The 53,580-nt window shown below is 68.4% G+C and carries 59 protein-coding genes; 30 read left to right on the top strand and 29 right to left on the bottom strand.

Annotated elements, in window-relative coordinates; translation table 11 throughout:
* A partial coding sequence (locus LFM09_RS23805; protein ID WP_414098740.1) for an NAD(P)/FAD-dependent oxidoreductase occupies nt 1–1,164 on the top strand: 1,164 nt, incomplete at its 5' end.
* A gap of 83 nt (nt 1,165–1,247) precedes the next feature.
* Here the strand turns inward: LFM09_RS23805 and LFM09_RS23800 are convergent.
* Nucleotides 1,248–1,853 carry a response regulator transcription factor gene (locus LFM09_RS23800; RefSeq protein ID WP_414098739.1) on the bottom strand — a complete coding sequence of 202 codons (606 nt, stop codon included), beginning with the start codon at nt 1,851–1,853 and terminating at the stop codon, nt 1,248–1,250.
* 108 nt (nt 1,854–1,961) lie between these two features.
* Between LFM09_RS23800 and LFM09_RS23795 the strand changes: the two genes are divergently transcribed.
* Nucleotides 1,962–2,549, top strand: coding sequence for a flavodoxin family protein (locus tag LFM09_RS23795; RefSeq protein WP_414098738.1), 588 nt, complete (start codon nt 1,962–1,964; stop codon nt 2,547–2,549).
* 5 nt (nt 2,550–2,554) lie between these two features.
* A complete protein-coding gene (locus LFM09_RS23790) occupies nt 2,555–3,562 on the top strand; it encodes a ketoacyl-ACP synthase III family protein (protein ID WP_414098737.1) in 1,008 nt (335 codons plus the stop codon).
* A gap of 37 nt (nt 3,563–3,599) precedes the next feature.
* On the opposite strand, the gene LFM09_RS23785 is transcribed toward LFM09_RS23790, so the two are convergent.
* The 4 genes from LFM09_RS23785 to LFM09_RS23770 all read right to left on the bottom strand — a co-directional run bounded on the left by LFM09_RS23785 (nt 3,600) and on the right by LFM09_RS23770 (nt 9,081).
* Nucleotides 3,600–5,861, bottom strand: a complete 2,262-nt coding sequence (locus tag LFM09_RS23785; RefSeq protein WP_414098736.1) for a sensor histidine kinase — start codon at nt 5,859–5,861, stop codon at nt 3,600–3,602.
* A gap of 102 nt (nt 5,862–5,963) precedes the next feature.
* On the bottom strand, nt 5,964–6,608 hold the full coding sequence (locus LFM09_RS23780; RefSeq protein WP_414098735.1) for a hypothetical protein: 645 nt from the start codon (nt 6,606–6,608) through the stop codon (nt 5,964–5,966).
* Nucleotides 6,609–6,637: 29 nt separating this feature from the next.
* Complete coding sequence (locus LFM09_RS23775) at nt 6,638–8,902, bottom strand: TOMM precursor leader peptide-binding protein (protein ID WP_414098734.1); 2,265 nt, start codon at nt 8,900–8,902, stop codon at nt 6,638–6,640.
* Complete coding sequence (locus tag LFM09_RS23770; protein ID WP_414098733.1) at nt 8,899–9,081, bottom strand: hypothetical protein; 183 nt, start codon at nt 9,079–9,081, stop codon at nt 8,899–8,901. The genes LFM09_RS23775 and LFM09_RS23770 overlap by 4 nt, the downstream gene beginning before the upstream one ends.
* A 221-nt stretch (nt 9,082–9,302) precedes the next feature.
* On the opposite strand from LFM09_RS23770, the gene LFM09_RS23765 reads away from it, so the two are divergent.
* From LFM09_RS23765 to LFM09_RS23730, 8 genes are all read left to right on the top strand, one after another.
* On the top strand, nt 9,303–10,112 hold the full coding sequence (locus LFM09_RS23765) for an AfsR/SARP family transcriptional regulator (protein WP_414098732.1): 810 nt from the start codon (nt 9,303–9,305) through the stop codon (nt 10,110–10,112).
* 158 nt (nt 10,113–10,270) lie between these two features.
* On the top strand, nt 10,271–10,522 hold the full coding sequence (locus LFM09_RS23760) for an acyl carrier protein (RefSeq protein ID WP_414098731.1): 252 nt from the start codon (nt 10,271–10,273) through the stop codon (nt 10,520–10,522).
* A 25-nt stretch (nt 10,523–10,547) separates the two neighbouring features.
* Nucleotides 10,548–11,483, top strand: coding sequence for an aromatase/cyclase (locus LFM09_RS23755; RefSeq protein ID WP_414098730.1), 936 nt, complete (start codon nt 10,548–10,550; stop codon nt 11,481–11,483).
* A 9-nt stretch (nt 11,484–11,492) separates the two neighbouring features.
* Nucleotides 11,493–11,678 carry a hypothetical protein gene (locus tag LFM09_RS23750; RefSeq protein ID WP_090070955.1) on the top strand — a complete coding sequence of 62 codons (186 nt, stop codon included), beginning with the start codon at nt 11,493–11,495 and terminating at the stop codon, nt 11,676–11,678.
* Entirely contained in the window at nt 11,679–12,392 is a 714-nt protein-coding gene (locus LFM09_RS23745) for a hypothetical protein (protein WP_414098729.1), read from the top strand.
* Nucleotides 12,389–13,657, top strand: a complete 1,269-nt coding sequence (locus LFM09_RS23740; protein ID WP_414098728.1) for a beta-ketoacyl-[acyl-carrier-protein] synthase family protein — start codon at nt 12,389–12,391, stop codon at nt 13,655–13,657. Before LFM09_RS23745 ends, LFM09_RS23740 begins: the two co-directional genes overlap by 4 nt.
* A complete protein-coding gene (locus tag LFM09_RS23735; protein ID WP_414098727.1) occupies nt 13,654–14,868 on the top strand; it encodes a ketosynthase chain-length factor in 1,215 nt (404 codons plus the stop codon). Before LFM09_RS23740 ends, LFM09_RS23735 begins: the two co-directional genes overlap by 4 nt.
* Before the next feature lie 79 nt (nt 14,869–14,947).
* Nucleotides 14,948–15,850: an acyltransferase domain-containing protein gene (locus LFM09_RS23730; RefSeq protein WP_414098726.1), complete on the top strand. Its 903-nt coding sequence runs from the start codon at nt 14,948–14,950 to the stop codon at nt 15,848–15,850.
* A gap of 133 nt (nt 15,851–15,983) precedes the next feature.
* Here LFM09_RS23730 and LFM09_RS23725 read toward each other — a convergent pair whose 3' ends face one another.
* On the bottom strand, nt 15,984–16,778 hold the full coding sequence (locus LFM09_RS23725; RefSeq protein WP_414098725.1) for a cyclase family protein: 795 nt from the start codon (nt 16,776–16,778) through the stop codon (nt 15,984–15,986).
* 94 nt (nt 16,779–16,872) lie between these two features.
* Here LFM09_RS23725 and LFM09_RS23720 point away from each other — a divergent pair, with 94 nt between their 5' ends.
* The 3 genes from LFM09_RS23720 to LFM09_RS23710 are packed head-to-tail and all read left to right on the top strand — an operon-like array spanning nt 16,873 to nt 19,134.
* Nucleotides 16,873–17,163 (top strand): antibiotic biosynthesis monooxygenase family protein, encoded by a 291-nt coding sequence (locus tag LFM09_RS23720; RefSeq protein ID WP_414098724.1) that lies wholly within the window; start codon nt 16,873–16,875, stop codon nt 17,161–17,163.
* Nucleotides 17,160–18,191 carry a CaiB/BaiF CoA transferase family protein gene (locus tag LFM09_RS23715; RefSeq protein ID WP_414098723.1) on the top strand — a complete coding sequence of 344 codons (1,032 nt, stop codon included), beginning with the start codon at nt 17,160–17,162 and terminating at the stop codon, nt 18,189–18,191. The genes LFM09_RS23720 and LFM09_RS23715 overlap by 4 nt, the downstream gene beginning before the upstream one ends.
* A 10-nt stretch (nt 18,192–18,201) precedes the next feature.
* Entirely contained in the window at nt 18,202–19,134 is a 933-nt protein-coding gene (locus LFM09_RS23710; RefSeq protein ID WP_414098722.1) for an LLM class F420-dependent oxidoreductase, read from the top strand.
* A gap of 745 nt (nt 19,135–19,879) precedes the next feature.
* Here LFM09_RS23710 and LFM09_RS23705 read toward each other — a convergent pair.
* The 6 genes from LFM09_RS23705 to lpdA form a co-directional block, all read right to left on the bottom strand.
* Nucleotides 19,880–20,389: a hypothetical protein gene (locus tag LFM09_RS23705; RefSeq protein ID WP_414098721.1), complete on the bottom strand. Its 510-nt coding sequence runs from the start codon at nt 20,387–20,389 to the stop codon at nt 19,880–19,882.
* Between the two features lie 46 nt (nt 20,390–20,435).
* Nucleotides 20,436–21,164 (bottom strand): lipoyl(octanoyl) transferase LipB, encoded by a 729-nt coding sequence (gene lipB / locus LFM09_RS23700; protein WP_414098720.1) that lies wholly within the window; start codon nt 21,162–21,164, stop codon nt 20,436–20,438.
* Nucleotides 21,121–21,699, bottom strand: a complete 579-nt coding sequence (locus LFM09_RS23695; protein ID WP_414098719.1) for a phosphatase PAP2 family protein — start codon at nt 21,697–21,699, stop codon at nt 21,121–21,123. Before LFM09_RS23695 ends, lipB begins: the two co-directional genes overlap by 44 nt.
* Nucleotides 21,696–22,586, bottom strand: a complete 891-nt coding sequence (locus LFM09_RS23690) for a TIGR01777 family oxidoreductase (protein WP_414098718.1) — start codon at nt 22,584–22,586, stop codon at nt 21,696–21,698. Before LFM09_RS23690 ends, LFM09_RS23695 begins: the two co-directional genes overlap by 4 nt.
* 155 nt (nt 22,587–22,741) lie before the next feature.
* Complete coding sequence (gene sucB, locus LFM09_RS23685; RefSeq protein ID WP_414098717.1) at nt 22,742–24,478, bottom strand: 2-oxoglutarate dehydrogenase, E2 component, dihydrolipoamide succinyltransferase; 1,737 nt, start codon at nt 24,476–24,478, stop codon at nt 22,742–22,744.
* Between the two features lie 50 nt (nt 24,479–24,528).
* Nucleotides 24,529–25,917 (bottom strand): dihydrolipoyl dehydrogenase, encoded by a 1,389-nt coding sequence (gene lpdA, locus LFM09_RS23680; RefSeq protein ID WP_414098716.1) that lies wholly within the window; start codon nt 25,915–25,917, stop codon nt 24,529–24,531.
* 179 nt (nt 25,918–26,096) lie between these two features.
* Here lpdA and LFM09_RS23675 point away from each other — a divergent pair, with 179 nt between their 5' ends.
* Entirely contained in the window at nt 26,097–26,423 is a 327-nt protein-coding gene (locus LFM09_RS23675; RefSeq protein ID WP_414098715.1) for an oxidoreductase, read from the top strand.
* Here the strand turns inward: LFM09_RS23675 and LFM09_RS23670 are convergent.
* The 3 genes from LFM09_RS23670 to LFM09_RS23660 form a co-directional block, all read right to left on the bottom strand.
* Nucleotides 26,420–26,884, bottom strand: a complete 465-nt coding sequence (locus LFM09_RS23670) for an OsmC family protein (RefSeq protein ID WP_414098714.1) — start codon at nt 26,882–26,884, stop codon at nt 26,420–26,422. The genes LFM09_RS23675 and LFM09_RS23670 overlap by 4 nt on opposite strands.
* 203 nt (nt 26,885–27,087) lie before the next feature.
* Entirely contained in the window at nt 27,088–27,594 is a 507-nt protein-coding gene (locus LFM09_RS23665; RefSeq protein ID WP_414098713.1) for a S1 RNA-binding domain-containing protein, read from the bottom strand.
* A 157-nt stretch (nt 27,595–27,751) separates the two neighbouring features.
* Complete coding sequence (locus LFM09_RS23660; RefSeq protein WP_414098712.1) at nt 27,752–29,224, bottom strand: leucyl aminopeptidase; 1,473 nt, start codon at nt 29,222–29,224, stop codon at nt 27,752–27,754.
* A gap of 202 nt (nt 29,225–29,426) precedes the next feature.
* Here LFM09_RS23660 and LFM09_RS23655 point away from each other — a divergent pair, with 202 nt between their 5' ends.
* On the top strand, nt 29,427–30,662 hold the full coding sequence (locus LFM09_RS23655) for an amino acid permease (RefSeq protein WP_414098711.1): 1,236 nt from the start codon (nt 29,427–29,429) through the stop codon (nt 30,660–30,662).
* Here the strand turns inward: LFM09_RS23655 and LFM09_RS23650 are convergent.
* Nucleotides 30,592–30,870, bottom strand: coding sequence for a hypothetical protein (locus LFM09_RS23650; RefSeq protein ID WP_414098710.1), 279 nt, complete (start codon nt 30,868–30,870; stop codon nt 30,592–30,594). The genes LFM09_RS23655 and LFM09_RS23650 overlap by 71 nt on opposite strands.
* 92 nt (nt 30,871–30,962) lie before the next feature.
* Here LFM09_RS23650 and LFM09_RS23645 point away from each other — a divergent pair, with 92 nt between their 5' ends.
* The gene (locus LFM09_RS23645; RefSeq protein WP_414098709.1) at nt 30,963–32,051 is read left to right on the top strand and encodes a branched-chain amino acid aminotransferase; all 1,089 of its coding nucleotides are present in this window, start codon (nt 30,963–30,965) and stop codon (nt 32,049–32,051) included.
* Here LFM09_RS23645 and cobS read toward each other — a convergent pair.
* Genes cobS through cobU form a run of 3 tightly spaced genes read right to left on the bottom strand, consistent with a single transcriptional unit; the run spans nt 32,048 to nt 34,339 of the window.
* On the bottom strand, nt 32,048–32,749 hold the full coding sequence (cobS, locus tag LFM09_RS23640) for an adenosylcobinamide-GDP ribazoletransferase (protein ID WP_414098708.1): 702 nt from the start codon (nt 32,747–32,749) through the stop codon (nt 32,048–32,050). The two genes, LFM09_RS23645 and cobS, sit on opposite strands and share 4 nt — an antisense overlap.
* Nucleotides 32,746–33,789: a nicotinate-nucleotide--dimethylbenzimidazole phosphoribosyltransferase gene (gene cobT / locus LFM09_RS23635; RefSeq protein WP_414098707.1), complete on the bottom strand. Its 1,044-nt coding sequence runs from the start codon at nt 33,787–33,789 to the stop codon at nt 32,746–32,748. Before cobT ends, cobS begins: the two co-directional genes overlap by 4 nt.
* Nucleotides 33,790–33,799: 10 nt before the next feature.
* A complete protein-coding gene (cobU, locus tag LFM09_RS23630; RefSeq protein ID WP_414098706.1) occupies nt 33,800–34,339 on the bottom strand; it encodes a bifunctional adenosylcobinamide kinase/adenosylcobinamide-phosphate guanylyltransferase in 540 nt (179 codons plus the stop codon).
* A gap of 17 nt (nt 34,340–34,356) precedes the next feature.
* Here cobU and LFM09_RS23625 point away from each other — a divergent pair, with 17 nt between their 5' ends.
* Nucleotides 34,357–34,557: a hypothetical protein gene (locus tag LFM09_RS23625; protein ID WP_414098705.1), complete on the top strand. Its 201-nt coding sequence runs from the start codon at nt 34,357–34,359 to the stop codon at nt 34,555–34,557.
* Between the two features lie 16 nt (nt 34,558–34,573).
* On the opposite strand, the gene LFM09_RS23620 is transcribed toward LFM09_RS23625, so the two are convergent.
* Genes LFM09_RS23620 through LFM09_RS23610 form a run of 3 tightly spaced genes read right to left on the bottom strand, consistent with a single transcriptional unit; the run spans nt 34,574 to nt 36,853 of the window.
* A complete protein-coding gene (locus LFM09_RS23620) occupies nt 34,574–35,560 on the bottom strand; it encodes an aldo/keto reductase family protein (protein ID WP_414098704.1) in 987 nt (328 codons plus the stop codon).
* 33 nt (nt 35,561–35,593) lie between these two features.
* Nucleotides 35,594–36,226 (bottom strand): class I SAM-dependent methyltransferase, encoded by a 633-nt coding sequence (locus LFM09_RS23615; protein WP_414098703.1) that lies wholly within the window; start codon nt 36,224–36,226, stop codon nt 35,594–35,596.
* Nucleotides 36,227–36,853 carry a DUF3043 domain-containing protein gene (locus tag LFM09_RS23610; protein WP_414098702.1) on the bottom strand — a complete coding sequence of 209 codons (627 nt, stop codon included), beginning with the start codon at nt 36,851–36,853 and terminating at the stop codon, nt 36,227–36,229. It abuts the gene before it with no gap.
* Nucleotides 36,854–36,895: 42 nt separating this feature from the next.
* Here LFM09_RS23610 and LFM09_RS23605 point away from each other — a divergent pair, with 42 nt between their 5' ends.
* The 3 genes from LFM09_RS23605 (at nt 36,896) to LFM09_RS23595 (ending at nt 38,829) form a co-directional block, all read left to right on the top strand.
* Nucleotides 36,896–37,930 carry a glycerate kinase gene (locus LFM09_RS23605; RefSeq protein WP_414098701.1) on the top strand — a complete coding sequence of 345 codons (1,035 nt, stop codon included), beginning with the start codon at nt 36,896–36,898 and terminating at the stop codon, nt 37,928–37,930.
* A 10-nt stretch (nt 37,931–37,940) separates the two neighbouring features.
* A complete protein-coding gene (locus tag LFM09_RS23600; RefSeq protein ID WP_414098700.1) occupies nt 37,941–38,288 on the top strand; it encodes a hypothetical protein in 348 nt (115 codons plus the stop codon).
* Between the two features lie 172 nt (nt 38,289–38,460).
* Nucleotides 38,461–38,829, top strand: coding sequence for a HesB/IscA family protein (locus tag LFM09_RS23595; protein WP_414098699.1), 369 nt, complete (start codon nt 38,461–38,463; stop codon nt 38,827–38,829).
* A gap of 88 nt (nt 38,830–38,917) precedes the next feature.
* On the opposite strand, the gene LFM09_RS23590 is transcribed toward LFM09_RS23595, so the two are convergent.
* Nucleotides 38,918–39,091 (bottom strand): hypothetical protein, encoded by a 174-nt coding sequence (locus LFM09_RS23590; RefSeq protein ID WP_156093539.1) that lies wholly within the window; start codon nt 39,089–39,091, stop codon nt 38,918–38,920.
* 159 nt (nt 39,092–39,250) lie between these two features.
* Here LFM09_RS23590 and LFM09_RS23585 point away from each other — a divergent pair, with 159 nt between their 5' ends.
* Together LFM09_RS23585 and LFM09_RS23580 are read left to right on the top strand one after the other, a co-directional pair.
* On the top strand, nt 39,251–40,183 hold the full coding sequence (locus LFM09_RS23585; protein ID WP_414098883.1) for a carbohydrate kinase family protein: 933 nt from the start codon (nt 39,251–39,253) through the stop codon (nt 40,181–40,183).
* Between the two features lie 7 nt (nt 40,184–40,190).
* Nucleotides 40,191–40,955, top strand: a complete 765-nt coding sequence (locus LFM09_RS23580; protein WP_414098698.1) for a class I SAM-dependent methyltransferase — start codon at nt 40,191–40,193, stop codon at nt 40,953–40,955.
* 36 nt (nt 40,956–40,991) lie between these two features.
* On the opposite strand, the gene asnB is transcribed toward LFM09_RS23580, so the two are convergent.
* On the bottom strand, nt 40,992–42,920 hold the full coding sequence (gene asnB / locus LFM09_RS23575) for an asparagine synthase (glutamine-hydrolyzing) (protein ID WP_414098697.1): 1,929 nt from the start codon (nt 42,918–42,920) through the stop codon (nt 40,992–40,994).
* A gap of 169 nt (nt 42,921–43,089) precedes the next feature.
* Between asnB and coxB the strand changes: the two genes are divergently transcribed.
* Together coxB and LFM09_RS23565 are read left to right on the top strand one after the other, a co-directional pair.
* Nucleotides 43,090–44,022, top strand: a complete 933-nt coding sequence (gene coxB / locus LFM09_RS23570; RefSeq protein ID WP_414098696.1) for a cytochrome c oxidase subunit II — start codon at nt 43,090–43,092, stop codon at nt 44,020–44,022.
* 13 nt (nt 44,023–44,035) lie between these two features.
* Nucleotides 44,036–44,452 (top strand): cytochrome c oxidase subunit 4, encoded by a 417-nt coding sequence (locus LFM09_RS23565; RefSeq protein WP_414098695.1) that lies wholly within the window; start codon nt 44,036–44,038, stop codon nt 44,450–44,452.
* A 306-nt stretch (nt 44,453–44,758) separates the two neighbouring features.
* Here LFM09_RS23565 and LFM09_RS23560 read toward each other — a convergent pair whose 3' ends face one another.
* The 4 genes from LFM09_RS23560 to LFM09_RS23545 all read right to left on the bottom strand — a co-directional run bounded on the left by LFM09_RS23560 (nt 44,759) and on the right by LFM09_RS23545 (nt 47,519).
* Nucleotides 44,759–45,442 (bottom strand): lysophospholipid acyltransferase family protein, encoded by a 684-nt coding sequence (locus tag LFM09_RS23560; protein ID WP_414098694.1) that lies wholly within the window; start codon nt 45,440–45,442, stop codon nt 44,759–44,761.
* 145 nt (nt 45,443–45,587) lie between these two features.
* The gene (gene trpD, locus LFM09_RS23555) at nt 45,588–46,634 is read right to left on the bottom strand and encodes an anthranilate phosphoribosyltransferase (RefSeq protein WP_414098693.1); all 1,047 of its coding nucleotides are present in this window, start codon (nt 46,632–46,634) and stop codon (nt 45,588–45,590) included.
* Nucleotides 46,635–46,641: 7 nt separating this feature from the next.
* On the bottom strand, nt 46,642–47,052 hold the full coding sequence (locus tag LFM09_RS23550; protein ID WP_414098692.1) for a hypothetical protein: 411 nt from the start codon (nt 47,050–47,052) through the stop codon (nt 46,642–46,644).
* Nucleotides 47,053–47,117: 65 nt separating this feature from the next.
* Nucleotides 47,118–47,519: a hypothetical protein gene (locus tag LFM09_RS23545; protein ID WP_414098882.1), complete on the bottom strand. Its 402-nt coding sequence runs from the start codon at nt 47,517–47,519 to the stop codon at nt 47,118–47,120.
* 94 nt (nt 47,520–47,613) lie between these two features.
* Here LFM09_RS23545 and LFM09_RS23540 point away from each other — a divergent pair, with 94 nt between their 5' ends.
* The 4 genes from LFM09_RS23540 (at nt 47,614) to LFM09_RS23525 (ending at nt 51,881) form a co-directional block, all read left to right on the top strand.
* Nucleotides 47,614–48,222, top strand: coding sequence for a cytochrome c oxidase subunit 3 (locus LFM09_RS23540; RefSeq protein WP_414098691.1), 609 nt, complete (start codon nt 47,614–47,616; stop codon nt 48,220–48,222).
* A gap of 61 nt (nt 48,223–48,283) precedes the next feature.
* The gene (locus tag LFM09_RS23535) at nt 48,284–49,096 is read left to right on the top strand and encodes a c-type cytochrome (protein WP_414098690.1); all 813 of its coding nucleotides are present in this window, start codon (nt 48,284–48,286) and stop codon (nt 49,094–49,096) included.
* Nucleotides 49,093–50,220: a ubiquinol-cytochrome c reductase iron-sulfur subunit gene (locus tag LFM09_RS23530; protein WP_414098689.1), complete on the top strand. Its 1,128-nt coding sequence runs from the start codon at nt 49,093–49,095 to the stop codon at nt 50,218–50,220. The genes LFM09_RS23535 and LFM09_RS23530 overlap by 4 nt, the downstream gene beginning before the upstream one ends.
* Nucleotides 50,217–51,881, top strand: coding sequence for a cytochrome b (locus LFM09_RS23525; protein ID WP_414098688.1), 1,665 nt, complete (start codon nt 50,217–50,219; stop codon nt 51,879–51,881). The genes LFM09_RS23530 and LFM09_RS23525 overlap by 4 nt, the downstream gene beginning before the upstream one ends.
* Nucleotides 51,882–51,993: 112 nt before the next feature.
* On the opposite strand, the gene LFM09_RS23520 is transcribed toward LFM09_RS23525, so the two are convergent.
* Nucleotides 51,994–52,281, bottom strand: coding sequence for an Lrp/AsnC family transcriptional regulator (locus LFM09_RS23520; RefSeq protein ID WP_045309335.1), 288 nt, complete (start codon nt 52,279–52,281; stop codon nt 51,994–51,996).
* 130 nt (nt 52,282–52,411) lie between these two features.
* Here LFM09_RS23520 and LFM09_RS23515 point away from each other — a divergent pair, with 130 nt between their 5' ends.
* Nucleotides 52,412–53,125 (top strand): MIP/aquaporin family protein, encoded by a 714-nt coding sequence (locus LFM09_RS23515; RefSeq protein ID WP_414098687.1) that lies wholly within the window; start codon nt 52,412–52,414, stop codon nt 53,123–53,125.
* Nucleotides 53,126–53,580 lie beyond the last annotated feature (455 nt).

Here is a 53,580-nt window from a genome sequence, read left to right as displayed (position 1 = left end):
GCGGTGTCCCTGCGAGAACAGGCACCCCGCGGCCCCATCACCCTCATCGGTGACGAGCAGGCCGCCCCGTACCAGCGGCCACCGCTCACGAAGGCCTATCTGGCGGGGGAGACCGACCTCGCCGGGTTGGTGCTGCGACAGGACTCCTACTACGACGATCACGGCATCAAACTCGTCAAGAACGAGCGCGTGATCGGCGTCGACCGGCAGGCACGGGTGGCCGTGCTGGGTTGTGCCCGCACGATCTCGTACGACCACCTGGTGTTCGCGACGGGAGCGCGGCCACGGCCGTTGCCCATCCCCGGCGCCGAACACGTGCTGAACCTGCGCACCGTCAAGGACGCGGACGCCATCAGGGCCAAGCTCGACGGCGAGATCGGACTCGACGTCGTCGTCATCGGCGGTGGGTTCATCGGCTTGGAATTCGCCGCCGTGGTGCGGAAACTGCGGCACGAGGTGACGGTTGTCGAGACCCAGTCGCGGGTGATGCAGCGGGCCGTCTCCGCGGAGATCTCCCAGCACCTCACCAACCGCCACCGCTCCGAAGGCGTGCAGATCCTCACCGGCACCGGCGTCCACGCGGTCAGGGAGGGCTTCGTCGAACTGAGCGACGGCACCGTGCTCGTCGCGGACCTCGTCGTGGCCGGCACCGGAGTCATCCCGAACACCGAGGTCGCGCAACGAGCGGGGCTGGCGGTCGACAACGGCATCGTCGTCGACGCCCACCTGCGCACGGTCGACCCGCGCATCCACGCGGTCGGCGACTGCGCGAGGTTCGCCAGCGCGCTCACCGGTGGGCTCACCCGGTTGGAATCGGTGCAGAACGCCACGGACCAGGGCACGACGGTCGCGTCCGCGATCCTGGGCAGCGCCGAGCCCTACACCGCCCTGCCGTGGTTCTGGAGCGACCAGTACGACGTGAAGCTGCAGATCGCGGGCCTCGCCGACGGCCACGACCGCACGGTCACGGTCGGCGATCCGGCGGAGGGCCGTTTCTCGGTGTTCTGCTTCCGCGACGACCGGTTGATCGGCATCGAGGCCTACAACCGCCCGATCGACTTCCTGATGGGCCGCCGGATCCTGGAGGCGGGCAACCAGCTCACCCCGGAGATCGTGGCCCGGCCGGGCTTCGACCTGCGCACCACCGGCCAGCAGGCAGCATGATCATGCCCCGCCTGGAGTGCCATGAGGGTGACTCTCATGAACCTCAGGTCCATGAGAGTCACCCTCATGGCACGCAGAGGGGGTTAGAGCCAGCCGGCTTCCTCGGCGATGCGGATGGCGTCCACCCGGTTGCGCCCGTTGAGCTTGGTCAGGATCGTGGTCATGTAGTTGCGGACCGTGCCGACCGAAAGGGACAGCGCCACAGCGATGTCCGGCGCGTCAGACCCGTTCGCCGCCAGCCGCAGCACTTCCAGCTCGCGGTCGGTCAGCGGGCACTCGCCCCGGTCCCACGCCGCCAGTGCGAGCTGGCTGTCCACGACGCGTTCGCCGGCGTTCACCCGGCGGATCGCGTCGGCCAGCTCCGACGGCGGCGCGTCCTTGAGCAGGAACCCGTCCACGCGCGCGGCCAACGCCCTGCGCAACGTCCCCGGACGGCCCAACGACGTCAGCATCAACGTCCTGACCTGCGGCATCGTCTCGCGGATCGTCGAGGCGGCACTCAGCCCGTCGAGGATCGGCAGGTCGATGTCGATCACGCAGACATCGGGTTTGTGCTGACGCGCGGTCGGCACGATCTTGTCGCCCGAGCTCACCTCGGCCACGACCTCGATGTCCGGTTCGAGGTTGAGCAGCGCGATGAGAGCACCGCGCACCATGTGCATGTCCTCCGCGAGCAGAACCCTGATCATCGCGCCCCTCCGCGCGACACCATATCTCCCAACGTTCATGTCGCGCTCCACGCCACATCGAGGCGACCCGACAAGGGTGAACCGAGCTGCCTTGCGAAGGGATGCGCCATGGACCGCAGCGTCAACGTGACAGTCGCGTACTACTCCTCGACGGGAACGATTCACCGGCTGGCGACCGAGATCGCCGAGACGGCCGAGAAGCACGGCGCCGAGGTGCGGCTGGTGCGGGCGGCGGAGCTGGCGCCCGCGGCCGCGGTGCAGTCCCGTCCGGCCTGGGCCGCGCATCTCAAGGACACCGAGGACGTGCCGATCGCGTCGGTCGACGACGTGCTGTGGGCCGACGCCGTCGTGTTCGGCACGCCGACCCGGTTCGGCAACGTGTCCGCGCAGCTCAAGCAGTTCATCGACACGCTGGGGCCTGCCTGGTTCAGCGGCCTGCTGGCGAACAAGGTCTACAGCGCGTTCACCTCCGGCGGCAGCATCCACGGCGGCATGGAGACCACGCTCGTGTCGATCTACAACATGGTCTGCCACTTCGGCGGGATCATCGTGCCGCCGGGAGGAGACCTGAATCCCTACGGCACCTCACACGTCCTGGGCGCGGACAACAAGCCCGTCTGCGACGTCGCGTTGCGGGCGGCCCAGGTGCAGGCGGAACGCGTGGTGCGCATCGCCCGCGCGCTGAAGGAGGTCTGACCGCAGTGCGAGTGAAGGACATTTTCGTCAGTGGCAACGGAGTGCGGCTGCCCGAGACGTTGATGGTCGCGGACGCGATCGCATCGGGGGAGTGCGAGCCGAAGCTCGTCGCACGAACGGACGTCGAGTCGGTCGCCGTGTCGCCGCACGAGTCGGCGGCCGAGATGGCGGTCGCCGCGGCGCAGATCGCGTTGAACCGCGCGCGATCCGGGCCGGACGACATCGAGCTGATCCTGCACGCCACCACCTACCACCAGGGCCAGGACCTGTGGCCGGTCGGCTCGTACATCCAGCGCGAGACCGTCCGGAACAACTGCCTGGCACTGGAGATCCGGCAGATGTCCAACGGTGGCATGGCCGCGCTGGACCTCGCGGTGTCCTACCTGGCCTCCAGGCCCGGCAAGGACGCCCTCCTGACGACCTCGGACCGCTTCTGCCTGCCCGGCATCGACCGGTGGCGCACCGACCCCGGCACGCCCTACGGCGACGGCGCGTCGGCCATCGTGCTGACCAGCCGCGGCGGGTACGCGAAGCTGCTTTCGTTGGCTATCAATGCAGACTCGGATCTGGAACCGCTCCACCGCGGTGACGTGCCGTTCGGCCTGGCGCCGTTCTCGCACCGCATCCCGGTGGACTTCGAGGAAGCCAAGCACACGTTCAGCCGCGAGTTCGGGCTCTCCTACGGCATCAACAAGGCCAACGCCGGCCAGATGCGGTGCGTCGAGGAAGCACTGTCGGACGCCGAGATGAAGATCGGTGACGCCGACTGGGTGATCCTGCCGCACTTCGGCCGGCGCCGCCTGGACGTGAACTACCTGCGGCCGTACGACATCGCGCCGGAGCGCACCACGTGGGAGTGGAGCCGCACGGTCGGTCATCTCGGTGCCGGCGACCAGTTCGCGAGCCTGGACCACCTCGTGCAGTCCGGCAAGGCCGAGTCGGGTCAGCGGATCGTGATGTTCGGGGTGGGTGCCGGTTACAGCTGGGGTTGCGCGGTTCTGGAGATGGTGTAAAACCGAAATCTCCCCAACAAGAAATCCCGTTGAGCACTCAGTTGCTCAACGGGATTTCCGCGCGCAGCCGGAACGTGTGGTCGGGTGTGAGACCGGCGTGCAGGTCACCGCCGAGCGCGCGGACACGGGTCGTGAGGTTGCCGATTCCGCTGCCGTCACGGGACTTCCTCTCGTTGTTCGGAATCCCGTCGTTGACGATGTCCATCGTGACCAGGTGCCGCGAGCTGCTGAGCACGATCTCGCAGTGCTCGGCCTTGCTGTGCCGCAACAGGTTCGTCACGCCCTCGCGCAACACCGTCGCCAGCGTCACCTTCACGTCCTTCGGCAGCTGGTCGCACGCGTCGATCCGGACGGTCACCTCGATGTCGGCGGCGGACAGCAACGCCTGCGCCGACTGGGTCTCCTCGTCGAACGACAGCTCCCGGTAGCTCAGCGCCACCGACCGCACGTCCGCGAGCGCCTGCCGGGAGATCTCCAGGACCTCGCCGAGCTCCTGGCGCGCCCGGTCCGGGTCGATCGTCACCAGCCGGTGCGTGAGCTCGCTCTTCAACGTGATCGCGGACAGGCTGTACCCGAGCAGGTCGTGCAGGTCGCGCGCGAACCGCAGCCGTTCCTGCGTCACCGCCGCCGTCGCCAGTTCCTCACGGGCCTCGTACAGCTCGGTCAGCATGGAACGCAGGCGGGTCAACGCGTACAGCACCAGGCCGTGGTTCGTCGCCGCGATGACCGCCCACGTGACGCTCACGGTGTTCTCACCGAGAACCGTCGAGATGACGCCCTGCCCGATGACGACCGCGACGAACGCCACCCAGCCCACCCGGCGCGGCAGGAGGATCGCTGCCGCACCGCCGAGGAAACCGGGCACACCACCGAGGTAGGGGTTGCCGAACACGAACTGCGGCACGTACACGCAGACGGCGATCCCGGCCAGTGCCGCGTAACCGAGCGCTGGGCTCGGCCCGGCGCTCGGGCGGCTCACGACGCCCAGCACGAGCGCGGCGATCAGCGCGCTGCTCACCGCGGCGGTCGCGATCCCGGCCACTCCGACCGTGGCGTAGTCGTAGGACGCCAGCAGCGTCGCCATCAGGCCGTACCCGATCACCACCACCGTGAGCAGCACCTGGGCGAACCGCGTGGCGATCGGCGGGGCCTGAGTGCGCGGGCCTCGCGCCGGCTCCTCGGGGGCGGGCTCGGCCGGTACCTCGGCGTGCAGCCGGTAGGTGCCGTCCGGCGAGGTCTGCGCGAGCAGCGAACCACCGAGGGCGCTGGTGCGGGTGGCGAGGTTGGTGAGACCGCTGCCCCGCTCGCCGCCGGCCTCGGCGGGTGCGCCGTCGTTGGTGATGTCGATCGACACGCAGCCGCCGGCGCCGGAGATCGTGATCTCGCAGCGGGTGGCCTCGCTGTGCCGCAGCAGGTTCGTCACGCCCTCGCGCAGCACCGTCGCGAGCACGGTTCTCGACCGCGGGGAGAGATCGGTGTGGTCGACCTCGATCGTGACCGCGACGCCCGCCGCCGTCAGCACGGACCGCGCCGACTCGATCTCGTCGGACAGCGACAGCTCGCGATAGCTCGACGCCACCGCACGAACGTCCGTCAACGCCTCGCGGGCGATGCCGAGGATCTCCGTCAGTTCCCTCAGGGCGCGTTCGGTCTGCTCACCGAGCATCCGCCGGGCCAGCTCCACCTTGAGCGTGATCGCCGACAGGCTGAAGCCGAGCAGGTCGTGCAGGTCGCGGGCGAACCGGAGCCGCTCCTGCGACACCGCGAGGTCCGCGAGCTCGGATCTGGCGGTCTCCAGCTGCTTCACCAGCGTCGGCAGCCGTGACAGTCCGTAGACGACCAGGCCGGAGACCAGCGACGTCATCACGTAGTAGGCCAGCCCGACGGGCGGGATGCCGTACTGGATCTTGGTCGCGGCGTTGGCGAGCGCCACCGCGCCGAACACGAACCACCGCACCCGGCCCGGCAGCACCAGAAGTGCGCTGCCCGCGAGGAAACCGGGCATGCCGCCCCACGCGAGCGGGAAGAAGGGCACCGGGACGAACACCAGCAGCGCCAACGCGCCGAGCGCCAGGTAGGCCTTGGCCGACCGCAGATCCGCGCTCGGCCGGGAGAACACCCGCAGCTGCAGGTACCCGATGGTGAGCAGGCAGGCGAGCGAGCCCGCGATCCGCGCGGGGGTGGCGCCCGCCTGCAGGACGTACATGAACGCGTTGCCGAGGTAGCCGGCGAACACCACGCTGATCACGACGTACGCCAAACGACGGGACACCGATGAGCGTTCCTGTCGCAGCGTCACAGCAGCAGCTCCCACGCGAGGGTCGGGACGCGGCCATGATACGGGCGCTTCCTGGGAAATCTCGCGTTTTGCGATCCGCGATCGGAGCAACATGACGGCGGCTCAACACCTCGCGACGACGACGAGCCCGGCCCCCGCCAGGTAGGCGACGACGTCCGCGACCAGAACCTTCTCGACCTGCAACGTCTCGGCCACCTGAGCGATGGTGGTCTCGTTGTCCAGCATCGACTTCGCGATCTCCGTGGCGGGCGCGCTGTGCAGGATCACCTGATAGGGGCGACCCGGACAGGCGAGCGCCTGGTCGCCGTTCAGCCGTTCGATCTCGGTGCCCGGCCGCATGGTCACGACCTCGTGCTCCGCGATGTGCGGCAGCGTGAAGACGGCGTCACGGGTCACCGCGACGACCGACAGGATCGGCCCGGCGCCGTCGTTGAGCCCGAGCGACGGCACGACACAGCCACCCAGCTGGTCGAGCGTGTTCTTGAGCTTGCGCCAGATCAGGCACGGCCCGGAACCGTTCTTCCACCGCACGAAGTTCTCGTGCAGCGCGGAGATGTTCTCCAGCGCGACCGGGCCGAGGCTCATCCGGTGCAGTGCCTCGCGGACCAGTGGGCTGGTGTCGGCGATCTCGATGGCGCCCCACCGGCCGTGCACGGTGAGGTGCTCGTTCCCCTCGTCGATGAACGCGTCCTCCAGCAACGACCACAACGGTCGGCCGGCCGGGACGTGCGACTGGGTGGTGGTCACCGCGGCGCCTCCGCTCTGGCAGTTGTGCATCACATGAACAGCGGGATCGGGTTGAGCTCTTCGTAGCGGCGAGGCGTGGAGAGTCGACCCAGTTGTACCGGTACGTCGTAGAGGCGCCCTTGAGCGAACCTCGACCAGAAGTGGCGCAGTCCCGGCACGACCACGCGGACGACCGGCAGCCCGATGTCGGGCCGGGTCTGGTCGAGCACCAGCACCTCCATCCCCTTGGCTTCGAGCACGTCCCGGACGGCCTGGATGTCGTCGAGCAGGTCCGCCCGGTGGGTGTGGCCGTGGTGGAAAACGTCGTGGGCCGGCACCGCGGGGTCGGGCGCCAGCCAGGGGTGCTCGGCGAGCCGGACGGTCTCCAGCCAGTGCCGCATGTCGACGTCGAACCGGGACAGGTCCACCGGCTCGCACAGTGCGGGCATGCACTGGTTCAGCTCGGTGAGCGCGCGCCGTGCCGCGATGCGCGGGTCCAGGTGCGCGCCGCAGCCGAACATGATGTCCTCACGCGGGCCCCCGTCCGTGCGGCGGGACACGGCGACCATCGACGGAATCCCGAGATCCGCGGTGACGTCGAGCAGCCACACCTCGCGGCCGAGGCTCGCGTGCACCTCGCGCAGCTCGTCGATCCACGGGTCGTGGAACGAGTCCAGGTCCACGCCCGGCAACGGCGTGCGGTTGTACCACCAGATGGCGACCGAGTCCCGTTCGACCAGCTCCAGCAACGCCTGCAGGACCGCGTCCTCCAGGCTGCTGCCGGCCGCGCAGCCGTTGGAGTTGGACGTGACACTGTCCGGAGTGGACACGCCGAAGTAGCACATCGCGGTCGGCAGCAGCTTGTGCCGCCGCTCGGTCAGCGACCACAGCGGGGTCCAGTCGATCACCTCGTCCTCGTCGAACGGGGTCGTGACGTACTGGAACGACGAGTGGCTCGCGTTCCACGCCTCCCGGTTCTCGAACTGGCGGGGGTGGTAGTGCTGCACGGTGTCGGGGTGGATCGCGAGGTTGCCCAACGAGCGGTAGCTGCCGCGCACCCGTGCCTCTTCGCCGAAACACGCGCCGCTGCGCCGTTCCACGGCTTCGCAGAGTGCGCCGACCTGGGCGTCCAGCGGCGTCACGCCCTTGCCGCCGGTGTCCGCCCGCAGCGTCGAGCGCAGTCCTTCGACGCCCTCGCCGGCGGCCGCGACGTTCGAGCCGGACACGAAGGAGTTGAAGAACTCCGGCCCGTTCTCGTCCCGGCGGATCTCCCTGACGATCCCGGTGACGGGACCGACGAGGTGGCGGTAGGTGTCGAGCATCTCCTGCGGGGACGACGACCGGTGGCCGCCGCCCTCGCAGGAGCGCTTCACGCGACTGAACAGTTCGACCGGCTCGAACGCCCTGCGCGCGACGATTTCCGGGTCACCGCAGTCCGGGCACTGCGGACGGTGCCGCACCTCGTGCTGCGTGACCTTCATGCTCAGGCTGTCGTAGTTCCAGATCGACCGCTGCGTCTCGTGGCGGATTCCCGCGAGCCACTTCGCCGCCTCGACCGACGCGATGTCGAGCGCCGTCGCCTGCAGCGACGGAAGCCCGATGGCCGGGCGCGGTGCGGGACCACGTTGTCCGCACCGCGCTCGCACGTGGGCCTCCGCCTTGCGGTTCACCGACAGGCGGGTGGCCAGGCAACGCCAGCAAGGGCCGTCGCCGGGGGTGAAGAACGGACCCACGCACACCTGCGCGCCGACTGGCTTGACCAGCAACCACGGGGTGCCGGCCGCGCGGTGTGCGGCGTCGATGTCGCGAAGCTCGGAAGCCAGGTAGTCCGCACACGCGACGACCGTCAGGTCACCACTCCCCGAGGTGACCGTGAGTTCGTTGCGGTGCAAGGCTTCCACGAGCGCATCGCGATCGGTGCCGTCGATCGCGACCACGGAGACCAGCGACTTCGTCGTCGCCGCCACCGCGTCCGCCGGATCGAGGCCCACCGCGTCCCAGTACGCGAGTGAGGCCTCTGCCGTGGCCGAACCGTCCTCCGTGCCCCGCCTGCCGATCAGGCCCGCCGCGGCGAGCCGCGTGAGCATGCGACCCACCTTGTCGGCGGTCAGACCGGCGGGAGCGTCGCGCAGCAGTGCGGCGAGATCGCGGGTGCCGTCGAGCAACGGCGCCAGCGTTTCGACGTGGGTGCCTGCAACAGCCGTTACCCCGGACTCCCCGAACAGGTAAACGGCTTCACCCTGAACTATCTGCGGCCGGAGGTGTCGTTTGAACCCGATGCGTTGCTCGCCCGGTTCGGCCTGTTCGCGTCTCATGCCGCGAGAACCTCTTCATCTGCCTGGTAGCACTTGCCCGGTGCGCAGAAACCGCTGTTGAAGATGAGTGTCCAGTCCATCGAGGCCTCACGGTCGAACTGGTAGATCTTCATGTCGTCGGACTCGTCGATGTCGGTGGTGACGGCTGCCAGGTGCTCCACGGTGACGGTGGGGTACATGTGCATCTCCGATGTCGGGTCGGGGTTTGCGTTGCAATTGGATGGGGTAATTCTGCTGACCAGCGGTAATGGGTCGGTAGTTACCGGCTAATGCGCCCCGGTATGAAGTTTTCATACCCGGCACGGGCAGAACTCACCTGACATCGATGGCCTGTGCACTAACGCGTCCTCATTGGGCCGAGCAGACTAACCAGGTGCTTGGAACCGAAGGAGGGGTCGCGATGCAGATCAAGGTCCTGGGGCCGGTCGAGGCCAAGGTGAACGGTCGCTCGGTGACGCCCACGGCGGCCAAGCCTCGGCAGATCTTGGCTCTGCTGGCGCTGCACTCCGGACAGGTCGTGTCCGTCCCCACGCTGATCGAGGAGCTGTGGGGCGACCGCCCGCCGCGCAGCGCCCGCACCACGCTGCAGACCTACATCCTGCAGCTGCGCAAGCTGATCGGCGACGCGCTGTCGTCGTCCGGTGAGAGCGGCGCGAAGGAAGTGCTGGTCACCCGCTACGGCGGCTACCTGCTCGACGTGCCGCCGGAGTCCGTCGACGTGCACGAGTTCGAGCGCCTGGCCCGGGCCGGCCAGCAGGCGTACGAGGTCGACGACTTCACGTCCGCGTCCCGGTTGCTGCGCCAGGCGTTGGAGATGTGGCGTGGCCCGGCCGTGGTCGACGTGCGGCCCGGCATGCCGCTGGGCATCGAGGTCGTGCGGCTGGAGGAGTCCCGGCTCGGCGTGCTCGAAGCACGCATCGACTCGGAACTGCGGATGGGCAAGCACAAGTCGTTGCTCAGCGAGCTCTCCGTGCTGACCGTGCAGAACCCGATGAACGAGAACCTGTGTGCGCAGTACATGATCTCGCTGTTCCGCGCCGGCCGGCAGTGGCAGGCGCTGGACGCGTTCAAGGCGCTGCGCAACACCCTGATCGAGGAGCTCGGCGTCGAGCCGTCATCGCGTCTGCAGGGCCTGCAGCACGCGATCCTCACGTCCGACCCGCGCCTCGACAGTGCGGAAACCCGGCACCTGCAACGACTTCTGGCCTGAGTTCGGCTCCAGCGGCCCCCTCCACACTGTGGCGGGGGCCGTTTTTCTTTGTGTGGCAACGGTTTCTTCGAGGGCATCTCCAGTGGCTTACCAGTGCGCGCTGGCAACCTCAGTCGTGGGCGCGCGGAAACCGCCCGCTGGAGGAAAGGAAGCTAGCCGTGAGCGCACTGACCATCGAGGGCCTCAAGGAGATCCTCAACGAGGCCGCGGGCGACGACGACTCGTTCAAGCCGGGCCAGGACATTCTCGACATCCCGTTCCTCGAGCTGGGCTTCGACTCGCTCGCCCTGCTGGAGACGGTGGCGCTGATCAAGCGCAAGCACGGGGTCTCCGTCGCCGACGACGAGATGGCGTACATCGAGACGCCACGCCAGTTGCTGGACAAGGTCAACAGCCAGATCGCGGCCTGACGGCGACTCGGGAACGGAGACGAACATGACGCACACCACCACGCACACGGTCATGATCGGTGCTCCCGCCAAGGTGGTCTACGACCTGGTCGCGGACGTGACGACCTGGCCGTACACCTTCGGACCCACGGTGCACGCCGAGGTGTTCGAGCGGGACGGCTCGACGGAGCGGTTGCGGTTGCACGCGTTCGCCAACGGTGACGTGCGCACGTGGACGTCCCGGCGCGAGCTCGACCCGGCGAACCTGCACATCTCCTTCGAGCAGGAGCGTTCGGCGGCACCGGTGAAGACGATGGGAGGGGAGTGGCGGATCGTCCCGATCGCCGACTCGGCGACGCGGGTCGATCTGCTGCACCACTTCACCGCCGCCCAGCCGGAGGCGGTCGACCTCATCCTGAACGCGGTCAACAACAACAGCGACGCGGAGCTCGCGGCGTTGAAGCGGGCGGCCGAGTACGGCGACGACTACGACAAGCTCGTGCTGTCGTTCTCCGACAGCATCACGATCCACGCGAGCCGCAAGGACGTCTACGAGTTCCTGTACCGGTCGGACCTGTGGCCGCAGCGACTGCCGCACGTGGCGCGGCTGGACCTGAAGGAGGCCGTCACCGGGGTGCAGTCCATGGAGATGGACACACGCAGCCCGGACGGGTCGATCCACACCACGCATTCGGTGCGGGTCTGCTTCCCGTACGACAGCATCGTCTACAAGCAGACGGCCACACCGCCGATCATGGCGGCGCACGTCGGGCGGTGGACGTTGCGCGACATCGGCGACGGCATCGAGGCCGGCATCGAGGCGACCTCGCACCACACGGTCGTCATCCGGCCGGAGGTCGTGCCCGAGGTGCTGGGCGCCGAAGGGACTCTGGAACGCGCCCGCGAGCTCATCCGCCACGCGCTGGGGACCAACAGCCTCACGACCCTCCGGCACGCCAAGGAATTCGCCGAGAACGGGTGAGGTGACGCGATGGGGTTGGGTGGCGCGGACCTGCTGACAGCCGCTGCGCGCGCCGCGAGCCGCAACGGGCTCTACGTGGTCTCGATGTACCTGGAGAAAGCCGCGGTCGAGCATCAGCGCAAGGGTTGTCCCTCCGAAGTGGGGCACTGCGCTTACGAGATCGAGGCCTCCCGCGTACTGCTGTCGGGGTTCTAGATGAAGCTCTACGACATCTCGCTGCGTCGCACCGGCCTGTCCATCTCGGACAGACTGGTCGCGGCGCGGCGCCTCGACGCGCTCGGAGTCACGTTCGTCGACGGAGGCCGTCCTGCCCGGTCGTTCTACCACCGGGCTTCGGTCGAGCTCTCGTTGCGGACAGCCACCCTCATCGCTTCCGGTGGTGCGGAAGACCTCACCGCACTGCTCGCCGCGGAAACCCCTGCGGTGGCAATAGTTGTTCAAGGGCACGGCTTCTCGGTTCTCAGAGAAGCCGTGCGTCAACTCGTGCGCGCCGAACGGCGAGTGATCGTCGAGGCGCGGGACTTCTTCGACGGCTGGTTGATCGACCCCGAACACGCTTTGGAGGTCGTGCTGACCGCCGCGGAGGCTGGGGCGGAAACCGTGTTGTTGCACGACACAGCGGGTGCGTTGTGGCCGGACCAGATCGGGGAGATCGTCTCGTCGGTCGCGGAAACCGGTGTGCCCCTTGGTTTCGGATGTCACGACGGCGGCGGCTCGGCGGCGAAACAGCTGTTCGCGGCCGACGCGGGGGCGGGACTCGTACAGGGGTCCTACGCCGTCGTTCGAGGTGGCCTCGATCGGGCCGTTTCACCATCGGTTCATTCGGCAGAAACAGGTATCGCTCCCGTGCCCTGTCCGAGATTGGAGCAGACCGTGTCCGCACAGAAGGCGATTGGAGGTGTCCGATGAGTCGTCGCGCCGTCATCACCGGGGTGGGCGTGGTCGCACCTGGTGGCATCGGAACGAAGGCGTATTGGAAACTGCTGTCCGAAGGGCGTACGGCGACTCGCATCATCACGCACTTCGACGCGTCTCCGTACCGCTCACGCATGGCGGGTGAAGCAGACTTCGACCCCGTGCGCGAAGGCCTTACGCCGCAAGAGATCCGCAGGCTCGACCGGGCGGCGCAGTTCGCCGTGGTGGCCGGCCGTGAGGCGATGGCCGACTCGGGCATCGAGTTCGACCAGCTCGACCCCGGCCGCATCGGTGTCTCGCTCGGCACCGCGGTCGGCTGCACGACCTCGTTGGAGCGCGAGTTCATCGTCGGCTCCGACCGGGGCAAGTACTGGGAGGTCGACCAGTCCTACGCCGTTCCGCACCTCTACGACTACTTCACGCCGTCCTCGATGGCGACGGAGCTGGCGTGGACCGTGGGCGCCGAAGGTCCGGTCTCGGTGGTCTCCACCGGGTGCACCTCCGGGCTGGACTCGGTGGGTTACGCCGCCGAGCTGATCATGGAGGGCTCCGCGGACGTCGTCGTCACCGGCGGCACCGAGGCCCCGCTCTCCCCGATCACCGTGGTGTGCTTCGACGTCATCCGCGCGTCCAGCACCCGCAACGACGACCCGACCACCGCGTGCCGCCCGTTCGACAAGACCCGCGACGGCCTGGTGCTGGGCGAGGGTTGCGCGATCATCGTGCTCGAGGAGCTGGAGCACGCCCGCGCTCGCGGTGCGCACATCTACGGTGAGGTCGCCGGCTTCGCCTCGCGGTGCAACGCCTACCACATGACGGGCCTGCACCCCGAGGGCATCGAGATGTCCGACGCCATCAACATCGCGCTGAAGCAGGCGCGTGCGGACGCCACGGACGTCGGTTACATCAACGCGCACGGCTCGGGCACCAAGCAGAACGACCTGCACGAGACGGCTGCGTTCAAGCGTTCGTTGGGCGCGCACGCGTACAAGACACCGGTGTCGGGCTTCAAGTCCATGATCGGGCACTCGCTCGGCGCGATCGGTTCGCTGGAGATCGTCGGCTCGCTGCTGGCGTTCGAGGAGGACCTCATCCCGCCGACGGCGAACCTGCACGAGCCGGACCCCGAGTGCGACCTCGACTACACACCGCTGGTCGCGCGGGAGAAGAAGGTGAACACGGTTTTGACCGTGGGCAGTGGTTTCGGTGGATTCCAGAGCGCCATGGTGCTCAAGAAGGTGGAAGGGGCAGGCCGGTGACTCGGGCGGTGGTGACGGGAATCGGCATCGCGTCGCCGAACGGGCTGGGGCCGACCGCGTACTGGCGGGCGACCCTGCACGGGGAGGCGGCGATCAAGCCGATCACCCGGTTCGACAGTGCCAACTACTGGGCGAAGATCGCCGGTGAGGTGCCGGGCTTCGAGGCAGGCCGGCACCTGCAGGGCCGGCTGCTGCCGCAGACGGACCACATGACGCGGTTGACGCTGGTGGGCACGGACTGGGCGTTGCGCGGCGCGGGTGTGCAGCCCAACGACATCCCGGACACCGACATCGCGGTGATCACCGCGGCGACGGCGGGCGGGTACGAGTTCGGTCAGCGCGAGTTGCAGAAGCTGTGGCACCAGGGGCCCGAGTACGTCTCGGCGTACCAGTCGTTCGCGTGGTTCTACGCGGTCAACACGGGCCAGATCTCCATCCGCCACGGCACGCGCGGTCCCGGCGCGGTCGTCGTGTCCGAGCAGGCCGGTGGCATCGACTCCATCGGGCACGCCCGTCGTCAGCTGCGCAAGGGCGTGCAGTTGGCGTTGACCGGTGGCATGGACTCCTCGCTGTGCCCGTGGGCGTGGGTGGCGCACCAGGCGTCGGGTTGCCTGTCCCGCAGCAACAACCCTCGCCGTGCCTACCTGCCGTTCGACCGCGACGCCTCCGGGTACGTCGCGGGCGAGGGCGGCGCGATCATGGTGGTCGAGACACCGGAGTCGGCGGCCGAGCGTCCCGGTACCCGGATCTACGGCGAGATCGTCGGGTACGCCTCGACGTTCGACTCGCGGATGCCTTCCCGTGAGCCGGGGCTGAAGCGGGCGGCCGAGCTGGCGTTGCGCGACGCCGGCATGGACGCCTCGGAGATCGACGTGGTGTTCGCCGACGCGGCCGGGATTCCGGAGCTCGACAAGGCCGAGGCCGAGGCGATCAAGGGCATCTTCGGGCCGTTCGGGGTTCCCGTGACGGCGCCGAAGACCATGACCGGGCGGCTGTTCGCCGGTGGTGGGTCGCTGGACGTCGCCTCGGCGATCCTCTCGATCTACTGGTCGGCGATTCCGCCCACCGTCAACGTCGAAAACCCCGTGCCGGAGTACGAGATCGACCTCGTGATGAACGAGGCCCGGCACGGGAAGGTGCGCGCCGCTCTGGTTCTCGGGCGCGGCAAGGGCGGGTTCAACTCCGCCATGGTGGTTCGCGAGTACAGGTGATGTCACCGTTTCTCAGGGGTCGCGAGATGTTTCGCGGCCCCTGAGCCGTTTCTGGAGGCTTCTTGTGGATGTAGCGCTGATGTTTCCCGGGCAGGGGTCGCAGTACCCGCGGATGGCGGCTTCCCTGTACGGCACGGATTCCGTGTTCACCTCGGTGATCGACGAGGTGTTCGAGCTGTTCGGCGAAGTTGGTTCTCTTGCATGCGAGGACTGGTTGTCGGGTGCTGACATCGATCACGTGTCGCGAGCGCAGCCGTTGTTGTTCGCGGTCGACTACGCGTTGGGGCGCACGGTTTTGTCGTGGGGCGTCTCGCCGGTTGCGCTGATCGGACACTCTGCGGGGGAGGTCGTCGCCGCGACTTTGGCGGGGGTCTTCTCGTTGGAGGAAGCGGTTTCGATGGTGCGGGACCGGGTGGTGTCGGCGGTGTCGATTCCTTCCGGTGGCATGCTGGCGGTGGCGGCTTCTGAGGCTGATCTTTTGCCTTATCTCGTCGGTGATGTCGCGATCGCCGCGGTGAACTCGGCTCGGCAGACGATGCTGGCGGGGTCGGACGAGCCGCTGGCTGCGGTTCGCGCGCGGTTGGAGGCGGACGAGTACATCGTGGTGACCGTGCCGGCTTCCACGCCGTTCCACTCGCCGGCGATGCAGCCCGCTGTGGATGAGGCTTTGGCCGCTTGGAACGTTTCGCCTGTGCCGCCGACGATGCCGGTGTACTCGGGGTACACGGGCAAGCTGATGACCGCTGAGGATGCTTTGTCCGCGCGGTTCTGGACTCGGCAGCTGACCGATGCCGTCTACTTCGGACCGGCGTTGAACGAGTTGCTGGCGATGTACGACGTGTTGCTGGTGGAGGCCGGGCCTGGTCAGACGCTGACGTCGTTCGCGCGCCGCACGAAGGCTGTGCGGTCCGGGGTTTCTGCTGTGTTGCCGTTGCTGGACGCTTCGGATTCCGTTGAGGCTGCCCGGGCTCGGCTGGTTTAGGGCGTATAAAAGGGCCGCCCTCTCCTGGAGGGCGGCCCTTTGGCGGTCAGTCAATGCCGCGGACGATGTGGTCTTCGTTCTCAGGTGGCCATATTTCGTTGTTGCCCATACCTTTTACGGTAGGTATGGTGATTCAGCTCTCACTTGAGACTTGGTCGTCGAGGAGAGCGACGGCCCTGGTCCAGCCCGCGCCGGCGCCCTTGATCTTGACCGGGAACGCGACGACGGTGAACCCGAAGTCCGGCAGTGCGTCGAGGTTCGCGAGGCGTTCGATCTGGCAGTACTCGCGGTCTCTTCCCGCGAAGTGCGCGGGCCACAGCACGCTTTCGTCCTTGGTCGCGAGGTAGCGCTTCACGATGTCCGGGAACGGCGCGTCGAGGCTGAACGCGTCGGTGGCGATCACCTTGACGCCCAGGTCCAGCAACAGGTTCGTGGCGGGGCCGTCGAGCCCGGTGTAGTCGGTGAAGTAGGTCTGGGTGCCCGCGTGCTCGGCGGCGCCGGTGTCGAGGATGACGATGTCCATCGGCTTCGGCGTGTACCCGATGCGGGCGAACTCCTTTTCCAGGACTTCGGGCCCGATGACGCCGGTGCCGTGGCCTCGCACGTCCAGCTTGACGCCGGGGTTGTGGAACCACTCCAGCGGCATCTCGTCGATGTGGCGCGGGATTCCGTTGCCGTAGGTGGTTTTCGAGCCGTAGTGACTCGGCGCGTCGACGTGCGTGCCGGTGTGGGAGGTGAGGCTGATGCGGTCCAGCGTCAGGAACTCCGAGTCCCGCAGCACGGACACGTCGAACTCGATGCCGAGCCTTGCTTTCAGCTGCTCGGCCATGTGTTCGGCACCCTGCGCGGCCGTGAGCACCTCGTGCGTCACCGGGTCCGCTTCGTACGCGGATGCGTCAATGTGGGAAGACAGATCGATGATGCGCATGCCGGTGAGCTTGGCGGGCGTTCCTTGAGCACGTCTCAAGACGCGGTGTGCATGGTTCTCCTTGGTATTCGGTCGTTGTAGGGGAGAACCTCGCATGATCACCTTCGTGAACCGCTTCACGCTCACCGGTGCCCCCGAGGAGTTCGAGAAGGCCTTCGACGAGACGGCGGCGTTCCTGCGCGAGCAGCCGGGCCTGATCAGGTACACGCTGTCGCGCCAGCTCGACGACCCGGCGTCCTATGTGAACATCGCGCTGTGGGAGAGCGCGGACGATCTGCGCGCCGCTCTCGCGCACCCGGACTTCGGGGGACACGCCAAGGCGATGCGCGGTCTGGCAGAGTCCACCGGCGCGATCTTCGGCCCGCGGCTGTCCTTCGAAGCGTGATGGCTCCTCTGGAGGGTTTGCGGGTCGTCGAGTTCGGCGGCATCGGGCCCGGTCCGCACGGGGCGATGCTGCTCGCGGACCTGGGCGCGGAGGTCGTGCGCGTCGAGCGACCGTCCGGCGGGCTGTCCGTGGTGCCGGACGCCTCGCGCGACTTCCTGTTGCGCGGCAGGCGTTCGGTGTCCGCGGACCTGAAGTGCGCCTCCGGCCGTGCTTCGGTGTTGTCGCTGATTTCGAATGCTGACGTGGTGATCGAGGGCTTCCGTCCTGGTGTGCTGGAGCGTCTCGGTCTGGGGCCGTCCGACTGCCTGGCGGTCAATCCGGGTCTGGTCTACGCGCGGATGACCGGGTGGGGGCAGACCGGGCCGCTGGCCGATCGGGCCGGTCACGACATCAACTACCTGTCGGTGACCGGTGTGCTGCACGCGATCGGCAAGCCTCCGCTGAACCTCGTCGGCGACTTCGGCGGCGGTTCGCTGTACCTGGTGCTGGGCGTGCTGGCGGCGTTGTGGGAACGGCAGCGCACCGGACGTGGCCAGGTCGTCGACGCGGCGATCGTCGACGGGGTGGCGTCGCTGGCCCAGATGATCTGGTCGATGAAGGCGCAGTCCGTGTGGGAGGACTCTGCTGACTCGAACCTTCTCGACGGCGGCTGCCCGTTCTACTCGCTGTACGAGTGCGCGGACGGCCGTTCCGTCGCCGTGGGCTCGCTGGAGCCTCAGTTCTATGCGCTCTTGTTGTCCGGACTCGGTTTGTCCGCTTCAGACCTGCCTGCGCAGATGGACCGTGATGGCTGGCCACTGCTGCGCAAAACGTTCGCCGAGGTGTTCCTCAGTCGGACCCGCGACGAGTGGGCCGCGGTGTTCGAGCGCTCTGACGCCTGCGTGACCCCGGTGCTGACACTGGACGAGGCCGCCTCGCACCCACACCTTGTTGCGCGCGGGGTGTTCACTTCGGACGGTGCGGCCGTACCCGCTCCTCGCTTCGGGCAAGTCTCAACTGGTGGTGCCAGACATCGTTCGCACGACTAAGTTCTTTGGTGTGGAACTGCGCATCTTCACCGAGCCCCAGCAGGGGGCGAGCTACGACGACCTGCTCCGCGTGGCGCGGACGGCCGAGGACGCCGGCTACGGCGCCTTCTTCCGCTCCGACCACTACCTGAAGATGGGCTCCGCCGACGGCCTGCCCGGCCCGACGGACCCGTGGATCACCTTCGCCGGCCTGGCCCGCGACACGTCGACGATCCGCCTGGGCACGCTGATGACCGCCGCGACGTTCCGCTACCCCGGCCCGCTGGCCATCAGCGTCGCCCAGGTGGACCAGATGTCCGGCGGCCGCGTGGAGTTCGGCATCGGCGCCGGCTGGTACGAGACCGAGCACACCGCCTACGGCATCCCGTTCCCGCCACTCGGCGCCCGCTTCGAACGCTACGAGGAACAGCTCGCGATCATCACCGGCCTCTGGGAGACGCCGCTGGGCGGCACGTTCTCCTTCGAGGGCAAGCACTACTCGCTCACCGACTCCCCGGCCCTGCCCAAGCCGGCCCAGGACCGCATCCCGGTCCTGATCGGCGGCCGCGGCGCCCGCCGCACCCCGGCCCTGGCCGCCAGCTACGCGACCGAGTTCAACCTGCCGTTCGTAGGCATCGACGACGCCGTCGAGCAGTACGCCCGCGTCGACGCCGCGTGCACCGAAATCGGCCGCGACCCGAGCGAAATCATCCGCTCAGTCGCCCTCGTGGTGTGCTTCGGCCGCACCGACGCGGACGTCGCCCGCCGCGCCGCCGCGATCGGCCGCGAGGTGTCCGAGCTCAAGCAGAACGGCCTCTGCGGCACTCCCGCCGAGATCGTCGACCGCATCGGCACGTGGCGCGAGCAGACCGGCATCCAGCGCGTCTACCTGCAGACCCTGGACCTGTCCGACCTCGACCACATCACCGAGATCGCCGCCGACGTGGCCCCGCAGCTCGCCTGACATCCGATATATCGCGCGCCTGATATATCGGATATCGCATATCACGCCAGAACGCGGTCAGCCCGATATCCGATATCCAGTACATCGGATATCGGGTGACCCGACGTCCTGCCGGTGCTGACGTCCCGCAGCCAGTACATCGGATATCGGGTGACCCGACGTCCTGCCGGCGCTGACGTCCCGCAGCCAGTACATCGGATATCGGGTGACCCGACGTCCTGCCGGCGCTGACGTCCCGCAGCCAGTACATCGGATATCGGGTGACCCGACGTCCTGCCGGCGCTGACGTCCCGCAGCCAGTACATCGGATATCGGGTGACCCGACGTCCTGCCGGCGCTGACGTCCCGCAGCCAGTACATCGGATATCGGGTGACCCGACGTCCTGCCGGCGCTGACGTCCCGCAGCCAGTACATCGGATATCGGGTGACCCGACGTCCTGCCGGCGCTGACGTCCCGCAGCCAGTACATCGGATATCGGGTGACCCGACGTCCTGCCGGCGCTGACGTCCCGCAGCCAGTACATCGGATATCGGGTGACCCGACGTCCTGCCGGCGCTGACGTCCCGCAGCCAGTACATCGGATATCGGGTGACCCGACGTCCTGCCGGCGCTGACGTCCCGCAGCCAGTACATCGGATATCGGGTGACCCGACGGCCAGCCGGCGCCGACATCCCACATCCAGTACATCGGATAGGGGATATCGGCCAGGTCGTGCGACATATCGGCTATCGGATACCGGGCATCAGGCCAGCGCGCGCCGGACCGCGTCGGGCATCGGCATGGTGTACCGCCCGACCCGGCGCCGATAGCCGATATATCGCAGCTGGAGCGCGGGGTCGTCGAGGTAGCGGCGTTCCAGCCCGTCCTGCCCGAGCACCAGCTTCAGCCCGCGTCCGAGCATCGACGGCGAGTCGAGCTCGAACTGGTCGCGCAATACATCGGCGGCAGCGTGGTCGCCGAACTCCAATGCGGCCCGCCGCACCGACTCGACCGGCACCATCAGGTTCTGCTCGTCGGCGCGGACCCCGTCGCGATGTGCGATGTCCAATGCACGGAGCGCCTTCTGGTGCGCCCCGCCATCGAGCCCCAGGTAGTACTGCTCCCAGTCGCCGACCCGGATCTCACCGCTCCACGCGCGAACGGGTGCGGCCGCCGCCACCGGCCCGTTCGCTTGAGCGCTTCCGGTCATCCCCGACGACGCGAACGCCGTGATACCTGCAGCCGTGAACAACTGGCGTCGAGAAAGTCTCACGACGCACCCTCCTCCGGAATCGCGCGGCTCAGCCCCCGGCGCGCGGCTACGGAATGCTAGCGAAGGTGATCCCCGGCGCGACGGGGCCAGTGCGGGTCAAAGTGCGGTCCGTCAGGGGGAGCGAACCCTGCAGCGCCGCGAGCACAGCGTCACGGGCCAGCGGCAGCACCTCGGCCACCGTGACGTCCCGGTCCAGCTCGTGCGAGAGCGAAGCGACGCCCGCGTCCTTGATGCCGCACGGGATGATGTCGCCGAACGCGTCGAGGCTCGCGTTGCAGTTGATCTCGAAGCCGTGCATGGTCACGCCGCGCTGCACGCGGATGCCGATCGCGGCGACCTTGCGCTCCGGGCCGCGGTCGTCGGCGGGCAGCCAGACGCCGCTGCGGCCCTCGACCCGGCCGGTGCGGACGCCGAGCTGGTCGCACACGTCGATCAGGCCCTGCTCGATGCGCCGCACGTACTCCATGACGTCGATCGGGTCGGCCAGCTTGACGATCGGGTAGCCGACCAGCTGACCCGGTCCGTGCCAGGTGATCTTGCCGCCGCGGTCGACGTCGATGACCGGGGTGTCGCCACCGCGCGGGCGCTCCTCGTCGAGAGTTCGCCGGCCGCACGTGTAGACCGGCGGGTGTTCCAGCAGAAGCAGCGTGTCCGGGCCGGTGCCGTCGGCGCGCGCTTCCGCGATCTCCTTCTGGAGGTCCCACGCCGCCATGTAGTCGATGAGCCCCAGCTCACGGATCACGACGGGGTCTTGCGAGGTGCGACACGAGTTCACGACCCGACGTTACCAATCCCAGGGACAGTGCGGCCACGAGCCCGACACCCGTCACACCCAGCACCGCACCGACGACATCGGTGACCCAGTGCATCTCCAGCACGACCCTCGCGAACCCGCCGACGAGCACCGCCACCACAGCCCACAGCGCACCCCGCCGCAACAACACGACGAGCGTGAACGCCACCGAAGCCACCGCCACCGTGTGCCCGCTCGGATAGCTCGGCAGGTGGTACTCGATGGGCCGCACCCGGTCGAACACCCACCGCACCAGCACCGTCGCGCAACACAGCCCGTGCAACGCCAACGCCTTCCACAGTCGCAGATCCCGCCGACGCCACGCCAGCACGAACAACACCGCCGCGAACGACCACCCGAGCGTCGGCCCCAGCACCAGGCTCACGCCGTACGCCATCGCGCGGAGCCACTCCGGCCGCGGCAGCCCGTCGTGCACCCACACGTCGAGCCCGGTGGCCTCCGGTACGCCGAGCAACAACCAGGAGACCACCAGCACGGCGGCGATGACACGCGTCATGCAACCGCCGCGTTCAGCGCCGCCGGCAGTGCCGGGTGCATGAAGTGGAACCCGCGGCTCTCCAGCACCGTCGGCGTCAGGCCCGGCCCGCTCAGCAGCAGCTCCTGCGCCATCTCACCGCCGAGCAACGTCTTCAGCGCGAACGCCGGCACCACCCACGGCGTCGGCCGGTGCAGCGCGGACCCGACCGCCTTGGTGAACTCGGCGTTCGTCACCGGCGTGGGCCCGGCGACGTTCACCGGCCCGCGGATGTCGTCGTGCTCCACGACGAACCGGTAGGCCGACACGACGTCGTCGAGCGACACCCACGGAAAGAACTGCTCGCCGGTCCCCAGCTTCCCGCCCAGGAAGAACTGGAACACCGGCTTCAACCGCCCGAACACCCCTCCGGACGGAGAGATCACGACGGCGGTGCGCATCAGCACCACCCGCACGCCGCCCTCCTGGGCCGCGGACGTCGCCGCCTCCCAGTCCTGGGTCAGCCGCGACATGAACGTGTGCCCGCCCGGCGCGTCCTCGTCCGCGAGCCGCGAACCGGTGTCGCCGTAGAAGTGCGCACCCGACGCGCTCACCAGCGCCGGCACGCCGTGCTCGACGACCGCCGCCGACAACACCTCGGCCGGCACGACCCGGCTGTCGTGCAACACCTGCTTGCGCGCGTCGTCCCACCGCTTGTCACCGATGCCCGCGCCGCACAGGTTGATGACGGCGTCGACGCCGTCGAACGTCCCGGAGTCGATGCGCCCGGCGTACGGGTCCCAGCCGCGTTCGTCCGGCGCGGCGGCTTTGCGGCGCACCAGCCGCAGCACCTCGTGACCGGCGGCGCGCATCGACGCCACCAGGCTCGTCCCGATCAGGCCCGACGATCCCGCGATCACAACCCGCATAGCTAGATCGTTCCCCACTCAACCATCGCGTGCACAGCCATACATCACATACCGGACCCAGGATGTGCCGAAGGCCACCCAGGCAAACCGGGGTGGCCTTCAGATCACACTTCAGTGATATCCGATATATCGGATATCAGTCCTGCTCAGGGCGGTCAGAGGCCGAGGTCGGCCTCGAACGCGCCCTCCTCGAGACGGTTCTTGACCGTCGTGAGGAAGCGGCCCGCGTCGGCACCGTCGACCAGGCGGTGGTCGTAGGTGAGCGCGAGGTACATCATCGAGCGGATCGCGATGGTGTCGTCGCCGGCCTCGTCGGTGATGACGACAGCACGCTTCTTGACCACGCCGACACCCAGGATGCCGACCTGCGGCTGCTGGATGATCGGGGTGTCGAAGAGCGCGCCGTTGCTGCCGAGGTTGGTCAGCGAGAACGTGCCACCGGCGAGCTCGTCCGGCGTGAGCTTGTTCGAACGGGCGCGCGCCGCCAGGTCACCGATCTTGTGGGCGATGCCCGACAGGTTCAGGTCACCGGCGTTGTGGATCACGGCGTTGAGCAGGCCGCGCTCGGTGTCGATCGCCAGACCGAGGTGCTCGGCACCGTGGTAGGTGACCTCCTTGCGCTCCTCGTCGATCGACGCGTTGAGCACCGGGTGGGCCTTGAGCGCCTCGATGGCGGCCTTGGCGAAGAACGGCAGGAACGTGAGCTTCGCGCCCTCACGCGCCTCGAACGCCTTCTTGGCCTGGTTGCGCAGCCGGGCGATCTTGGTCACGTCGACCTCGAACACCTGGGTGAGCTGGGCCGACTGCTGCAGCGACTCACGCGTGCGCTGCGCGACGATCTGACGCAGACGCGGGAGCTTCTGCACGGTGCCGCGCTTGCCCGAGTTGTCCACCGGGGCGGTGGCGGTGCGGGCGGCCGGAGCGGTGGCAGCCGGAGCAGCGGCGGGCGCGGGAGCCGGGGCCTTCTTGGCCTCGACCGCGGCGAGCACGTCCTGCTTGCGGATGCGGCCACCGACGCCGGTGCCCTTCAGCGAGCCCAGGTCGATGCCGTTCTCCGACGCGAGCTTGCGCACGAGCGGAGTGACGTACGGCGTGCCGTTCGCGTCGTCGCCCGAAGCGGACGGCGCGGCGGCGGGAGCAGCCTGCGGAGCCGGAGCGGCCGGAGCCGGTGCGGGCGCCGGAGCAGCCTGCGGGGCCGGAGCCGGGGCAGCCGCGGGAGCCGGTGCCGGAGCAGCCGGGGCGGGGGCGGGCGCCGGGGCGGGAGCGGCGGCCGGAGCCGGGCTGCCCGAACCGATGACGGCGAGCTTGCCACCGACCTCGACGGTCTCGTCCTCACCCGCGGTGATCTCGAGCAGCGTGCCCGCGACCGGCGACGGGATCTCGGTGTCGACCTTGTCCGTCGAGACCTCGAGCAGCGGCTCGTCGACCTCGACGCTGTCGCCGACCTGCTTCAGCCAGCGGGTGACGGTGCCCTCGGTGACGGACTCGCCGAGCGCGGGCATCGTGACGTCGGTGCCGGAAGCGGAACCGCCGGACTGGGCGGGAGCCGGAGCCGGAGCTTCCTGGGCGGGGGCGGCAGGAGCCTCTTCCTGCGCGGGGGCCGGAGCCGGGGCGGACTCCTGAGCAGGGGCGGGCTCGGACGCGGGGGCGGCGTCACCGTCACCGATGACGGCGAGCTCGCCACCGACCTCGACGGTGTCGTCCTCCTGCGCGACGATCTTCTGCAGGACGCCGGCCGCCGGGGACGGGATCTCGGTGTCGACCTTGTCGGTGGACACCTCGAGCAACGGCTCGTCCACCTCCACCCGGTCGCCTTCCTGCTTCAACCACCGGGTGACCGTGCCCTCGGTGACGCTCTCACCGAGTGCGGGCATCTGGACGGAGAAGGCCATTGTTCGCTGACTCCTCGTGCTCTCGTGTGGCTGACTTGGATGGGGAACGGTCAGCCGTGCACGTGCAGCGGCTTGCCGGCCAGGGCGAGGAAGGCCTCGCCGAGGGCTTCAGTCTGGGTCGGGTGGGCGTGGATCAGCGGAGCCACGTCCTCCGGGTAAGCCTCCCAGCTGTAGATCAGCTGTGCCTCACCGATGAGCTCGCCGACGCGTTCGCCGACCATGGTGACGCCGACGACGGGGCCGTCCGGCGCCTTGACCAGCTTCACGCCACCAGCGGTCTTGAGGATCTGGCTCTTGCCGTTGCCCGCGAGGTCGTAGATGAACACCTCGGCCGAGCCGTACTTCTCCTTCGCGGCGGCCTCGGTGAGACCGACGGAGGCGACCTCGGGCTTGCAGTAGGTGACGCGCGGGATGCCCGCCTCGTCGATCACCTTCGGGTTCTGGCCGGCGATCTCCTCGGCCACGAAGATGCCCTGCTGGAACCCGCGGTGCGCGAGCTGCAGGCCCGGCACGATGTCGCCGACGGCGTAGACGTTCGGCAGGTTCGTGCGCAGGCGCTCGTCGGTGATGACGAACCCGCGGTCGATCGTGATGCCGGCTTCCTCGTAGCCGTGGCCCGCGCTGTTCGGGCCGCGGCCGACCGCGACGAGCAGCAGGTCGGCGTCGAGGACGTCGCCGTTCTCCAGCGTGATCGACACGCCCGAGTCGGACTGGGTGGCGCCGGTGAACTTCACGCCGGTCTTGAACTTGATGCCGCGCTTGCGGAACGCGCGCTCCAGCTGCTTGGACGCGTACTCGTCCTCGGCGGGCACCAGGCGGGGCAGCGCCTCGACGATCGTGACCTCGGCACCGAACGACTGCCACACGCTCGCGAACTCCACGCCGATGACGCCGCCGCCCAGGACGACGACCTTCTCCGGGATGAAGTCCAGGTTGAGCGCCTGGTCGCTGGTGATGATCCGGCCGCCGATCTCCAGGCCGGGAAGGCTGCGCGCGTACGAACCGGTCGCGAGCACGACGTTCTTGCCGGTGTAGCGCTGGCCGTTGACGACGACGGTGTTCGGGCCGACGAACGTGCCCGCGCCCTCGACCAGGGTGACCTTGTTGGCCTTCGCGAGACCCTGCAGACCCTTGTAGAGCCGCGAGATCACGCCGTCCTTGTACGAGTTGACGCCGGCGATGTCGATGCCCTCGAGCGAGCTCTTCACGCCGAACTGGTCGCCTTCGCGCGCGTTGTCCGCGACCTCTGCCGCGTGCAGCAGCGCCTTGGTCGGGATGCAGCCGCGGTGCAGGCAGGTGCCACCCAGCTTGTCCTTCTCGACCAGGACGACGGACAGGCCGAGCTCGGCCGCGCGGAACGCGCAGGCGTAGCCACCCGATCCACCGCCGAGGATGACGAGATCGGCGTTGGTGGCCGACTCCAGTTCCGGCGAAGTCACTTCGGATCTCCTCGGGATTACTTACTACGCGCGGGTGCGCGCGAGGTACGCGGCCATCTTGTCACTAGTTGCCAGAGCATGGTGATCCGGCATAGGACACCACGTCTCGATCTGATCATTCACCTACTCATAACACCCTCACCTGGCACCATGGTGGAGGGAAGCGCAGGAGGTGCTCGATGGGGCTGTTCGATCGTTTTCGCAGGAAGCCGCGCCCTGGTGTGCTGCGAACCGCCTCCAACCAGGACACGAGCCACCTCGAACAGTGGACGAAGAGCCGCCACGGCGTCGAGGCCTATGTGGAGCCGAAGACCACGGTGACCGAAACCACTGTGGTTCTCGTCGCTCACGACGGCGAGTGGACCCGCCGCCGAGTCGCGTCACCGGACGCCGCGCGCGCGTTCGCCCGCAAACAGGGCATGCCGATCTACGACGCGGGCATCGTCGGCTACCCGAAGCGCATGCGCGATTACACCGCGCGCAAAAAGGCCAACGGCGAAATCTAGACCTTCACCTGAGGCTCGTGCCTCACCGGGAAATTCACGCTGGCCGCGATGAAGCACATCGAGTGCGCCTTCTCGTGCAACGCCTGCGCCGTCTCCCTCGTCGCGGGATCGGCGATCGTCACCACCGGGTTCAACGTCACCTCGGTGAACCGCCCCGACCCGTCCGGATGCTCGGCCATCGTGCCGGTGGCGTGATCGCGGTAGTCGGTGACGACGACCCCGTTGGTCGACGCCAGGTGCAGGTACCAGAGCATGTGGCACTGCGACAACGACGCGACGAGCAGCTCCTCCGGGTTGTACCGGGACCGGTCGCCGCGGAACGACGGATCCGACGACCCGAGGATGATCTCCTTGCCCTCGGCGTGCACCTCATGCGCGCGCTCGTAGGCCTTGTACCCGGAAGTCCCGCTCCCGGTGTTGCCGGTCCACACGACGTCGACCTCGTACCGATGCGTCCCCATGTGGAAATCCTCCTCGCATCAGTGCCCCGCGCCCAGCCCGTTGAGAGCCGTGTCTCCGTTCAGTCGCCCGCCGTTGGCGCCTCACCGAGCAACTTCCGCCGCAGCGCCTCGAGCCGGATCTCGGCCTCGGTCACCTCGGCCGCCACCGGCTGCGCTTGCAGGTCGTTGATCGACAACGACCACCTGCCCACAATCGAAGCCGCTCACCACTCCACGCGGCTCAGCAGCACCCGGCGCCGCGCCAGATCGACCTCGGCGATCTCGACCGCCATCTCGTCGCCCACGCGCACCTCGCCCCGCAACTGCGCCCGCGGCACCAGCCCCTCGACGCCGTCGGCGACACGGACGAACACCCCGTGATCACCGAAGATCATCGTGACCGGCCCGCGCACCACCTCGCCGATCCGGCCGGCGAGCGGCACGAACGGGTCCGGCTGCAACGCCTTCAGCGACACGCACACCTGCAGCCGCTGCTCGTCAACATCGATCACCTCGCCGCGCACGCGGTCCTCGACAGCGATCACCTCGTCGAGCTCGCGGAAGTGCCGCCAGGTGATCTCCGGCACCCGCACGAACCCGATCGGGTCCTCCGGATCGGGCTCGCCGTCGAGGTGAACGAACACCCCGAAGTTGTGGATCGCCCCCACGGTCCCGCACACCACCGAGCCCTTGCGCACACCCTTCAGGAAGTCACGAGCAGCAGCCGACACAGCACGCAGTAAACCGCTCCCCGCCCCCTTGCAATGAGTCTTTTGCGGACGAAGTCCAAAGAGTCATTGCAAAGCGCCAGGTAGCAGTGACCGATATATCAGTTGGATGCACAACGGGCGGAGCCCCGAAGGACTCCGCCCGCCCAGCGAGCAGGACTCAGCCGTTGGCTGCGATGTCCGCCAGCACGGCCGCGATCGTCCGCACCGGAACGCCAGTGCCGCCCTTCGCGGTGTACCCGTAAGCGCCACCCGTGTGGTACGCCGGACCCGCGATGTCGATGTGCGCCCACTGCACGCCCTCGGCCACGAACTCGCGCAGGAACAGACCGGCCGCGAGCATGCCGCCCCACCGGTGCCCGGTGACGTTCGCCAGGTCCGCCAGGCGCGAGTCGAGGTCCGCGCGCAGCTCCTCGGGCAGCGGCATGGCCCACGCCGACTCGCCGACCGCCGTGCCGATGGCGGCCACGCGGTCGCGGAACTCGTCGGAGCCCATGACGCCCGCGGTGCGCTTGCCCAGCGCGACGACCTGCGCGCCGGTCAGGGTCGCGGTCTCGATCAGGTAGTCCGGGCCGTCCTCGCACGCGCGCACGATGGCGTCGGACAGGATCAGGCGGCCCTCGGCGTCGGTGTTGAGCACCTCGACGGTCTTGCCGCCGTACATGGTCAGCACGTCGCCGGGGCGGTACGCGTCGCCGGACGGCATGTTCTCCGCCATCGGGATCGACGCGATGATCTCCAGCGGGTACTTGAGCTTCGCGGCGAGCACCATCGTCGCGACGATCGCGGCGGCGCCGGACATGTCCGAGGTCATCTCGTCCATGCCCAGCGCCGGCTTGATCGAGATGCCGCCGGTGTCGAACGTGATGCCCTTGCCGACCAGTGCGACCTTCTTGACCGCCTTGGCGCCCTTGTAGGAGATCCGCACGAGCCGCGGCTGACGCGACGAGCCGCCGCCGACGCCCAGGATGCCGCCGAAGCCCTGCTTCTTCAGCGCCTTCTCGTCGAGCACCTCGACGTCGAGGCCCGCGGCCGTGGCCAGCTTCGCGGCGCGGTCGGCGAACGAGGCGGGGTAGAGGTCGTTCGGCGGCGTGTTCACGAAGTCGCGCGCGATGGCGACGGCCTCGGAGATCGCGACGGCGGCCTTCAGCGCGGCCTTGTTCTCCTTCGACGCGGGAGCGATGAGGTCGACCTTCGCGACCGCGGCTTCACCCTTGTCGGACTTGTACTCGGTGAACGAGTAGGCGCCCAGCAGCGTGCCTTCGGCGGCGGCGACGAGGTGCACGGAAGCCAGCGTGTTCAGAGCGCGCTTCTTGCCGGCCAGCGCGCGGGCGGCGACACCGGACGCGCGGCGCACCTGCTCCTCGCCGGCGGACTTGCCGAGACCGACGGCCAGCACGAGCGGGGCGGCGAGCTTGCCGAACGTCGGCACCTTGACGAGCTCGTCGGCCTTGCCGGACGCGCGCAGGGTGCCGAGCACCTCGAGCAGCGCGCCGTCGAACGCGGCGTTGACAGCGTCGGCACCCGGAGCGAGCTCCAGACCGTCCGCACCCTGCAGGGTGCCCACGACGACTGCGTCCGCGGCGGTGGTGCTCAGGTCACCTTCGGTGAGGGCCAGCTTCGGGGCTGTCACGTGCTGCTCCAGGGTTGTGCGTGGTAGGGGCGGTCGGAATCGTGACCTATGCTAAAGGTCCGATCGTCCACCAATGCCGAGGCCCGCCCCGTTCGGCGGCAATCAGTGACGTTGACAGTTGCTCTCGGTGGCGATTCGCCCATTTCACGCATCAGTCGACCGGGTGGTTACGACCGGATGCCGCATCTGCGAGTGTGTACCGGTGACCCACACGCCTCGCGAGATCGTTGCCACGGTCGCGCTCGGTCTGCCCGCGGTGCTCGGTGCGGGGGTCTTCGCCGGATTCGCCCCTGCCGCAAGCCTTGCCGGCTGGTGGGTGCTCCCCGCGCTGGCTCTTTCCGCGTTCGCCGCGCTGTGCTCGGCCTTCTCGACAGCGGACCAGTCCCGTGCCTACCCCGATGCCGGCGGCGGTTACGGATACGTGCGCGCGCAGCTGGGCGTGTGGCCCGCACGGATGACGGCCACCGCCCACCTCCTCGGCCGGTGTGCGATGGCGGCGGTGGTGGCGTTGATGTTCGGCGCGTACGTCGTGCCGGACCAGCCGGTGATCGGCGCGCTCGCCCTCGTCGCGGCCACGGCGCTGCTCGGCGCGGTGGGTTTCCGTTTCACCACAGGCGTCAGCGTCCTCGCCGCACTGGTCGTGCTCGGCGTGCTGGCGCTCGTGGTCGCGTCGAGCTTCTCGATCGAACCGGTGCCGTCGGCAGGCGAGACGGGCACGGTCAACGAGCTGGTGGGCGTCGCGGGCCTGATGTTCATGGCATTCGCGGGTTTCGAACGCATCACCGCCCCGCCTCGCGGTGAGCGGGCGCACTCGCCGGCCGTGCTGAAGATCGCGATTCCGGTCCTCATCGGACTGTCGCTCGTGGTCTATCTGGCCGTGGGTGCCGGTGTGCTCCGTCAGCTCGGCAGCGCGCGCCTCGCGCTGTCACCAGCGCCGCTGCGAGACGCGCTCGCCGCGGCGGATGCGTCCGCGTTGGTGCCGCTCGTGCAGATCGCAGCCGCGGTCGCAGGTGTGGCCGCACTGCACTTCGTTCTCTCGTCCGCACACCGCACGCTGACCGGACTCGTGGAGGACGGCGAACTGCCGTCCCGCCTCATGCCCGGAGCACTCACGTTCGCGGTGGTCGCCGGTTCCGCTCTCGCGATCGTCCTCATGCCGTTGGCGACGGCACTGGGCGTGGCCGCGTGCGCGACGCTCTTCTACTACGCCTTCACGAACGCATCGGCTCGTGTGCTGCTGCAGAACGACCGCACGTGGCCAATGCGCACGGCCTGCCTCGGCCTCGGACTCTCGGTGCTGCTCGCGATGAGCATGCCGGTGCCCGCGCTGCTCATCTCCCTCGCGGGACTGGGCGCGGGCACGGGACTCATCGGCCTGACAGCGTCATTGAGAGGAAAACGAGCAGCAGCACGCCAACACACACCGCAAGCCACGTGACGCGGCTGTTGGTGTTCGGCTTGCCCTTGTTGAGCGAGTAGTAGATCGCCAGGAACATCCCGGCGATGAACACGGCACCCACCACACCCCCGGCGCCGCTGTTCGCCCAGCCGATCAGCAACGTCATACCGGTGCCCAGGACGAGCAGCGCGGCCTGTAAAACGGTGCGCACGTCGGCGCCCTTCGAAGATCCTTCTTCCGTGGTCATGGCCGGGGACTCTACAAAGCCCGACTTAGTAGGACGTCCGAGTTTTGGGAAGACGATTTTCCGTATCCCGACCTGCGGGTTACCGTGCTCACATGACGAGCGAGTTGCCTTTCACCCGGACTCCCCACCCGCACCCGGCGACCCCGGAGCGCGTAGCGGAGGTACTTGCCAAGCCGGGCTTCGGGCAGCACTTCACCGACCACATGGTGACGATCCGCTGGAACCGGGAGAAGGGCTGGCACGACGCTGAAGTCGGCCCCTACAGCTCTCTCTCACTCGACCCCGCGGCAATGGTGCTGCACTACGGCCAAGCGATCTTCGAAGGGCTCAAGGCCTACCGCCAGCCCGACGGTTCGATCGCGTCCTTCCGCCCTGAGGCGAACGCCGCGCGGTTCCGCGCGTCGGCCCGCCGCATGGCGATGCCCGAACTTCCCGACGAGCTCTTCCTGGAGTCTGTCCGGCAGATCCTCGCGGTCGACAACCGCTGGGTGCCGACGGCCGAGGAGGAATCCCTCTACCTGCGGCCGTTCATGTTCTCCACGGAGGCTGGCCTCGGCGTGCGACCCGCGTCCGAGTACATCTACGTGCTGATCGCCTCACCCGCGGGCTCCTACTTCGCGGGCGGCGTCCGGCCGGTGAGCGTGTGGCTCTCGACCGAGTACGTCCGCGCGGCTCCCGGTGGCACCGGCGCGGCCAAGTTCGCCGGCAACTACGCCGCGTCCCTCGTGGCGCAGGCGCAGGCCGCGGAGAAGGGCTGCGACCAGGTCGTCTGGCTCGACGCGGTGGAACGCCGCTGGGTCGAGGAGATGGGCGGCATGAACCTGTTCTTCGTCTTCGGCGACAAGGTCGTCACGCCTGAGCTGACCGGCACGCTGCTGCCCGGCATCACCCGCTCCTCGTTGCTGCAGCTGGCCTCCGACCTCGGACTGTCGGTGGAGGAGCGTCGCATCTCGACGGACGAGTGGGAGAAGGCCAACGCCTCCGGTGAGCTCACCGAGGTCTTCGCCTGTGGCACGGCCGCGGTCATCACGCCGGTCGGCCACGTCAAGCACGCGGGCGGCGAGTTCACCATCGGCGATGGTGGCTCCGGCTCGGTGACGATGAAGCTGCGCGAGCGCCTGACCGGCCTCCAGCACGGCCACGTCGCCGACTCCCACGGCTGGATGACGACCCTGGGCTAGGCGATCACCAGTACGGCCAGAAGCGCGATTTCGGCGGCAGCACCGAGCACATCACCGGTGATGCCGCCGAAACGTTTTCCGGTGTGCTTCACGAGCAGCCACACCAGTGCGCCCGCGACGACGACGGCGACGACCGCCCGCCACCCGAGCGGAACCGCCGCAGCAGCAAGCACCACCCACGTTCCGACGACCACCAGCGGATGCTGTGTGCCCGCAACAAGCGCGCCAAGCCCCTCGGGCCGTGCGGCGGGCACACCACGCATGCAACAGATCCCGAACGCGGCCCGGCTCGTCGCGAACGCCAGCACGATGACACCCCACTGAGCGTGCGGGAGCGCAGCGGCCTGCGCCCCCAGCACGACGATCAGCGAGACGACACCGAACGGCCCCGCGCCGCCGTCCTTCATGACCTTCAGCGCGCGCTCCGGCGGCCCGTAGCAACCGAGCCCGTCGGCCACGTCAGCGAGCCCGTCGAGGTGCATGCCCCGCGTTGCGAGAGCGACGACGCCGACGACCAAGAACCCAGCTACGAGCGCCGATATATTGGATACCGCAAGCAGCTTGAGCACGACGACCACGAACGCGCCGAGCAACACGCCGACGACCGGCGCGCATGCAATGGCCCGCCTTGCCGCTTTGTCGTCGACGTCGTCGACACGCAACGGCAAGACGGTCAGCCAGGAGAGGGCAAGCTTCATTCCTTGTTGGTGACGCCGGCGCTCTCGAACGTCGCCATCTCCGCGATCACCTTCACCGCCGCGATCAGCAACGGCAGCGCTGCCACCGCACCGGAGCCCTCGCCGAGCCGCATCTCGAACTCCAGCAGCGGCTTCAGGTTGAGGTGGCCCAGCGCGATCGCGTGCGCGGGTTCAGCCGACTGGTGCCCGGCGACCCACCACTCACGTGCGCCCGGCGCCAGCTCCTCGGCGACGACAGCGGCGGCACCGACGACGACGCCGTCGAGCACGACCGGAGTCCGTCGCACGGCGGCCTGCGCGAGGAACCCGGCCATCGCCGCCAGGTCCGCGCCACCGGCCGTGGCGAGCAACGCGATCGGGTCGCTGATCACGAGGCGGGCCCGGCGCAGCGCATCCCGGATCGCCGCCGTCTTGCGCATCCACGCCTGGTCGTCGATGCCGGTGCCGCGCCCGACGACCGCGACCGGCTCCGACCCGGTCAGCGACGCGATCAGCACCGCGGCCGGCGTGGTGTTGCCGATGCCCATGTCTCCGGCGACGAGCACGTCGGCGCCCGCGTCGACCTCTTCGTCGGCGATCGCGCGACCGGCCGCGATCGCCAGTTCGCACTGCTCGCGGGTGAGCGCGTCCTCGCGGTCGATCGATCCGGACGACCGCCGCACCTTGTGCGCGCTGACCGCCGCCGGGGTGTCCGCGTCGACCGCCATGTCGACCACGCGCACCGTGGCGCCTGCGACCTGCGCGAGCACGTTGACCGCGGCGCCCCCGGTGAGGAAGTTCGCGACCATCTGGCCGGTCACCTCGCTCGGGTAGGCCGACACGCCCTGCGCGGTCACGCCGTGGTCGCCCGCGAACACGACGACGCGAGGCCGCACGAACGGCTTCGGCGGCACCACGCCCTGGCACGCCGCGATCCAGTTGCCCAGCTCCTCGAGCCGCCCGAGCGAGCCGACCGGCTTGGTCAGCACCGCGTGCCGGGCCTCGGCCTCGCGCAGAACGGTCTCGTCCGGCGGTTCAACCGGCGGGAACTCGGTGCTCACCAGGGCGCTCCTATCGCAGTCTCAGTGGAATGCCGGCGACGAGCAGGAACACCTCGTCGCACACCTCGGCGACGCGCGCGTTGAGCGCACCGAGGTGATCGCGGAAGAGTCTGCCTGAGCGCGTCGACGGAATGACGCCGAGGCCGACCTCCGCCGTCACCAGCACCAGCCGCGCCCGGCACGTGGCGACCGATCGCACGAGTTCGTCGACGTGGAGTTCGACGGTGTCGGTGCCGTTCCCCTCCCACGCGTCAGCGTCGTCCAGCACGCCGACCAGCCACGTCGACAGGTCGTCGACCAGGATCGGAGGGTCTTCGTACTGCGTGGCGGTGAGCAGCGCGGGCAGATCGGGAGGCGCGGAGGCCTCGACCGTGTGCCAAGTGGACGGACGGCGCGCGACGTGCAGCGCGATCCGTTCGTCCCAGTCCGGGTCGTCGGGGTAGCGGCGGGCCGTTGCGACGTAAGTCACGGCAGGCTCGGTCAGCAGGCCTTCCGCGTGCGCTGACTTGCCTGAACGCGCTCCGCCGAGCACGAGAGTGCGAGATGACAAGAGTTAGCCTTCGTCCCATGGAGTTCCGCTGGCGCTACCAGGATGCACAGGGACGCGAGATCGCGGGCCCGGATGTGACGTTCGCCGAGCAGACCGAGGCCGAGGAGTGGTTCAGCGCCGAGTGGCGTGACCTGCTCGACGCCGGGGTCGAGCAGGTCACGCTGCTGCACTCGGAATCCGAGGTGTACGGCCCGATGAGCCTGCACCCTGCCCAATGAGAACAGGGCCGGTTGATCAGCCTTCGGCCGTCAGCCTCGGGTCGTCGGTGATGACGCCTTCGAGGACGTTGTCGATCTGCTTGAGCACGTCGTCGTCGAGCACGATGTCGATGGCCTTGACGTTCTCGTAGACCTGCTCCGGACGCGACGCGCCGATGATCGCGGACGCGACGTTCGGGTTGCGCAGCACCCACGCGACGGCGAGCTGCGCCATCGTGACGCCGGCTTCCTCGGCGATCGGCTTGAGCTGCTGCACGGCCGACAGCACGTCGTCGCGCATCCAGCGCGCGATCATCTTCGACCCGCGCTCGTCGGCGAGGCGCGACCCCTCCGGCACCTCGGCGCCGGGCAGGTACTTGCCGGTCAGGATGCCCTGCGCGACGGGGGAGAAGACGATCTGGCTGAGGCCCTCGCGCTCACAGGCCGGGATGACCTGCGGCTCGATGACCCGCCACAGCATCGAGTACTGCGGCTGGTGCGACACGAACGGCACCTGCAGCTCGCGGGCCAGCGCGGCACCGCGGGTGATCTGCTCGGCGGTCCACTCGGAGACACCGACGTAGAGCACCTTGCCCTGGCGGACGAGGTCGGCGAACGCCAGCATCGTCTCTTCCAGCGGCACCGTGTGGTCGTACCGGTGGGCCTGGTACAGGTCGACGTAGTCGGTCTGCAGGCGCTTCAGCGACGCGTTGGCCGACTCCATGATGTGCTTGCGGCCGAGCCCGCGGTCGTTGGCGCCACCGGGACCGGTCGGCCAGTAGACCTTCGTCAGGATCTCCAGCGACTCGCGCCGCTCACCCTTGAGCGCCCTGCCGAGCACCGACTCCGCGGCGGTGTTGGCGTAGACGTCGGCGGTGTCGAAGGTCGTGATCCCCGACTCGAGCGCCGCCTTCACACAGGCGTGCGCCTGCTCCTCCTCGACCTGGGAACCGTGGGTGAGCCAGTTCCCGTACGAGATCTCACTGATGTTCAGGCCGCTGCGGCCGAGACGACGGAACTTCATACATCGGAGCTTAAACCGAAATCGTTCGTCCTGCTAATGAACTTCGGGTGCGCGCCAGACCAGCGAGTATCGCCAGAACAGGTGCCTGCGAACGCGTGCGCCGGGCGTGATCTTTTCGGCCGCCGCGCGGATCTCTCGCAGTGTCGGCGCCGTCATCACCATCGGCATCTCGGTGTCGTGCGGCGTGCCACCGGTTCCGTTCACCGCTTTGACGAGGCCGACGAGTGCGTTCGCGGGCAACGTCACGAGCTCCATGGCGCGGTCGGTCTTGGACGCCGTCATGTACAGACCGATGATGATCAGCAGCCCACCCGGCTTGGTCAGCCCGGCGAGCCTGGTCAGACCTTCTCGCAACGGCAAGTGGTGCAAACTCGCCTCGGCGGTGACGACGTCGTAGCGTCCCAGTTCGCAGGTCAGCACGTCGCCGTGGATCCACCGGACGCGGTCGCTCGTCGCACTCGCGCGTTCGATCATGCGGGCGCTCGCGTCGATGGCGGTGACCTCGGCGGCGTTGATCGACCGGGCGAGATCGCCGAGCCCGCACCCGACGTCCAGCGCCGAATCGGCCCGAGACGGCAACTGCCGGAGCAGCCAGCGGCGGTACCACTCGTTGTGGTTCCACCGCAGCTTCTCCGGCAGTTGAAGCTTGCGCTGCTTCTCGCGCAACTACTTGACGGCCTCGCCTGGCTTCACACGCGGCTTGGGGACGCGCAGGCGGCGCAGCTGGCTCGCGCGGATGAACGAGTACCAGCCGATCGAGATGCCCTTGATCGGCTCGGTCGGGAACTTCGTCCGGACCTTCCGCGTGACCATCCGGCCGAGGATGAGGCCCTCGATGATCATCGCGATCAGCATGAACGTCGTCGCCAGCGTCGCGTACCGCTGGACCGCCAGCGACGGCGTCAGCAGCGCCACGAACACGAGGATCGCGAGCGGCATGAACAGGCCCATGAGGTTGCGGCGCGAGTCGACGAGGTCGCGGATGTACGCCTTCACCGGACCGCGGTCGCGCGGCAGCAGGTACTTGTCCTCGCCGGCCATCATCCGCTGACGGCGCTCGCTCGCCGCGGCACGGCGCTCTTCCTTGCTCACCTTGTTGCCGCGCATGCGCTTGAACGCCTCGCGCTGCGTGCGGGGCGGCGGCGGGACCGGGCCACTGCGCCGGCCCTGCGCCTCACGCCGCTTCGGCGTGGGCCTGCCCTTGCCCGCCGTGCGGGTGGACTCGGCGACCTCGTCGGTCGACTCGGTGGCCGGGGCTTCGTTAGCGGCGGAGTTGCGGCGCAGGAACCTCACGGCAACAGGGTAGGACAGTGGTTCTTCTGTACCTTTCGCGAGGTGCGCGTACTCATCGCTCCGGACTGCTTCGGCGGCACCCTGACCGCCCGCGAGGCCGCCGACGCCATCGCCACGGGCTGGCGCGACGCCAAACCCGACGACGCCATCACCGAACGCCCGCTGGCGGACGGCGGCCCCGGCTTCGTGGACGTCCTGCACGCAGCCCTCGACGGTGATATCCGATATATCAGCGTGACAGGCCCGCTCGGCGAACCGGTCGAGGCACGCTGGCTCAGCGTGCACGCCGACGGTCGGCGCGTTGCCTACATCGAGTCCGCCGAAGCGTGCGGCCTCCACCTCATCCCCGCGGAGCTCCGCCCGGAATCCTGCGAGACGGCGACAACGCGAGGCGTTGGCGAACTCATCGCGGCAGCTGCGGATGACAACGATGCCATCACAGTCGGCCTCGGCGGCTCCGGCACGACCGACGGCGGCGCCGGCATGCTCGCCGCGCTCGCCGACGCCAACGTCGAACTGACTGATATATCGCTCATCGCCGCGTCCGACGTCGAGAACCCGCTCCTCGGCCCGCACGGCGCCGCCCGCACGTTCGGCCCGCAGAAGGGCGCGTCCCCGGAGGCCGTCGAGCGCCTCGATGCAAAGCTCGCTGCGATGGACGTCCTCAAACCCGTATCCGATATACCGGGTGCCGGCGCGGCCGGCGGCCTCGGCGCCGCGCTGCTCTCACTCGGTGCGACGGTGAAGTCCGGCGCCGGCCTCGTCCGTGAACTCACCGGCCTCGACGCCGCGCTCGACGACGCCGACGTCGTCGTCACGGGCGAAGGCAGCTTCGACTGGCAGTCACTGCGCGGCAAGCTCATCACCGCCGTCGCCGGAGGCGCCGCCGAACGCGGTATCCCATGTATTGCCATCGCGGGCCAGGTCAGCGTCGGCCGCCGCGAGATGGGCGCCGCCGGCGTCCAGGACGCCTACTCGGTGTCCGACCACGTCGGCTCCGTGCAAAAGTCGATTGCGGACGCCCGCAAAAGTCTCATTGCAACGGCGCAGCACGTAGCCAGACAGTGGTCGCGTTGAGGGGGATCTGATGGATCGGAGTCCGCGCGTTGACGCGTGGCTGGAGGAAGTGTTCGGCGACACGAGTGCGGTGATGCTCAAACCGAACCAGTTGGTGGGGCTGAACCTCGCTGTGCAACGGGGTGCGGTGCCGCCTGACGAGGTGATGGAGGTCTGGTTCCACCAGATCTTCACCGCGCGGATCATGGCGGCGCAGTCCGAGTCGGGGTTCATCGACGCGGCTCGCGCGAAGGGGTGGTCGGACGCGCGGATCGGCGAAATGCTGATGGTCGAGCCGGAGCGGCTCGACGAGCACCGTGATGAGCAGCGGGAACTGCACCTGAAGATCCATCCGGCGATCCGGCGGCGAGCGGATTGAGGCGCAGTCTGCTCTCGCGCTGATATATCGGTTGGCTTGAGGGTGGTCTACGTGACAGTCGACACCTGGGGCGTCAGGGGTGGCCGTTGTGGGACCATGGGAGTGGAACAAAGCGGGGAACGCCCGTGTTGTTGAAGGGCGAACCGCCCGCAAAGGACCTCTTAGGAGAGCCATGACGACCGCTCAGGATGCCGCTTCGACCTCCGAGGCGCCCAGCCACGGCGTGACGCTGACCGATGCGGCCGCCCTCAAGGCCAAGGCGCTGCTCGACCAGGAGGGCCGCGACGACATGCACCTGCGCATCGCCGTCCAGCCCGGCGGTTGCGCTGGTCTGCGCTACCAGCTGTTCTTCGACGAGCGTTCGCTCGACGGTGACGCGCTGGTCGACTTCAACGGCATGAAGGTCGCCGTTGACCGCATGAGCGCGCCGTACGTCGAAGGCGCCGTCATCGACTTCGTGGACACGATCGAGAAGCAGGGCTTCACGATCGACAACCCGAACGCCGGCGGGTCGTGCGCCTGCGGCGACTCGTTCCACTAAGGCGAACAGACGCGTGAGGCCGCGTTCCCGCATCGACGGGAACGCGGCCTCAGCCGTGTTCGGACCAACTGGGGATCAGCCCAGAGGTTCAGACGCCATACTCGGCCAGGCCTTCGACCTGGTGGGTGCACCGCTCGTCGACCTGCCATGGCGCGGCCGCGCGCGGGGCGGGAAGGGGGTGCTCGGGGTGCGTCAGAGCGAAGGGGAGCTGCGCGCAGTCCTCGATCAGCTCACTCATCGTGGTCGCCTCAGGGATCGTCACGCCCCGACGTTATGACGGTGGTCTGACCTGCGGTAGACCTACCAAACGGTAGTCTTCACGACTGCACTCATCCGGGTGAGTTGTCACGTAGCGCAACAACGTAAAGGGAGAGCCGACGTGCCGGTAGCCGTGTGCGGCAGCATCGCGACCGACCATCTGATGCACTTTCCGGGCCGATTCGCGGACCAGCTGGTCGCGGAGCGTCTCGACCGTGTGTCGCTGAGCTTCCTGGTCGACGACCTCGTAGTCCGCCGCGGTGGGATCGGCGCGAACATCGCGTTCGGGCTCGGCGTGCTCGGGGTGCGGCCGGTGCTCGTGGGCGCCGTCGGCAAGGACTTCGACGACTACCGCTCGTGGCTGGAGCGGCACGGCGTCGACACGTCGGGCGTGTACGTGTCCGAGGTCGCGCACACCGCGCGGTTCGTCTGCACGACGGACGACGACATGTGCCAGATCGCCTCCTTCTACGCCGGTGCGATGGCCGAGGCGCGCAACATCGAGCTCGCGCCGATCGCGAACCGCGTCGAGAACCTCGAACTCGTCGTGATCAGCCCGGACGACCCCGCCGGCATGCTGCGCCACGCCGACGAGTGCCGTCAGCGCGGCTACCGCTTCGCCGTCGACCCGTCGCAGCAGCTCGCCCGCATGGACGGCGACCAGGCGCGCGCGTTCATCGAAGGTGCCGAGTACCTCTTCAGCAACGACTACGAGTGGGAACTGCTGCTGCAGAAGACCGGCTGGACCGAGGCCGACGTCCTCGCCCGCGTCGGCAAGCGCGTCACCACGCTCGGCGCCAAGGGTGTCGAGATCGTCGACCGCGACGGCCTCTCGCTGCACGTGCCCGCGGTCCCCGAGGTCGCGAAGACCGACCCGACCGGTGTCGGCGACGGTTTCCGCGCGGGCTTCCTCGCCGGCACGTCCGCTGGTCTGAGCCTGGAGCGCGCGGCTCAGCTCGGTTCGCTGATCGCCGTCGAGGTGCTCGAAACCGTTGGCACGCAGGAATGGGTGCTGGAGAGCGAGTCGGCGATCGCGCGCATTCGCGGCGCGTTTGGCGACGAAGCTGCTGAGGAGATCGCCCCCGTCCTGCCATGATCGGACAATGGGGACGTACCTGTTCGGCGACACCGGTGAGTTGCTCGATCCGCAGTTCGACGCGCTGAGCTCCCTGCTCGACGCGGGCACCTTCGCCCGCGTCGAGCGGCTCGGCATCACGGACGGCTGGCGCTGCCTGGAGGTCGGGGGCGGCGGGGGATCGGTGGCGACCTGGCTCGCCGACGTCGTCGCCCCGTCCGGGCACGTGACGGTCACCGATCTCGACGTCTCCCGGCTCGAGGAACGTGACAACATCACCGTCCTGGAGCACGACGTAGTATCCAATATATTGCCTGGGAACGCGTTCGACCTGGTCCACGCGCGCCTGGTGCTGTTCCACCTTCCCGCTCGTGACACCGTCTTGCGGAAGTTGCGCGACTCGTTGCGTCCCGGCGGCTGGCTCGTGCTCGACGAGTTCGACTGCCTCCCGCTCGACGTCCTCAAAGCCGCGCCCGACGACGCGAAGCTGATCATGCGGGTGAAGAACGCCGTGCTGACGTTGCTCGACCATGCCGGTGCGGAGCTGGCGTGGGGCGCGCGCATCGAGAGGGCGTTGGTCGACACGGGCCTGCACGACGTCAGCGGTTCCCGCGAGGTGCAGGAGTGGGAGGGCGGCTCGCCGGGCTGCCGGCTGCTCGCCACTACCGCACGCCAGGTGCGCGCGAAACTGCCGCTCTCCGACGCCGAGTTCGACCGCTACCTGGAGCTGATGGCGTCGCCCGAGACCATCGTCAGCTCCTATGCGATCTGCAGCGCGCAAGGTCGTCGCTGAACGAAAAGGGCCCCTCCGAGGAGGGGCCCCGATTCGTCAGAGCTTGACCGGGTAGTGCGGTTCCGGCACCACCGGCTTGATGCGGCCCTCGATGAAGATGCCGTGCCAGATCATGAACACCAGCAGCGCCCAGATGCGGCGGCTGTGGTCGATGATCCCGGAGCGGTGCTCCTCGATGAGGCGCAGCACCGCGTGCTTGTCGAGGTACTGGTCGGTCTGCGACGTGCGCACGATGTCGACCGCCCAGTCGTGCATCTCGTCCTTGAGCCAGTGCCGGATCGGCACCGGGAAGCCGAGCTTGCGGCGGTTCAGCACGTGCGCGGGCACGATGTCGCGGATCGCCTTGCGCAGCGCGAACTTCGTGGTGTCCTTCGTGATCTTCAGCTCGCTCGGGATCTGCGAGGCGATCTTGAAGACCTCGGGGTCCAGGAACGGGACGCGCAGCTCCAGCGAGTTCGCCATGGTCATCTTGTCGGCCTTGACCAGGATGTCGCCGCGCAGCCACGTGAACAGGTCGACGTGCTGCATGCGCGTGACCGGGTCCCAGTGCTGCGACTCGCGGTACGGCTGGGCCGTGACGTTCATGTGCGACACGTTCGAGTCGTACGTGCGCAACACCTCGCGCAGCTGCGGGTCGAGGAAGATGCGCGCGTTGCCGTAGTAGCGCTCCTCCAGCGTGAGCGCGCCACGACGCAGCAGGTCCTTGCCGCGCACGCCCTGCGGGATCTTCGTGGAGACCTTGCCCATCGCCTTGCGCAGCGCGCCGGGCACCTTCTCGAACGCCGCCAGCGACAACGGCTCGCGGTAGATCGTGTAGCCGCCGAACAGCTCGTCCGCGCCCTCGCCGGACAGGACGACCTTCACGTGCTGACGTGCCTCACGGGCGATGAACCACAACGGCACCAGAGCCGGGTCGGCCACCGGGTCGTCGAGGTACCAGGTGATCAGCGGTAGGGAGTCCATCATCTCCTGCGCGCTGACCGTGCGGACGACGTGCTTCACGCCGATCAGCGCCGCCGACTCCGCGGCCACGTCGACCTCGGAGAAGCCCTGGCGTTCGAAGCCGGTGGTGAACGTGATCAGGTCCGGGTTGTGCTCCTTGGCCAGCGCCGCGACCACAGTGGAGTCGATGCCGCCGGACAGGAACGAGCCGACCGTGACGTCCGCGCGCATGTGCTTGGCGACCGAGTCGCGCAGCGCCGCCGTGATCTCGTCGTACAGCGCGTCCGCCTCGGCCTCGTTGCGGACGGTGCGCACCTTGAAGTTCGCGGGGAAGTAGCGCTCGAACGTCGGTGCCTCACCCGGCACCAGCGTGAACGAGTGGCCGGACTCGACGCGGAAGATCTGGTCGTGCAGCGAGGCGGGCTCCGGCACGTACTGCAGCGTGAGGTAGTGCTGCAGGCCCTTGACGTTCATCTTCGGCTCGATGCCGAGGGTGGGGGCGATCTCCAGCAGGATCTTCTTCTCGCTGGAGAACGCGACGCCCTTGGCGCCCTTCGCGTAGTACAGGGGCTTGATGCCGAACGGGTCGCGGCCGCCGAACACGATCCCGCGCTCGGAGTCCCAGATCATGAAGGCGAACATGCCGCGCAGCTTCGTGATCGCCGCGGGGCCGAAGTAGTGGTACGCGGCGACGATCGTCTCGGTGTCGCCGTCGGTGTGGAAGACCGCGCCGAAGGACTCGGTGAGCTCGGCGCGCAGCTCCAGGTAGTTGTAGATCTCGCCGTTGAAGTTGATCGTGTACCGGCTCGGCGCCTCCGGCGGGCCCCACGTCAGGGGCTGGTGGGAGTGCTCGATGTCGATGATCGCGAGCCGGTTGAACCCGAAGACGACCTCGTCGACCCGTCGGGTGCCGCTCTCGTCGGGGCCGCGGTGCCGCATGCAGCGCAGCGCGGCCTCCACCGCCGGGCGTGCGCTCTCGGCCTCGTTCTCGCTAGGGCAAACAAGTCCTGCCAGGCCGCACAAGGCTCTCGCACCTCTCAAGAAATACGACGGGGAAGTCTTCAGTATGCCGAAGGGGCTCTGTGTGACCGAAACTGCACCGCAGCGGCGGTGCCCCCAAGGGGTGAGCGCCGTTGCGCTGGGCTACGCTCCCGCTTGATCCGTTGGCATGGAACGAGGAGGCGGGCGAGCAGTGGGCCTGAAGGAGGGCACCAGGGCATCCCGGCTGGCGAAGACCGCCGGGCTGGTCGGCCTGGTCGGTATCGGGGCCACCGGTTGCTCCACGGACGAGGTGCTGCGCTTCGGCTGGCCAGTGGCCGTCACGCCGCAGGCCGAGAAGATGCGCGAGCTCTGGACCTGGTCCGTGATCGCCGCGCTCGTCGTCGGCGTCATCGTGTGGGGCCTGATCCTGTGGTCGGTGGTCTTCCACCGCAAGAAGTCGGAAGAGCTGCCGCGCCAGACGGCGTACAACCTCCCGCTGGAGATCGTGCTCATCGTCGTGCCGACGGTGATCGTGGCGGTGCTGTTCTACTTCACCGCCGTCACGCAGAACTACGTCACGGACAAGTCGGGCAAGCCCGACGTGAACGTCGACGTGATCGCGTTCCAGTGGAACTGGGAGTTCCAGTACCCGGACCACAAGACCGAAGAGGGCAACGTCGTCAGCACGGTCGGCACCTCGGGCGAGATCCCGATCATGGTGCTGCCGGCGCACAAGCGCATCCAGTTCAAGCTGCGCTCGACGGACGTCATCCACTCGTTCTTCGTGCCGGAGTTCCACTTCAAGCGGGACGTCTTCCCGATGCCGGAGAAGAACAACCAGGACAACGTCTTCCAGATCGACCAGATCGACCGTCCCGGTGCGTTCGTCGGCCGGTGCGCCGAGCTGTGCGGCTCGTACCACGCGGTGATGAACTTCGAGGTCAGGGCCCTTGAGGCGGCCGACTTCGACAAGTACATCGAGATCCGCAAGGAGATCAACCCGAAGACGGGCAAGCCGTTCACCACGGCCGAGGCGCTGTCGCAGGTGAACTGCGGCGAGCTGTGCGCGCCGCTGGCCACCACGACCACCCCGTTCAACACCGACCGGACGGCCCGCGAGGCCTCCGGCGCGGGTCAGAAGTAGGGAACGCCCCGCGATGAAGATCGAAGCTCGCGTATTCGACCTGGTGATGGCCTTCTCGTTCCTGATGGCCGTCGTCTACGGCTACTGGACGCACGCGGCGACCGGCCACGTCGAGCCCACCGGCACGGTGGCGCTCGCGCTGACCGGTGGCCTGGCCCTCATCACCGGGACCTACTTCCGGTTCGTCGCCCGCCGCATCGAGGTGCGGCCGGAGGACAACCCCGAGGCCGAGGTGTCCGACGGCGCCGGTGAGCTGGGCTTCTTCAGCCCCGGCTCGTACTGGCCGGTCGGCCTCGCGGCCGCGGCGGCGACCGCCGGTGTCGCGGTGGCGTTCTGGCACGTGTGGCTGCTCGTGATCGCCATTGTCATGGTGCTGATCATGGTCGGCGGTCTGGTGTTCGAGTACCACACCGGTCCCAACCACGACTGATATCCCGTATCCGATATATCGGATATCGCTTGCTGAGGCCCTTCCCGTCATGGGGAGGGCCTCAGGCGTTTCCGGAGCTGATATCCAGCATGTGATGTATTGCATATCGGATACGGGATATCGGCCCGCGCCGGCTGGCAGCGGGCGTTCCAGATATCCCGTATGCGATATATCGGCTGGTCGTCGGTTGCCGCCGAAATCCCGTATATCAGCGGTGCGTCCGATATATCGCATACTGCGCGAAGGGCCCTCCCCGCCGTGATGGCGGGGAGGGCCCTTCGCAGGTCCTGAGTGGGCGCCTGAGCGCTACGCGGCTGCGGTGACCTTCTCGGGGGTCTTCTGGTACGCGTCGACGTACTCCTGGCCGCTGAGGTCCAGGATGCGGTAGATGATCTCGTCGGTGACGCTGCGCAGGACCGGCAGCGACTCCTGCATGCCGTCGTAGCGGCTGAAGTCGAGCGGTTCGCCGAAGCGGACCGTCACGGGGACGATCTTCGGGAACCGGCTGCCGACGGGCTGCACCTTGTCCGTCCCGATGATGCCGACCGGCACGACCGGGGCACCGGACTCCAGCGCCATGCGGGCGACGCCGGTGCGGCCGCGGTGGAGCATGCCGTCGAGCGAGCGGGTGCCCTCCGGGTAGATCGCGAAGGCCTCGCCGCGGCCCAGGATCTCGGCGGCGGTGTCGAGCGCGGCGCGTGCGTCGCGGCCCTTGCCTCGGTGCACCGGCACGTGGCCCAGCGAGGAGAAGAACCAGCGGGACAGCGAACCCTTCACACCGGTGCCGGTGAAGTACTCCGCCTTCGCGAGGAACGACACGCGTCGCGGCACGACCATGGGGATCACGACGCTGTCGATGAAGCTGAGGTGGTTGGCCGCCAGGATGACGGGGCCGTCGGTGGGGATGTTCTCCAGACCGTCCACCACCGGGCGGTAGACAAGACGGGCTGCGCGCGCGACGACATGCTTCATCACCGGGTAGAGGACCATGCCTCCAGCATTCCAGGTGGCGATTGCCGCCGCGTTACCACGTGGTGCGCATCTCCGGCCCGTCACTCGCTCGGACTACACCGATGCAGCGGTCGTGCGAGCACGGTCACGCGCCGACGACGACGCGTGACCGAGAAAGCTCCTACTAGCCCTTCAAGGACTGGGAGAGCTCCACCCAGCGACCGAGCAACGAGGCCGCGGCCCCGGAGTCGATCGCTTCGGCGGCACGGCCCAGCGAGGCCGTCAGGTCGGCGTGCAGGTCGGCGGAGAACCCTCCGTGCGCCGCGATGGCACCGGCGGCGTTCACGAGCACCGCGTCGCGCACCGAACCCGTCTTGCCTGCCACCAGGTCGCGGACCACCTGGGCGTTGACGGAAGCGTCGCCGCCCTTCAGGTCTTCCTCACGCGCGGGCTTCACGCCCAGCACCGACGGGTCGATGGTCTCCGTCCGCACCTCGCCGTCCTGCGCGAGCCACGCGGACGTCGTCGTGGTCGTCGTGATCTCGTCGAGGCCGTCGTCGCCGCGCACCACCAGCGCGGTGTTGCGGCGGCGGGCGAACACACCGGCGATCAACGGCGCCGCAGCGGCACGGGCGCAGCCGATCAGGCCGATCTGGGGCTGGGCCGGGTTCGTCAGCGGGCCGAGCAGGTTGAACGACGTCGGGATGCCGATCTCGCGGCGCACCGGGCCCGCGTGCCGGAAGCCGGGGTGGAACACCGGCGCGAAGCAGAAGCCGATGCCCAGCTCGGCCACGGTCGCCCGGACGCCGTCGGGCGGCAGGTCGATCGCGACGCCCAGCTCCTCCAGCACGTCCGCGGTGCCGCACTGCGACGACGCCGCGCGGTTGCCGTGCTTCACCACCGGCACGCCCGCAGCCGCCGTGATGATCGCGGCCATCGTCGAAATGTTCACCGAACCGGAATGATCACCGCCGGTGCCCACGATGTCCGTCGCGCGCACGCCCACGTCGAACCGGCGGGCGTGGTTGAGCATCATGGTCGCGAGGCCGTCGATCTCCTCCGGCGTCTCGCCCTTGGCGCGCAACGCGACGATGAACGCCGCGATCTGCGACGGCGTCGCCTCGCCCGACATGACCTGGTCCATTCCCCAGGCGGTGTCGTCCGCGGTCAGGTCGACGCCGTCGAGCAACCGGTTGAGCAGTGTCGGCCAGGTGCGCTCTGTTTCCCCCATGGCGCGCTCAGCCCCTGACGACAGGAACAGCCGAGCCCCGCAGCACCTCGGCCACGGTCTCGGCGGCGGCCAGCGGGTCCAGCGGGTGCACCAGCACCGCGTCGGCCTGCGACCACGTCGCGAGCCAGCGGTCGTCCTTGCGGCGCACCGCGACGACGATCGGCGGACAGTTCGTGATCTCGTCCTTGAGCTGGCGGGACAGGCCCATGCCACCGGTCGGCTGCGCCTCGCCGTCGAGGATCAGCAGGTCGACCGTGCCGTTGTCCACCTCGTAGAGGACGTCGGCGATCGCGCCCGCCTCGATGAAGTCGACGCGCGCCAGGTCCGGCGCCGGGCGGCGGCCGACCGCAGTGATGATCGTCTCACGCACCTCGGGCCGGTGGCTGAACACCAGGATCTTCGTGGTCTGCGTGCTCATCTCTGGATCCTCCGCTGCGACTGCCGACTGCGGTCCTGAAGAAAGTGACCAAGGTCGCCGTGATGCTATCGGGCGGGCGCCTGCGCCGGTTGTAGGGCGTCCCACCCGAGGGCCTCACCGCCGAGCCGCTGCGCCAGCGAGGCCATCCGCGACCGCTCCTGGGCGCAGTGCAGAGCGTCCAGCTTCTGCACCCGACTGATATGCGATATATCACCTGCGACGAGCATCCAGCCGTCCGGAGTTAGCAGCTCTCGCGCACGTTCTACCTGCTCAGGCGGTATGCGCACGTGGTGGCGCAGCACCGCGAGCTCGTCCGCACGCCACTGCGGAGAACGGGCCAGAGCGGCCGAATCCGCCTCCACGATGTCGAACGCCTCGACCACCACGACGAGCGTCGGATCGTCGATCGACAACGACGGTTCGTCCTGTCGATGCAGCCAGTCCCGCAATCGGCCCAGCACGCCCATCTCGTTGATCTCCTCGCGATCACCCGCTGTGTGACCCAGCCGACCCATGATCTGCCCAGGACCCGATGGGCGGACGGAAATTACGCAAGCAATAATGCTGCCCGTGACCACGGCAGCGCCTTCAATCGGCCAGCGCGTGCACTCGCTGAACCGCCCGAACATGGTCAGCGTCGGCACGATCGTCTGGCTGTCCAGCGAGCTCATGTTCTTCGCTGGCCTCTTCGCCATGTTCTTCACGGTGAAGGCCCAGAACGAAGGACCCTGGCCTCCTCCGCCCACCCACCTGAACATCCCCTACGCGGCGGTCTTCACGATCATCCTCGTGGCGTCGTCCTTCACGTGCCAGTGGGGCGTGTTCGCGGCGGAGCGGGGTGACGTCTTCGGTCTGCGTCGCTGGTACATCGTGACGCTGATCATGGGCGCGATCTTCGTCGGTGGTCAGGCGGGTGAGTACGTCGAGCTGGTTCACGCCGGCACGACGATCCCGTCCTCGGCCTACGGCACCGTCTTCTACCTGACGACCGGCTTCCACGGCCTGCACGTCATCGGCGGTCTGATCGCGTTCGTCTACCTGTTGATCCGGACGAAGCTCAGCAAGTTCACGCCTGCACAGGCCACCTCGGCGATCGTCGTGTCGTACTACTGGCACTTCGTCGACGTCGTGTGGATCGGCCTGTTCGCAATCATCTACATCGTGCCCTGACCTGGTCAGCACGTAGCAAAGCCACGAGCTCCCGAACTGACAGCAAGGGTTGCCGCACACCATGACCACCACTACGAAACGCCCCCGCGGCGCCCGCACGAAGCTGCGCCGCCGGGTGGCCGGCCTGCTCGCGCTGGGCTTCGGCCTGCTGAGCGCCGGCATGCTGTTCGCCGCGTTCGCGCCCCAGGCCCAGACCGCGCAGGCGCAGCAGGACGCCGCGCTGGTCCGCCAGGGCGAGCAGATCTACCTGAACACCTGCGCGGGCTGTCACGGCCTGTCGCTCGAAGGTGTCAAGGACCGCGGGCCGAGCCTGATCGGCGTCGGCGACGCCGCGGTCTACTTCCAGACTTCCTCCGGCCGCATGCCCATGGCGCGGCAGGAGGCGCAGGCCATCCGCAAGCCCGCGAAGCTCTCCCCCGAGGAGATCAACGCGCTGATGGCCTACATCACCGCGAACGGCGGCGAGGGCCCGAAGATGCCTTCCGAGACCGGTGAGGCCCTGCGCGGCGAGAACCCGGCGCGCGGTGGCGAGCTCTTCCGCCTCAACTGCTCCAGCTGCCACAACTTCACGGGTCGTGGTGGCGCGCTGTCGTCCGGCAAGTTCGCGCCGGAGCTCGACGGGGTCACGGAAGAGCAGATCTACACGGCGATGCTGACCGGCCCGCAGAACATGCCGAAGTTCGGCGAGCGCCAGCTCACGCCGGAAGAGAAGAAAGACATCATCGCGTACGTCAAGTCGGTGACCGACGGGAACAACAACTCCGGCGGTAACCCGCTGGGTGGGTTCGGACCCGTGTCCGAGGGCTTGATCGCGTTCATCGTGGGTATCGCCGCGCTCATCGGCGTCACCCTCTGGATCGGAGCCAAGGCATGAGCGGCGACAAGCCGATCGAGCTGCCCAGCGAGGCAGAACTCGCGGAGATGAGCCGGGACGACCTCGTCAAGCTCGGCACTCAGATGGACGGCGTCGAGCTGGTCCACTACGAGGAGAAGTGGCCGGTTCCCGGCACCCGCGCCGAGCGTCGCGCTCAGCGTCAGGTCGCCCTGTGGTTCATGATCTCCGCGTTGGCGGGCCTGGCCTTCCTCGGCGTGTTCCTGTTCTGGCCGTGGCAGTACGAGGCCCCCTCGAACGAGCACGGCCACCTGCTGCACTCCCTGTACAACCCGCTGATCGGCCTGTTCCTGGGCGTCTCGGTGGTGGGTCTCGGTGTCGGCGCGCTGCTGTACACCAAGAAGTTCATCCCGGACGAGCTCGCGGTGCAGCAGCGTCACGACGGCCCGTCGGCCGAGGTCGACCGCGCCACGCTCGTCGCCGAGCTCGCCGACGCCGGTGAGCGCAGCGGCATCGCCCGCCGCAGCCTGATCAAGCGCACCGCGGGCCTCGGCGCCGGCGTGCTGGGTCTGGGCGTGGCGGCCGTCCCGCTGGGCGCGCTGATCAAGAACCCGCACTCGGACAGCGAGACCAAGGCCTCGCTGTGGCACACCGGCTGGAAGGCCGAAAAGGGCGAGAAGGTCTACCTCCGCCGCCACACCGGCAACTTCCACGAGGTCTCCCTGGTACGTCCCGAGGACGTCGAGCCCGGCGGCTTCGAGACGGTGTTCCCGTTCCGGGAGTCCGAGCGCGACGACGAGCACGCCCTGGTCGCGGCCCTCAAGCGGGCCGACGCGCCGGTCATGCTCATCCGCCTGCGCCCGAACCAGGCGGTCACCAAGCGAGCCGGTCAGGAAGACTTCAACTTCGGCGACCTGTACGCGTACTCGAAGATCTGCACGCACCTCGGTTGCCCGACGTCGCTGTTCGAGCAGCAGACCGGTCTGCTGCTCTGCCCGTGCCACCAGTCGCAGTTCGACGTGTTCGAGTACGCCAAGCCGCGGTTCGGTCCGGCGACCCGTCCTCTTCCCCAGCTTCCAATCACTGTGGACGAAGAGGGATACTTGGTTGCCCGCAGCGACTTCATCGAGGCTGTGGGTCCGGCGTTCTGGGAGCGGAAGTCATGAGTGCCATCACCACGCCGACGAAGCCGGCCAACGCGGCCGCGCGCGTCGCAGGGGCGGCGGCTAACGCTGCCGACGAGCGCTACCACGCAGCTGCTGGCCTGCGTAAACAGCTGAACAAGGTCTTCCCGACGCACTGGTCGTTCCTGCTCGGTGAGATCGCGCTCTACAGCTTCATCGTTCTGCTGCTGTCGGGTACGTACCTCGCCCTGTTCTTCGACCCGTCGATGACCGAGGTCACCTACAACGGCGCGTTCGAGAACCTGCGCGGCATCGAGATGTCGCGGGCGTTCGCCTCGACGCTCGACATCTCGTTCGAGACGCGCGGTGGCCTGTTCGTCCGCCAGGTGCACCACTGGGCGGCGCTGCTGTTCATGGCCGCGATCGTCGTGCACATGTTCCGGATCTTCTTCACCGGCGCGTTCCGCAAGCCGCGTGAGATCAACTGGGTCATCGGCATCGTGCTGTTCATGCTCGGCGCGATCGAGGGCTTCCTCGGCTACTCGCTGCCGGACGACCTGCTCTCGGGCACCGGCCTCCGCGTCATGGCGGCGCTGCTGATCTCGTTCCCGGTCATCGGCACGTGGCTGAACTGGCTGATGTTCGGCGGGGAGTTCCCCGGCACGGACATCATCCCGATGCTCTACACCGCGCACATCCTGATCATCCCGGCGATCATCCTGGGTCTGATCGCGGCGCACCTCGCGCTGGTCTGGTACCAGAAGCACACGCAGTTCCCGGGCGTGGGCCGCAAGGAGACCAACGTCGTCGGCGTCCGCATCATGCCGGTGTTCGCGGCCAAGGGCGGTGGCTTCTTCGCCATCGTCGTCGGTGTCATCGCGATCATGGGTGGCGTCTTCCAGATCAACCCGATCTGGAACTTCGGCCCGTACAACCCCGCGCAGATCTCCGCCGGTTCGCAGCCTGACTGGTACATGGGCTGGACCGACGGCCTGGTCCGCATCTGGCCCGCGTGGGAGTTCTACCTGGGCAACTACACGATCCCGGCGCCGTTCCTGCCGTTCATCCTCGGTCTGCCGCTGCTGACCGGCATCGCGGCGGTGTACCCGTGGATCGAGAAGAAGATGACCAAGGACTACGCGCATCACAACCTGCTGCAGCGCCCGCGTGACGTTCCGGTCCGCACCGCGCTCGGCTGGATGGCGATCACGTACTTCATGGTCCTGCTGCTCATGGGCGGCAACGACATCTTCGCGTACAAGTTCGACATCTCGTTGAACCTGACGACGTGGATGGGCCGCATCGGCATGCTGGTCCTGCCTCCGATCGCGTACTTCGTGGCGTACCGCATCTGCATCGGTCTGCAGCGCGGCGACCGCGAGGTGCTGGAGCACGGTGTCGAGACCGGCATCATCAAGCGCCTGCCGCACGGCGAGTTCATCGAGATCCACCAGCCGCTCGGCCCGGTGGACGACCACGGCCACCCGATCCCGCTCGCCTACCAGGGCGCGTCGGTGCCGAAGAAGATGAACAAGCTCGGCTCGGCCGGTCACCCGGTCGCCGGCAGCACGTGGTCGCCGGACCCGGTCGAGGAGACCGTGGCCCTGGAGAACGCGCGCAAGAAGGCGCAGGTCTCGGAGGAGATCAGCGCGGAGGACAAGGCCGGCGAGCTCGCGGGCAAGCCGTCCGACCCGAAGGCCTGACCTCCTGCTTTTAGAACTGTGAAAAGCCCCCGTGAACCATCACGGGGGCTTTTCGTTACGTCGGTTGCGCCGAATGATTCCGGGCGCTGTGCCGTTCGTGGCTGAGTCGCGACTACTGCGCGTCATCCAGGCCGATGGCGAACGCGGCCTCGTCGTCTCGCTTCGAGTAGCTGCGGAACGCGATGTGCGTGTCGGTGTTCAGCACGCCCGCGACCTTGCTGATCTTGCCGGGAACCAGGGCGGCGAGATCCTCGTGCTTGCTGACCCGCACCAGCGCGATCAGGTCCACGTCACCTGCGCAGGAGTACACCTCCGTGACGCCGTCGATGTCGGCGATCTCCTGCGCCGCCTCGGGAATGCGTTCGGCGGCGGCCTGGATCAGCACGATGGCGGTGACCACGTCGTCCTCCTCTGGTCTCAGCACGGGTAACTAAAGCACCCGTAGTCTGCCCTACCGGCTGATCGCTGGCGTGGAGACGTCGCTGCGAGCGTAGGACCCCTCATTTTCTCCCTTTCCCATGAGGTGAACCGTGTTCGCACGCAAGTTGATTGCCGAGGTGGCCGGTACGACCATCCTCTGCCTGTTCGGCATCTCCGCTGCTGTTTCCGTGGTCTCGGCGGGCAACGAGCCCTCCGGCCTGCTCATCGTCGCGCTGGCTCACGGCCTCGCGCTGATGGCCGGCATCTACGCGTTCGGCGCCATCTCCGGCGCGCACTTCAACCCGACCGTCACCGTTGCGCTGGCCGTGTCCGGACGTCTTCCGTGGCGCGAGGTGCCCGGTTACGTCGGTGCGCAACTCGTCGGCGGCGTCCTGGCCGCTTCGCTCGCACACCTCGTGCACGGTTCGCGCGCCATCGAGGTCGGTCTGGGTGCGACGGCGTTCGGCTCCGGGGTCAGCGTGACGCAGGCTGTCATCGCCGAGGCGCTCGGTGCATTCATCCTGGTGACCGCGGTGTTCGCACTGGCGGTCAACCCGAACGCTCCGAAGGGTCTGCACGGCGTCGGGATCGGGCTGGCGCTCGCTACCCAGATCCTCGCGTTCGGTCCTGTCGCGGGTGCGTCGGTGAACCTCGCCCGCACGTTCGGCCCAGATGTGGTGCTGACCTTCGCCGGCGGCGACCCGGCGTGGGCTCAGCTGCCGGTGTACCTGGTCGCGCCTGTCTTCGGCGGCGTCCTGGCGGCCGGTCTCTACGCGCTGCTGACCTCCGTGTCGCGCCGCGTGCACGTCACTCAGGGGTCGTGAACCTGGCACTGATATATCGCTTGGCCTCCCCCCGAACTGATATATCGGCGTCGGCTCATACCGCTGACCTGCTGCTTAGCAATGAGTCTTTTGATGACGTCGTCAAAAGACTCATTGCAAGGGTGGATACGCGGGCGGGTCGCGGGTCAGGTTTCGGCGGTCATGTGGTGCGGCTCTTCGGGGTGGACGAGGTGGGCGGGCGACATGTGCTCACTCGGCCCATGACACTCATGCCGCTGCGGCGCCGGCGGTTGAGGACCACGGCTCGTCGGCGTCCACGAGGTGGATGCGGGTTGGTTGGTCGAAATTGCGCGGGCAGGTTCGCGCGGTCAGTTCCAATGGGCGTGCAGTGGGCGAGTGCCCGCTGTGTGCGTGGCCGACGGCACCTACGTCGCTGCGGCACGGGTGGGCGGGGACCGCGGTTCGTCGGCGTGCACGAGACGGTGCGGGGTCGG

This window comes from Lentzea alba, assembly GCF_047445655.1.
In the GTDB taxonomy this organism is placed as follows: Bacteria; Actinomycetota; Actinomycetes; order Mycobacteriales; family Pseudonocardiaceae; genus Lentzea; species Lentzea alba_A.
This window is presented reverse-complemented; position numbering and strand designations above follow the sequence as displayed.

Excerpts from the sequence above, each read along its gene's own strand:
- LFM09_RS23755 (WP_414098730.1), top strand. The coding sequence starts at position 10,548 with ATGACGCACACCACCACGCACACGGTCATGATCGGTGCTCCCGCCAAG.
- LFM09_RS23670 (WP_414098714.1), bottom strand. The coding sequence starts at position 26,884 with ATGGGGACGCATCGGTACGAGGTCGACGTCGTGTGGACCGGCAACACC.
- LFM09_RS23745 (WP_414098729.1), top strand. The coding sequence starts at position 11,679 with ATGAAGCTCTACGACATCTCGCTGCGTCGCACCGGCCTGTCCATCTCG.
- LFM09_RS23625 (WP_414098705.1), top strand. The coding sequence starts at position 34,357 with ATGGAGTTCCGCTGGCGCTACCAGGATGCACAGGGACGCGAGATCGCG.
- LFM09_RS23650 (WP_414098710.1), bottom strand. The coding sequence starts at position 30,870 with ATGACCACGGAAGAAGGATCTTCGAAGGGCGCCGACGTGCGCACCGTT.
- LFM09_RS23695 (WP_414098719.1), bottom strand. The coding sequence starts at position 21,699 with ATGACGCGTGTCATCGCCGCCGTGCTGGTGGTCTCCTGGTTGTTGCTC.
- LFM09_RS23585 (WP_414098883.1), top strand. The coding sequence starts at position 39,251 with ATGCACTTTCCGGGCCGATTCGCGGACCAGCTGGTCGCGGAGCGTCTC.
- LFM09_RS23800 (WP_414098739.1), bottom strand. The coding sequence starts at position 1,853 with ATGATCAGGGTTCTGCTCGCGGAGGACATGCACATGGTGCGCGGTGCT.
- LFM09_RS23725 (WP_414098725.1), bottom strand. The coding sequence starts at position 16,778 with ATGCGCATCATCGATCTGTCTTCCCACATTGACGCATCCGCGTACGAA.
- LFM09_RS23765 (WP_414098732.1), top strand. The coding sequence starts at position 9,303 with ATGCAGATCAAGGTCCTGGGGCCGGTCGAGGCCAAGGTGAACGGTCGC.
- LFM09_RS23690 (WP_414098718.1), bottom strand. The coding sequence starts at position 22,586 with ATGCGGGTTGTGATCGCGGGATCGTCGGGCCTGATCGGGACGAGCCTG.
- LFM09_RS23720 (WP_414098724.1), top strand. The coding sequence starts at position 16,873 with ATGATCACCTTCGTGAACCGCTTCACGCTCACCGGTGCCCCCGAGGAG.
- LFM09_RS23730 (WP_414098726.1), top strand. The coding sequence starts at position 14,948 with ATGTTTCCCGGGCAGGGGTCGCAGTACCCGCGGATGGCGGCTTCCCTG.
- LFM09_RS23770 (WP_414098733.1), bottom strand. The coding sequence starts at position 9,081 with ATGTACCCCACCGTCACCGTGGAGCACCTGGCAGCCGTCACCACCGAC.
- LFM09_RS23580 (WP_414098698.1), top strand. The coding sequence starts at position 40,191 with ATGGGGACGTACCTGTTCGGCGACACCGGTGAGTTGCTCGATCCGCAG.
- LFM09_RS23620 (WP_414098704.1), bottom strand. The coding sequence starts at position 35,560 with ATGAAGTTCCGTCGTCTCGGCCGCAGCGGCCTGAACATCAGTGAGATC.
- LFM09_RS23675 (WP_414098715.1), top strand. The coding sequence starts at position 26,097 with ATGGGGCTGTTCGATCGTTTTCGCAGGAAGCCGCGCCCTGGTGTGCTG.
- LFM09_RS23535 (WP_414098690.1), top strand. The coding sequence starts at position 48,284 with ATGACCACCACTACGAAACGCCCCCGCGGCGCCCGCACGAAGCTGCGC.
- LFM09_RS23565 (WP_414098695.1), top strand. The coding sequence starts at position 44,036 with ATGAAGATCGAAGCTCGCGTATTCGACCTGGTGATGGCCTTCTCGTTC.
- LFM09_RS23530 (WP_414098689.1), top strand. The coding sequence starts at position 49,093 with ATGAGCGGCGACAAGCCGATCGAGCTGCCCAGCGAGGCAGAACTCGCG.
- trpD (WP_414098693.1), bottom strand. The coding sequence starts at position 46,634 with ATGGGGGAAACAGAGCGCACCTGGCCGACACTGCTCAACCGGTTGCTC.
- LFM09_RS23550 (WP_414098692.1), bottom strand. The coding sequence starts at position 47,052 with ATGAGCACGCAGACCACGAAGATCCTGGTGTTCAGCCACCGGCCCGAG.
- LFM09_RS23540 (WP_414098691.1), top strand. The coding sequence starts at position 47,614 with ATGCTGCCCGTGACCACGGCAGCGCCTTCAATCGGCCAGCGCGTGCAC.
- LFM09_RS23525 (WP_414098688.1), top strand. The coding sequence starts at position 50,217 with ATGAGTGCCATCACCACGCCGACGAAGCCGGCCAACGCGGCCGCGCGC.
- cobS (WP_414098708.1), bottom strand. The coding sequence starts at position 32,749 with ATGAAGCTTGCCCTCTCCTGGCTGACCGTCTTGCCGTTGCGTGTCGAC.
- LFM09_RS23795 (WP_414098738.1), top strand. The coding sequence starts at position 1,962 with ATGGACCGCAGCGTCAACGTGACAGTCGCGTACTACTCCTCGACGGGA.
- LFM09_RS23645 (WP_414098709.1), top strand. The coding sequence starts at position 30,963 with ATGACGAGCGAGTTGCCTTTCACCCGGACTCCCCACCCGCACCCGGCG.
- LFM09_RS23775 (WP_414098734.1), bottom strand. The coding sequence starts at position 8,902 with ATGAGACGCGAACAGGCCGAACCGGGCGAGCAACGCATCGGGTTCAAA.
- LFM09_RS23545 (WP_414098882.1), bottom strand. The coding sequence starts at position 47,519 with ATGGGCGTGCTGGGCCGATTGCGGGACTGGCTGCATCGACAGGACGAA.
- LFM09_RS23595 (WP_414098699.1), top strand. The coding sequence starts at position 38,461 with ATGACGACCGCTCAGGATGCCGCTTCGACCTCCGAGGCGCCCAGCCAC.
- LFM09_RS23740 (WP_414098728.1), top strand. The coding sequence starts at position 12,389 with ATGAGTCGTCGCGCCGTCATCACCGGGGTGGGCGTGGTCGCACCTGGT.
- LFM09_RS23560 (WP_414098694.1), bottom strand. The coding sequence starts at position 45,442 with ATGGTCCTCTACCCGGTGATGAAGCATGTCGTCGCGCGCGCAGCCCGT.
- sucB (WP_414098717.1), bottom strand. The coding sequence starts at position 24,478 with ATGGCCTTCTCCGTCCAGATGCCCGCACTCGGTGAGAGCGTCACCGAG.
- LFM09_RS23600 (WP_414098700.1), top strand. The coding sequence starts at position 37,941 with ATGGATCGGAGTCCGCGCGTTGACGCGTGGCTGGAGGAAGTGTTCGGC.
- LFM09_RS23750 (WP_090070955.1), top strand. The coding sequence starts at position 11,493 with ATGGGGTTGGGTGGCGCGGACCTGCTGACAGCCGCTGCGCGCGCCGCG.